This is a genomic window from Xanthomonas sp. NCPPB 1062 (genome assembly GCF_041481705.2).
Classification (GTDB): Bacteria; Pseudomonadota; Gammaproteobacteria; order Xanthomonadales; family Xanthomonadaceae; genus Xanthomonas; species Xanthomonas euvesicatoria.
In genome coordinates, this window is the sequence record NZ_CM192987.1 from 2,106,010 (window position 1) to 2,163,297 (window position 57,288).

Below are 57,288 nucleotides of genomic sequence, written 5' to 3' on the forward strand. Positions count from 1 at the left end.
GAGCCGAATCACACCGCTGCCTGCATACAGGCGGGAGGCAATCGTCTGCACCGGCGAGTGCGTATGCAGCACGCAACCGATCTCCGGGAACCGGCGATACAGCTGGGTGTGCAGCAGGGTTTCGGCAGACGGGCGCAACGGGCGCCCGACGGCCAGGCCATCGAAGTCCACCACCATGATGTCTTCTTCGACCAGGCGACCCTTGTCGCGGCCGGAGACGGTGATGGCCGCGTGCTGTTCGTCCAGACGGTGGGAGAAATTGCTGCTGGTCGCAGGCGTCCAGCCGGCATGGGCCAGCTCGCGGATATTGGCGATCAGCAGGTGCGCCAGCTCGTGCAGACGCGTGGTGCTGTAGGGCAGGGGGGCAGTGGTCGCATTCATGGACCTATTCTACTGCGCCCCCGGTGCATGGGCAGGTGCAGCGCAGCAGGCATCGTCCTGCCGCGCCAGACGCCCGATCATGCGTGGGCTCAGCGGCCGTCGCGCAGACGGCTGTGGCGATACCCGTAGCCGAAGTAGATCACCAGCCCAACCAGCGTCCACAGGCCCATCAGCATCCAGTTGTGCAGCGTCATCGCCGACAGCAGCGCAAGGCAGCTCAACACGCCGGCGCTGCAGATCAGCCAGGCGGCCGGCATGCGGAACGGACGCGGCAGTTCCGGGTGCGTGCGACGCAGGATCAGCACGCCGGCGCAGACCGCCGCGAAAGCGATCAGCGTGCCCATCGACGTCAATTCGCCCAGCACATCCAGCGGGAACACCGCTGCCAGCAGCGCGATGCCGACACCAGTGATGACGGTATTGACATGCGGGGTGCGGTACTTGGGGTGGATACGGGTGAAGATCGAGGGCAGCAGGCCATCGCGCGCAATGATCATGAAGATGCGCGGCTGCCCGATGATCATCACCAGCACCACCGATGACAGCCCGATCAACGCGCCCACTTCCACGACCACGCGCAACCAGGCCAGCTGCGGATGCGCCGCCACCGCGGTCACCACCGGCTCGTCGGTGCCGAGCAGGGTGTACGGCACCAAGCCGGTCATGACCGCCGCCATCGCGATGTAGAGCACGGTGCAGATCACCAGCGACAGGATCATGCCGATCGGCAGGTCGCGTTGCGGGCGATGCGATTCCTGCGCCGCCACCGACACCGCTTCGAAGCCGATATAGGCGAAGAACACCATCGCTGCGCCGCGCAGCACGCCTTCCATGCCGTACTTGCCCGGGCCTTCGTTGGCCGGGATGAACGGGTGCCAGTTGGAGGTGTCCACGTATTTCCAGCCTACCGCGATCACCAGCAGGATCAAGCCCGTCTTGAGGATCACCATGGCCATGTTCATTGCCGACGACTTGCGGATGCCGACATAGCACAGCCAGGTCAGCAGCAGCACGATCCCGGCGGCCGGCAGGTTGGCGATCGCCCCGGTGGGTTGCAATTTGCCGTCCAGCGGCGCGCTGACGAATGCGGCCGGCAGGTGGATGTCGAAATGCTCGAGCAGGCTCAAGAAGTAGCCGGTCCAGCTGACCGCCACTGCCGAGGCGGACACGCCGTATTCCAGCACCAGCATCCAACCGATGAACCACGCGGCCAGCTCGCCGAAGGTGGCATAGGTGTAGGTGTAAGCGCTGCCGGAGACCGGCACCATCGCAGCGAATTCGGCGTAGGCCATCGCACAGAACGCACAGCACACCGCTGCGAGCACGAACGAGAGCATGATCGCCGGGCCGGCATGGTCGGCCGCCGCCTGGCCGGTGATGACGAAGATGCCGCCGCCGATCACCGCGCCGATTCCCAGGGCGGTCAGCCCCCAGGGGCCAAGCGCGCGTTGCAGGCCCAGCCCGTCGGCCGCCTCATGGCTGGCGTGCGGGTGTTTGGTGGCCCAAAGTTGTTTGAACATGAAGCGGTTCCGGCTTGGCGCTACGCGCGGTCATTGAACAAGAAGACCGGCGTCGCGCGCCGGTCTTGAGAGAAACTTAGGCCCGTTTCGCGAGGCGACTGTGGTGGATGCCGTAGCCGAAGTAGATCGCCAGGCCAATCACGGTCCAGCCCACGAACACCTTCCAGTGTTCCTGGAAGGCCTGGAAGAACAGGAACAGACAGGCCAACGCGCCCAGGGGGCAGATCACCATCGCCAGCGGCACCCGGAACGGGCGCGGCAGGTCGGGCTTGGTGAAGCGCAGCACCAGCACGCCGGCGCAGACCGTGGCGAAGGCGAGCAGGGTACCCATCGAGACGAGTTCGCCCAGCACGTTCAACGGGATCACCCCGGCCAGCAGCGCGGCGACCACGCCCACGAACAGCGTGCCGACGTAAGGCGTGCGGAATTTCGGGTGCACCTTGCCGAACAGCTTGGGCATCAGCCCATCCTTGGCCATGGTGTAGAAGATGCGCGGCTGCGCCATCAGCATCACCAGCACCACCGACGACAAGCCGGCAATGGCACCGATTTCCACCGCGGTCTTGAGCCAGGTCAGTTGCGGGTGGGCTTCCAGCGCGGTGGCCACCGGCTTGGCGGTGCCGAGCTGGGTATAGGGCAGCAGGCCGGTCAGCACCGCGCAGACGATGATGTAGATGACGGTGCAGATGGCCAACGACACCAGGATGCCGATCGGCATGTTCTTCTGCGGATCCTTGGTTTCGCCGGCCGAGGTGGAAACCGCGTCGAAGCCGATGTAGGAGAAGAACACGATGGACGCGGCGCGAAACACCCCGTCCCAGCCGAACTGGCCAGGGCCGGTGTTTTCCGGGATGAAGGGGTGCCAGTTCGCCGGGTCGATATAGGAAATGCCAAAGCCCACGAACAGGCAGATCACCACGACCTTGATCGCCACCACGATCGCGTTGGCGAACGCCGACTGGGTGACGCCGACGTAGCACAGGATGCTCACCGCCGCGACGATCAGCACGGCCGGCAGGTTGACCAGATTCCCGGAGCTGACAAAGCCGTGGCCGTCCCAGGCCAGCGGCGCACCCGCCAACTCTGCGGGGAACGGCAACCCCAGGGTGCCGGTGATGAAGCTGATCAGGTAGGCAGACCAGCCGACGGCAACGCTGGACCCGGCGAACAGGTATTCCAGCACCAGACACCAGCCGATGAACCAGGCGATGCCTTCGCCGAGCGTGGCGTATGAATACGAATAGGCGCTGCCGGAGACCGGCATCATCGCGGCGAATTCGGCGTAGCACAGGCCGGCGAAGGCGCAGGCGATACCGGCGAACACGAACGACAGCATCACCGCCGGGCCGGCGTGATTGGCCGCGGCCTGGCCGGTCAGCACGAAGATGCCGGCGCCGATCACCGCGCCGATACCGAGCATGATCAGGTGCTTGGCTGTGAGGGTCCGTTGCAGCGTCGCTTCGCCTTGCAGGCTGCCTTCGACCGGTTCGCCTGCATCGACGTGGCCAGCGGGCTCGATCGGTTTGACCCTCAACAGAGACTTCAGCATTCGGTACATCCCTAAGTGGCAAAGCTTGAAGGCGCGGGCGCCCGGACGAATTGGTGCGCCGCATCCCGGTGGGACAGGCAAGCGGCCTACCTTGCCAAAGCTACACGCTCACGACAAGCGCGTACGCAGCATGAATGGCGATAATGGCCGCCTGGCCCGCACCGGGCGACCGAGAACGACAGATGGTGGATGCAACCCTGCAGCAGCAATTGGCGGCGTACCGCCTGCGTTGGCCGGAGGAGGCCGCGCTGGCCGAGCAGTTCGTGCAATTGCTGGACGATGCCACCGATCCGTTCGTGCGCGAGCGTGTCGAAGGTCATTTCACTGGCTCGGCGTGGGTGGTCAGCGCCGACGGCACACGCACCTTGCTGACCCATCACCGCAAGCTGCAGCGTTGGCTGCAGCTGGGCGGGCACGCCGATGGCGACCGCGATCTGGCGCAGGTGGCATTACGTGAAGCGGAGGAGGAATCCGGACTCGTCGGCTTGCGGCTGGCCGACGGAGAGTTGTTCGACCTGGACCGTCACTGGATTCCGGCGCGCGGCGACGTGGCCGGGCATTGGCACTTCGATGCGCGCTACGTGGTGCTGGCCGGTGCGGACGAGGCGTTCAAGGTCAGCGAAGAATCGCTGGCGCTGGCCTGGCGCCCGATCGCCGAGCTGCTTGCCGATCCCGAGCTCGATCCATCGCTGCGGCGGATGGCGGAAAAGTGGCTGGCGAGCCGGGCGTGGTGATTCAGGATTCGGGATTGGCAGAAGCGGTGGGCCGGCGCCGATCCACCTAGCGGGCCATGTCTGCTTCCCACAGCGTGGTTGGACCGATGAACCCACCGGTTGCGGCGAACCGCTGTTACCAATCCCGAATCCCGATTCCCAAATCCCGCTCAATACAGGACCCGCGTCCGCAAGGTGCCGGTGATCTGTCCCAGCTCGTCCTTCAGCACGCCGGCAAGCTCCTCGCTGGCGCTGACATCGATGACCACATAGCCCACCTTGGGGTCGGTGCGCAGGAACTGGCCGTCGATGTTGACGTTATGGCGCGAGAACAATTCGTTGATCTGCGACAGCACGCCCGGCACGTTGCGATGGATGTGCAACAACCGCAGGCTTTCAGCGTGCTCGGGCAGGGTGACCTCCGGAAAGTTCACTGCCGACAAGGTGCTGCCATTGTCGCTATAGCGCACCAGTTTGGCGGCGACCTCGATCCCGATGTTGTCCTGCGCCTCCAGCGTGCTGCCGCCCACGTGCGGGGTCAGGATCACATTGTCGTGCGCGGTGAGCGGCGATTCGAACGCATCGCCATTGCCCTTGGGCTCGATTGGAAAGACATCCACCGCCGCGCCGCCGATGTGGCCGGAGGTGAGCGCCGCATCCAGCGCGTCGATGTCGATGACGGTGCCACGCGAGGCGTTGATGAGATGCGCCCCGGGTTTCATGCGGGCGATTTCCGGCGCGCCGATCATGTCCTTGGTCGACGGGGTTTCCGGCACGTGCAAGGTGACCACGTCCGAGCGCGCCAGCAGCTCGTCCAGGTCGACGGCCGCGCGTGCGTTGCCCAACGACAACTTGGTTTCGATATCGTGGAAGATCACCTGCATGCCCAACGCTTCGGCCAGCACGCCGACCTGGGTGCCGATATGCCCGTAGCCGACGATGCCCAGCACCTTGCCGCGCGTTTCGTGGCTGCCGGCAGCCGATTTCGACCAGCCGCCGCGATGGCATTGCGCGTTCTTCTGCGGAATGCCACGCAGCAACAGGATCGCTTCGGCGATGACCAGTTCGGCCACGCTGCGGGTATTGGAGTAGGGCGCGTTGAACACCGGGATGCCGGCCAGCTCGGCCGCGTCCAGGTCCACCTGGTTGGTACCGATGCAGAAGCAGCCGACTGCGATCAGGCGCTTGGCATGCGCCAGCACCTCGGCGCTCAGCTGCGTGCGCGAGCGGATACCGACGATATGCGCGTCGGCGATGCGGGCGATCAACTCGTCTTCCGGCAGCGATTTGGCGTGCAGTTCGATCTGCGAGTAGCCGGCGGCGCGGAACACGTCCACGGCGGTCGGGCTGATGCCTTCCAGCAACAGCACGCGGATGTCCTGCTTGGGAAACGAGGTTTTCTTCGGCGACATGGGGGAACGCAATGCAGCAATCGGGCCGGCAACTATGCCAGATGGGGTGCGCGATTGGGTGGACGCGATGTGGTGTTCGCACCGGCGAAGCCCTTGCGGCGCAACGGTTTCAGCTGAATCCAACGCTGCGTCGGCCGTGAGTGCGCCGGCTGGACGAGGCAGGCCGGCGCTGGCACGCTGTGCGGTTCCTACCGCAGCGCCGCGTGCCATGACCGATCCCCGCCTCCTTTCGTTGCAACAGGCCGTGCCTGCGTTGCGTGTGAAGACCGACCCGGCCGACCTGGAGCATTACGGGCGCGACTGGACACGCCGCTGGACGCCGAACCCACTCGCGATCGCCTTGCCGGGCTCGGTGGAGGAAGTGCAGGCGGTCGTGCGTTGGGCAAATGCGCAAGGCGTGGCGGTGGTGCCGTCGGGCGGGCGCACGGGCTTGTCCGGCGGCGCAGTGGCGGCCAACGGCGAATTGGTGTTGAGCCTGGAGCGTTTGAACAAACCGCTGGATTTCAACGCAGTGGATCGCACGCTCACCGTGCAGGCCGGCATGCCGCTGGAAGCGGTGCACAACGCCGCGCGCGAGCATGGGCTGGTGTACCCCGTAGATTTTGCGGCGCGCGGTTCGTGTTCGATCGGCGGCAATATCGCCACCAATGCCGGCGGCATCCGGGTGATCCGCTACGGCAATACGCGCGAATGGGTGGCCGGGTTGAAGGTGGTCACCGGTGGCGGCGAGTTGCTGGAACTCAACAACGCGCTGGTGAAAAATTCCAGCGGCTACGACTTCCGCCATCTGATGATCGGCTCCGAAGGCACGCTCGGCATCGTGGTCGAAGCCACGCTGCGGCTGACCGACCCGCCGCCGCCCAGTAACGTGATGTTGCTGGCGTTGCCCTCGTTCGAAGTGCTGATGCAGGTGTTCGCCGCGTTCCGTGCGCAGCTGCGCCTGGAGGCGTTCGAATTTTTCACCTATCGCGCGCTGGAACATGTGCTTGCGCATGGCGCGCAGGCGCCGTTCGCTGAGGTTCACCCGTATTACGTGGTCACCGAATTCGCCGCAGGCCACGAGGCGCAGGAGGCGGCTGCGATGGCGGCCTTCGAGACCTGCATGGAGCAGGGCTGGGTCAGCGATGGCGTGATCAGCCAGAGCGATGCACAGGCCGCGCAACTGTGGCGCCTGCGCGAGGGCATCACCGAAGCGCTGGCGCGCTACACGCCGTACAAGAACGACGTGTCGGTGCGCATCTCGGCGATGCCGGCATTCCTGGCCGAAACCCAGGCGTTGCTGCACGATGCGTATCCGCATTTCGATGTGGTGTGGTTCGGCCATATCGGCGATGGCAACCTGCACATCAACGTGCTCAAGCCCGATGGCACCAGCCAGGCCGATTTCGTTGCGGCCTGCGATCAGGTCACCAAGTTGCTGGCGCAGGCCCTGCAGCGTTTCGACGGCAGCATTTCCGCCGAACACGGCATCGGCCTGGTCAAGAAGGCCTATCTGTGGAGCACGCGCTCTGCCGAGGAAATCGCCTTGATGCGCGGCATCAAACATGTGCTCGATCCTCATCTTTTGCTGAATCCCGGCAAGCTGTTCGAGATGCATGACGCACCTGCCAACACGCCTGCCGGTTAGTCTTCCCGCACCTTCACACGGAATCGATCAGCCCATGATGCGCTCCCTCGTGTTCTGCGCTTTGACGCTGCTGCCGCTGGCAGCGTTCGCATCCAGCCTGGCCGGTACTTCGGCAGGTGCCTCGTCGGCTGGCTCGTCCAATTCGTCCGGCAGCAGCTCCGGCGACGACAAGGTGGTGGCCGACGCCCGGGAAGATGCGGCCGGTTTTGTTGCCAGCGACGGCGTCATCCGCGGTGCGCGTCTGGAAGCGGCGTTGCTGCAGTTGCGCAGCCGTAGCGACGCGGCGCGGCTGGCCAGCGACCTGGAGCTGGCGCAGTCCATCCTGGCCCGGTGAGTCTGCGCCGGCGGTGCGGCTGGCTGCTGCTGGCCGCCTTGGTCGCACCGCAGGCGCAGGCCGAATTGTTGGTCGAGGTGGTTCGCTCGGACTTGCCTGCGGCGGAGATCGAAGCAAGCAACGCGCTGGTGCAGTCGGTCGCACGGCGATTGCCGCAGGGCTGGACGCAGCGGATGACCGCCCCGATCCAGCTGCAATGGCGCACCGATCTGCCGGCGCAGGTACACGGCCGTGCAATCGGCAATCGCATCCTGCTCGATCGCGCGCTGCTGCAGGCGTGGAGCGCGCAATCCGACGACGCACGTTCCGAACAAAACGCAACTGCCACGCGCGCGGCGATGGCAGCGCTCATACACGAACTGGCGCATGTGTTCGATCGCGGCGCACGCAGCGCGTGGTCGCGCGATCGGCGCCTGCGCGACCTTGCCGGCTGGCAGGTGCGGCCGTGGCGGGTGGGGCGCAGCGACAATCGGTTCAGCGACCGCAGCCCAGACGAATACGAACGCCGCAGCCCGGCCGAGTTCGTTGCGGTCAATCTCGAGCATTACGTGCTGGACGCCGACTACGCCTGCCGGCGCCCTGCGCTGGCGGCCTGGTTTGCGCAACGCATCGGTCCGCCGCAGGGTGTCACGCCCTGCGGGGCCGCGCTGCCGTACCTGCAGGCCGATAACGACGCCGGTGCGATGTCGTTGCTGACGCTGGATCCGGCACGCGTGTATGCGGTGGACTATCTGCTTGCCGAGGGTAACGAGCAGCCGATGAGCCGCTGGGGCCATAGCATGTTGCGCCTGGTGATCTGCGCACCCGGCCGTGCGCCGGGCCCCGCATGCCGGTTGGATCTGCAATACCACCGCGTGCTGTCGTTCCGCGCGTTCGTGGGCGATGTGCAGATTTCCAGCTGGCGCGGGCTCACGGGTTCGTACCCGTCGCGGCTGTTCGTGCTGCCGTTGAACCAGGTCGTGGACGAATACACCAAGGTGGAATTGCGCGCCCTGTCGTCGGTGCCGCTGGCCCTGACGCCCGACGAGGTCGCGGCCCTGCTCGAGCGCGCCGCGCAGGTGCATTGGAGTTACGACGGGCGCTATTACTTCATCGGCAACAACTGCGCGGTGGAAACCTACAAGTTGCTGCATGACGGGGTGCCGCGTCTGGCTGCAGCGAACTTGTCCTCGATCACGCCGCGCGGTCTGCGGCAACGATTGCAGCGTGCCGGCATCGCCGATCTGCAGGTGCTGGACGACCCTGCACAAGCCATCCGCCAGGGCTATTACTTCGAATCGGCGGCAGCGCATTACCAGGCCATGTTCGACGTCCTTCGGCATGGCATCGCAGTGCCGCAAACAACCGTCGCGCAGTGGCTGGAGGCCGCGCCCGAGGTGCGGGCGCAATGGTTCGATCGCGGTGGTCTGCGCGAAACTGCAGCGGCATTGTTGCTGGAGCAGGCGGCCCTGCGTCGAGAGGAATTGCTGGCGCGCGATGCGCTCAAGCGCCTGTTGCAACCGGGCATGGGCGCGCGCGACGCGGTGCAGGGACAGCTGCAAGCGCTGTTCGCGCGCCAGGCGCAACTCAGTCATCCGGCGGTGCTGTTGGGCAGCGCGGGGTATGGCTTGCCACAAGCGGACGAGCAGCAACAGCTGAGCGCGCGCGTGGCGCAGGAAAGCGCGGTGTTGGTCGATGGCTGGAAACAGCTGCAGCTGGCTGGACGCAAGCAATTGCCAGCCAACGTGCGCAATGGACTGCAGCAGGGCGAAGCGAATGTGGAGCGTTTGCGCGCGCGCCTGCGCGTGCTTGCGCGCGGTGATGCCGCCGCCGACAAAGCGCACTCGGAGGTGCGCATCCCTATGCAGGTGCAATAGCACGCGTGCCGGCCCCTCTCCCGCTGGGAGAGGGTTGGGGTGAGGGCAGGGGCAGCCCGGATTCTCCGAATTGCCTCGCCCTCATCGAGCGGGCGGCGCGCCACCCTCTCTTGGCGAGAACGGAACGGCTGCAGTCTTCAGCCGTGAGTTGTGGCGACGCTGCCACTAGCAGGAGTAATCCACCTCACTGGCACGCAGCTGTCAGATCAGCCGATGCATCTCAGCCGGCCGGTTGCAGATCCGCTTGCTTGGAATACTGGCGCAGCCATTGGCTGACATGCGCATCCTTGCGGTACTGCCGCATCAACTTGGCCAGGCGTTCCGGTGCCGGCGTGCAGAACTGTGCCACGGCGACTTCGATTTCGTGCCGGCGGTCGGCGTCATACGGCTCTTCGCCGGCGAAGTGCTCGCAGGTGTCGTAGTCGTCGACCAGTTTGCGCACATCCTCCGGCATGCCGCACAGGCCTGCCGGATGCTGCAGCCATTCGTCTTCCACCTTGGGATCGGTGCAGGCCACCGGCGCAGGCGTTGCGGCCTGCGTCGGTGTTTGTTGCACGCTGCAGGCCGCCAGCACACCCACGGCCACGACAACAGCAACGCGACGCATCAGTCGGCGCGACCGGCAAATTCGCCCGTGGTGGTGTTGACCAGCACGCGTTCGCCATTGGTGATGTACTCGGGCACCATGATTTCCATGCCGGTGTTGAGCTTGGCCGGCTTGGGCCGCTTGGTGGCGGTGCCGCCCTTCAATTCCGGCGGAGTCTCCACCACTTCCAGCGTCACCGTCTGCGGCAGTTGTACGGCCACCGGCTGGTCGTCGATCACTTGCACGTAGATGCCGGTCAGACCATCGGTGATGTAGCCGGCGTCGGTGCCGATCACGTCCGCATCCAGCGTGTACGGGGTGAAGTCTTCGTCGTCCATGAACACGAACGCTTCGCCATCCTTGTACGAGAACGTGGACTGCCGGCGCAGCAGCTCCACTTCCGGCAGGTTGTCGTCGGCATCGAAGCTGGCGTCGGTTTTCACCCCGCCCGGCACGCTGTACATGATGAAACGAAAGCGCACATTGCCGCCGCGGCCCTGCGGCGAGCTGCGTTCGATGTCGCGGATCTGGTAAATGCCGCCGTTGTATTCGACGACGTTGCCTTTCTTGATGTCGTTGGCTTTCATGGGAATCGGGAGTAGGGAATGGGAAATCGAAAAAGCCGGGGCCGGGGTGCTGAGAGCAGGGCGCCGTTACGATTCCCCATTCCCGATTCCCCAATCCCCGCTACTTGGGTGCCAACCGCACGCCGCCGTCCAGGCGAATCACTTCGCCGTTGAGGTAGCGGTTGCGCAGGATGAAGGCGACGGTGTCGGCGTATTCGTCGGGCTGGCCCAGACGCGAGGGGAACGGGATGGAGGCGGCCAGCGATTGCTGCACGGCCTCGGGCATGCCGTCGACCATCGGGGTCCAGAACACGCCCGGCGCGATCGTCATCACGCGGATACCGAAGCGCGCCAGTTCGCGTGCCATCGGCAAGGTCATGCCGACCACGCCGCCTTTGCTTGCCGCATACGCTGCCTGGCCGATCTGGCCCTCGAATGCCGCCACCGAGGCGGTATTGACGATCACGCCGCGCTCGCCGTCATCGCCGGCGGTGTTGTGTTGCATGACATCGGCAGCGGCCTTGGCCACGTTGAAGCTGCCGACCAGATTCACCAGCACGGTGTTGCGGAAGGTGGCCAACGGCATCGGCGCTTCCTTGCCCAGCACGCGACCGGCGCCCAGGATGCCGGCGCAATTCACCACCAGGTTGAGCCCGCCCAGCGCCTGTGCAGCCTGCGCCACATTGGCGGCCAGCTGCGCTTCGTCGGTGACATCGGTGGCGAAGTAATGCGCGTTGCCGGCACCGAGCAGCGCCAGCGCCGACTCGGCCTTGTCGGCGTTGACATCGAACAACGCGACCTTGCCGCCGTCGGCCACCAGACGCTGTGCGACCGCCAGGCCGAGGCCGGAAACGCCGCCGGTGACGATGGCAAGAACAGAAGAGGGCTGCATGCGGTGGTTCCCTAAAATAGCGTTGGTGGCCGGTGTTGGCGGCAAACGAACGATCGGCGGAGCGGTCTGCAATTCTAGCCCAAGCCCCTGCGTGATCGCGGTGGTCGGTGATGCACGATTGCGCGGGCAGGAAAACCTCAGCCGGCGGCAGCCAACGCCTTGCCGACCTTGCTGCCGGTGTCGCGACCGAGCAGCTGCGCCAGCCAGCGGCCGGTGCGGGCCAGGGCAGGCAGGTCGATGCCGGTGGGCATGCCCAGCCCCTGCAACAGGTACACCACGTCTTCGCTGGCGACGTTGCCGCTGGCGCCCCTGGCATACGGGCAGCCGCCCGCACCGGACACGGCCGCATCGATCACGCGTACGCCTTGCTCCAGGCATGCGGCGATATTGGCCAGCGCCTGCCCATAGGTATCGTGGAAATGCACCGCCAACGCCTGCATCGGCACCGCCTGCGCCACCGCGGCCAGCATCTGACGCGCCTTGACCGGCGTGCCTACGCCAATGGTGTCGCCCAGCGAGATTTCATAGCAGCCGAGTGCGTGCAGACGTTGCGCCACATCGACCACATCGGCCACCGGCACTTCGCCCTGGTACGGGCAGCCCAGCACGGTGGAGACGTAGCCGCGCACGCGCACACCATCGAGCGCGGCCTGCTGCAGGATCGGCCGAAAGCGTTCGATCGATTCGTCGATGCCGGCGTTGGTATTGGTGCGATTGAACGCCTCCGACGCCGCGGTGAAGACCGCCACTTCCTGCGCCCCGGCCGCGCGTGCGCGTTCGTAGCCCTGCAGGTTGGGCACCAGCACCGGATATGCGATGCCCGGCACCTGCGCGATGCCGGCAAACACCTCGGCGGCGTCGGCCAGCTGCGGTACCCAGCGCGGGCTGACGAAGCTGGTTGCTTCAATCGTGCGCAGCCCGGTGGCCGAGAGTTGATCGATCAACGCGATCTTGTCGGCAGTGGCGATCGGCTGCGCTTCGTTTTGCAGGCCATCGCGTGGGCCAACTTCGACAATGCGGACGAAGTCGCTCATGCGCTCACATCGCGGCGCGCATGACGTCGTGCAGGCATCGCCGCAACTGCGTGCGTGGTGGCGGCCGAATGCGTGGACAAGGAAACCAGGGACATCGGAAAGAGACTCATGCGGGGAGGTGGCAGACCGCTTCGCAATTGTGGCCATCGGGATCGAGCACGAAGGCGCTGTAATAGTGTGGGTGGTAATGCGGGCGCAGCCCGGGCGCGCCGTGATCGCGGCCACCGGCGGCCAGCGCAGCACGATGAAACGCATCCACGCTGTGGCGGTCGCTCGCCGTCAGCGCGACATGGGTGGTGCCCGGCGCCTGCGCGTGGGAGCCCAGCCAGAGAAACGGGCGCTCGGTGCCGAAGCCGGCATGCGCGCGGCCGCCGGTTTGCGCGGCCGTCAGTTCCACCAGCAGCGTGATGCCCAGGGGCGCCAGCGCGGCCCGGTAGAACGCGGTGCTGGTTTGCAGGTCGCTGCAGGCCAGGCCGATATGGTCGATCGCGCTCACGCCATGCTCTCCGGCATCCACGCGGCGCTGCGCTTGTCCAGAAACGCACCCAGGCCTTCCTGGCCTTCGGGCGACACGCGCAGACGGGCAATCAAGGCCGCATTGGCGGCATCGATGGCATCGCGGTCGGCAGTTGGCAGCACCGAGCGCACCAGCGCCTTGGCGCTGCTGGTGGCCAGCGGCGCCGCTGCCAGCAACAGGCGAACCTGGCGTTCCACTGCGATATCCAGCTGGTCGGCGGCCACCAGCTGGTGCAGCAGACCCAGCAACTGCGCGGTGCCGGCATCGAAGATCTCGGCGGTTGCGAACCAGCGCCGCGCCTGGCGCGCGCCGATCGCTGCAACCACATAGGGCGAAATGACCGCCGGCAGCAGGCCGAGCTTGCTTTCGGTCAGGCCGAAGCGCGCCTCGGTACAACCGATGGCGATATCGCAACACGCCACCAGGCCGACACCGCCGCCGAAAGCAGCGCCGTTGACGCGCGCGATGGTGGGCTTGGGCAGTTCATCCAGGGTGCGCATCAGCTGCGCCAGCGCCAGTGCGTCGGCGGCGTTCTCGGCTTCGCTGGCGCTGACCATGCCGCGCATCCAGTTCAGGTCTGCGCCGGCCGAAAAGGCCGCGCCATCACCGGTCAGCACGACGACGCGGACCTGCGACGCCCGGCCCGCCTCGCGTAATGCATCGGTCAACGCCGCGATCAGCGTCGCATCGAAGGCGTTATGTACTGCGGGCCGATGCAATCGCAAGGTGCGGACCGCTCCGTGGTCTTCGACGATCAAGCCGGTGTCCTGCATTGCGTACGTCCATGAATGGGATGCGAACCATGATAGCGGGCCGGGTCGCCGGAGCCATGACGCGGTGCGTCGATGCTAGAATTGAGAACCATTCCTAACAATCAGGCCGTCTTTGTGACGCTGTCCGACATGCCTTTGCATCGCGCCGCCATCGTGGACTCCGTGGAGGATCGTCTCCCCAACGACACGATCGCCCGGCGCTTGCGGGAGTTGGGGTTTGTCGCAGGCGAGGAAGTCACGGTGCTGGCCACCGGGCCGGTCGGCCGCGAACCGTTGTTGGTGCAGGTGGGCTATACGCGTTTTGCCCTGCGGCGCAGCGAGGCTGCGCGCGTGCAGGTGCGCCATGCGGGAGGATCGGCATGAGCGCGGCCACCGTTCCGCTGCGTCTGGCGCTGGTTGGCAACCCCAACAGCGGCAAGACCGCACTGTTCAACCAGCTGACCGGCAGCCGGCAGAAAGTGGCCAATTACACCGGCGTCACCGTCGAGCGTAAGGAAGGCCACTTCCGCGCACCGTCCGGGCGCGACTTTGCGGTGCTGGATCTGCCCGGCGCCTACAGCCTGCAACCGGCGAGCCTGGACGAGGCGATCACCCGCGACCTGTGCCGTGGCTTTTATCCGGGCGAGCCGGCGCCGGACGTGCTGGTCTATGTGATGGATGCGACCAATCTGCGCCTGCATCTGCGCTTTGCGTTGGAACTGCGCGAGCTCGGCCGGCCGATGATCGTGGCGCTGAACATGATGGATGCCGCACAGCGACGCGGCATTGTCATCGACCTGCCGGCGCTGGAGCAGGCGCTCGGCGTGCCGGTGGTCGAAACGGTGGCGGTGCGGCGCGGTGGTGCCAAGGTGCTGGTCGAGCGGCTCGACGCGCAGGCGGCACGCCTGACGGCGCCCGCCGCCAATCCGCCGGCCGACGGTAATTATCACGCGCTGGTGCGGCAGATCCTGGGCGCAGCGGTGACCATGCCCACCCGCACTTCGCGCGTGGACGATGCGCTGGACCGCTGGCTGCTGCATCCGATCTGGGGCCTGGTCACGCTGGCGGTGGTGATGTTCCTGATCTTCCAGGCGGTCTATGCCTGGGCTGCGCCGGTCATGGACCTGATCGACGGCGGCACCGCCGCCTTGGGCGAATGGGTCGGCGCGACGTTGCCGGAAGGTCCGCTCAACAGCTTGCTCAAGGATGGCGTCATCGCCGGGCTGGGCGGGGTGATCGTGTTCCTGCCGCAGATCCTGATCCTGTTCGCCTTCATCCTGGCCTTGGAAGAATCCGGCTACCTGCCGCGTGCGGCGTTTCTGCTCGATCGCATGATGTCGGTGGCCGGTTTGTCGGGGCGCTCGTTCATTCCGCTGTTGTCGAGTTTTGCGTGTGCGGTGCCGGGCATCATGTCCACGCGCAGCATCCAGGACCCGCGCGACCGGCTCGCCACCATCATGGTCGCGCCGCTGATGACGTGTTCGGCGCGGTTGCCGGTGTATGCGTTGTTGATCGGCGCCTTCATTCCGCAGAAGACCGTGTGGGGCATCTTCAACCAGCAGGGACTGGTGCTGTTCGGTCTGTACGCTGCGGCCATCGTCAGTGCGCTGCTGGTCTCGTGGACGATGAAGAAATGGCGGCGCGACAAGAGCGAGCACCCGTTGATGCTGGAGCTGCCGTCCTACCGCGTGCCGCAGGTACGCGACTTGGCGCTGGGGCTGTGGGAGCGCGCTTGGATCTTCCTCAAGCGCGTGGGCGGCATCATCCTGGCGCTGACCATCCTGCTGTGGTTCCTGCTGTCGTTTCCCGAGGCGCCGGCCAATGCCACCTTGCCGGCAATCGACTACAGCTTCGCCGGTCGTATCGGCCACGCAATGGCAGTGTTCTTCGCACCGCTGGGCTTCAACTGGCAGATCTGCATCGCGTTGATTCCCGGCCTGGCCGCACGCGAAGTGGCGGTGGCCTCGCTGGCCACGGTATACGCGTTGTCTGCTGCCGACGACGACGCGGCAGCGCAGGCGTTGTCGCCGTTGATCAGCGACGGGTGGTCGCTGGCCACCGCGTTGTCGCTGCTGGTCTGGTACATCTACGCACCGATGTGCATCTCCACGCTGGCCACGATCAAGCGCGAAACCAACTCGTGGAAGCAGATGACCATCAGCGCGGTGTACCTGTTCGCGCTGGCCTACCTGGCGTCGCTGGTGACCTACCAGCTGGCCGTGTTGCTGGGGGCCGGCTGAGATGACGCTTTCGCTCACGCTGCAATACCTGGTGATCGCCATCGCAGTGCTGGTCAGCCTGTGGGTGGTGATGAAGAAACAGTTTCCCGGTGTGCTGCGTCGCCTGCGTGGCGCGCTTGCGCTTGGGCTGCTGCGCAGCGGGCGGCCGGCATGGGTGCAGGCACTGGGGCGTCGCGTAGCACCGCCTGCCGCCCAAAACGTCTCCGCCTGCGGTGGTTGCGACAGCTGCGGCCCGACACCGCCCCGCAGCCATTGACCCCCGGCGTCTGGTCTACACTTGCGCGGCCGCAGGACGCGGCCAGACGAGGGGGCGGTGATGCGTTTGCTGGTGTTGTTGGCGGTGCTGGCCGCCGTTGCGGGTCTTTATAACTATGGCGGCAACGCGCTCGACGAGAAGCAGGTGCGCGATTTCTATGCCGCGCACGACAAGGCGATGTTGAGCCAGGACGGCGAGGCGCTCTGCGCAATGACCGCGCCGGAATTCGAAATGGTGGTGCTGTACCGCATGGATTCCCATCAGCAGCGGCAGACCGCCAACCGCGAGAAATATTGCAAATCCAACGGCGAATGGGCTCAGGTGCTGCGGCAGATGAGCCACGTGGCCGATCCGGAAGAGCTGATCGACTACAAACAGTCCATCACCAAGATCGATATCGCCGCAGACGAACATTCGGCGATGGTCGAAACGCGTGCCACGCTCGGTCTGCCGGGCGTGCGCATGACCTTTCGCACACGCGACAAGGTGATCCGCAAGCGCTGGAAGACGCTCATCGCCCACAGCGAAGGCACGGCCTGGGTCGGCCCGGCGTATCAATAAGCGCAGCTGACCAAGCGACTGCGCTTGCCCCAGCGGCGCGGTCGTCGCTGGATGCGGCCTGTGCGATGCGGACAGGGCAGTTGCAATGCGCGCTCCACGGTTGGCTGGCGATTGCCGGCGAGGTGCTGCCGGTCTCCCGGTTCCGTGCCGGGCCAGGCGAGCGGCCAGCGCTCCGTCGCTGCACTGCACAGCGCCGCAACCACTGGCGTTCGCTATGCTTGCGCCATGACGACTTCCTTCCAGATCTCCCGACGTGCGCAGGCGCTGACCAGTTCGGCGATTCGCGAAATCCTCAAGGTGACCGAACGGCCGGAGGTCATTTCCTTCGCTGGCGGCCTGCCGTCGCCGGCCACCTTTCCGGTGGAGCGCATGCGCGCTGCCAGCGACCAGGTGCTGCGCGACGCCCCGCAGGCGGCCTTGCAATACGGCCCAACCGAAGGTTACGCGCCGCTGCGCGAATGGGTGGCCGCGCGACTGAGTCGCGATGGCGCCAGTATTCGGCCCAGCCAGGTGCTGATCACCACCGGCTCGCAACAAGGCCTGGACCTGCTCGGCAAGGTCTTCATCGACGAAGGCAGCAAGGTGTTGGTGGAAACGCCGAGCTACCTGGGCGCGCTGCAGGCGTTTTCGTTGTTCCAGCCCGCCTTCGTTGGCATGCCCTCGGACGAGGACGGTGTGGTGGTGGATGCGCTGGATCCGGCGCTGCTGGCCGATGCGCGCTTTCTGTACTGCCTGCCGAATTTTCAGAATCCCACCGGCCGGCGCTTGCCGCTGGCGCGTCGCCAGGCCTTGGTGGCGCGTGCTGCCGAGACAGGCGTGCCGATTGTCGAAGACGACCCGTACGGCGAGCTGTACTACAGCGGGCAGCCGTTGCCGAGTCTGTTGTCGATGAACCCCGAAGGCGTCATCTACATGGGCTCCTTTTCCAAGGTGCTCGCGCCCGGCCTGCGGCTGGGCTACGTGGTGGCGCCCGAAGCGGTGTTGGGCAAGCTGATCCAGGCCAAGCAGGCGGCCGATCTGCATACCCCATCGTTTACCCAGCGCGTGGTGTACCAGACACTGCAGGACGATTTTCTCCAGACCCATATTCCGCAGATCCGTGCGCTGTACGCGCGCCAGTGCAGCCTGATGCTTGAGGCACTGGACCGGCACTTCCCGTCGCAGGTGCAATGGAATCGCCCGGAAGGCGGCATGTTCTTGTGGGTGACCTTGCCGCCGGGGTTGGATGGGACCGCGTTGCTGGCGCGGGCCATCGCACGCAATGTCGCGTTCGTACCCGGCGCGCCGTTCTTCGCCACCTTGCCGCAGACCAATACGCTGCGTCTGTCGTTCGTCACCGTGCCCGGCGAGAAGATCGATGCCGGCATCCAGGTGCTGGGCGAGTTGCTGCGCGAGGCGCTGGCCGAATTGCCAGGGCTGGGTGCGTGACGATGGCGACCGCAGAGCAGGGTGCGCCGATCGCGATCAGGATCGACCACGTCGCCATCGGCAGCGCGCGCGACTTCACTCGACCTGGCAGCCGCAGTGCGATCGACAAACGTCCGCTTCAGGGAGCGGTGCAGGTCGGCCTCGAAGGCCTGGAGGGCGACGAGCAGGGCGACCGGCGCGTGCATGGCGGGCCGGACAAGGCCATCCATCATTATCCGCGCGATCACTACGCCGCCTGGCGCGACGAACTTGGTCCGCACGTGCTGCTGGAGACGGTAGGTGCCTTCGGCGAAAACCTCAGCAGTGTGGGCGTGACCGAAGCCGATGTCTGTCTTGGCGATCGCTTCACCTTGGGCACGGCGGTGGTGGAGGTGTCGCAGTTGCGACAGCCGTGCTGGAAGCTGTCGGACCGTTTTGGTGTGCGCGAGCTGGCGCGCCGTGTACAGGAAACCGGCCGAACCGGTTGGTATTACCGCGTACTGCAGCCGGGCAGCGTCGCGGCCGGCGACCTGCTGACCCTGCAGGCGCGGCCGCATCCGGATTGGCCGCTGTCGCGTCTTCAGCAGGTGCTGTACGCCCGTCAGGTCGATGTTGCAGCTGTCACCGCGGTATTGCAGCTGCCGCTCGTGCCGTCCTGGCGCACGCTTTTCGAACGCCGCCTGCAGCGTAGCGAAGTGGAAAGCTGGAGCAAGCGGCTGGACGGTGTCGGCGATTAGAGCGCGTTATGCACGTTGGGATGGGGTGCGTCGGCCGCCAGCGGCACGGAGCAAATGCGGAGCGGCGCCGGCTTGGCTGGCGCCAACGCAAGCCGCGCGGCGCGCGCTCCGTGCCGCTGGCGGCCAACCCTCGGGGAAGCGCCCTGTGACGCGCCGATGCCGCGTTGCGCGCCTTGCCCAGGAGGCCAGCCTTGGTAAGGCGCACGCCTTCTTAACGCGCCACAGGACGCTTCGCGCTCACCGTAAGGCGCATAAAACGCTCTAAGCGCGGCTGACAAAGCTGCTGCGCAGTGCCAGGCGGATGTGGTCGCTGCGTCCTTGGCTAGTACAGCACCGTTATGCGCTTGCGCCGCGCATTCCAGGCCTGGGTGACGATGGCGCGCTACGTTGCGATAGCCACGCGTAGAGCGGCCGACATCACCGCCTACATGGTTGGGTGCATGCCGGGTGCGGAGTGGGCAAAGTCCGGTTGCATTCCCGCGGTTCTCTACTTCTCAGCACCCATCCAGGAGCCGTTCGCCAGGCCTCGTCGCCCACCCCGAAGGCGACCGGTCGCCTCACCACGCAATGCCGCATCGTGCGCAATGCGGCGCCGCGGTGACGACTCGCTAATCGCAAATCCCCAATCCCGGCTATCGTGTACCACCCACATCGCCAAGCCAGCCGCCGCCATGACAACCTCTGCTGTGAAAGTTCTGATCCACGGGGCCTCCGGGCGGATGGGCAAGGCGTTGCTGCGATTGGCTGCCGAAGACCAGAGCTTGCAGGTGGTTGGCGCCGTGGTGGGCCGCTCGCCCTCCCAGCGCGTGGTCGATGGGGTGCCGTTCTTCGCTGCCAGCGAACTCGGCGGCGCGCCTGCGTTCGATGTGGCCATCGATTTCAGTCTGCCGCAGGGCTTCGCACCGATCCTGGCGTTGTGCGCACAGCGCGGCAAGCCGTTAGTGTCCGGTACTACCGGGCTCGACGAGGCGCAGCGTGCGGCCTTGCGCGATGCCGCCCAGCAGATCGCGCTGGTGTGGGCGTCTAACTTCAGTCTCGGCGTTGCGGTGCTGACAGAGCTGGTGGAGCGCGCGGCCGGCACCTTGCCGGGTTGGGACTGCGACATCCTCGAAGCGCATCACGTGCACAAGCAGGACGCGCCCTCCGGCACCGCGTTGACGCTGGGCGAAGCGGCGACCGGCAGCGGCGCCCAGCCGCGCTATGTCAGCTTGCGTGCCGGCGACATCGTCGGCGAACACACCGTGCAGTTCACCGGGCTGGGCGAGCGGGTCGAGCTGGTACATCGCGCAACCAACCGCGACATCTTCGCGCGCGGTGCCTTGCATGCGGCCAAGCGGCTGATCGGCAAGCCGGCAGGCAGCTACCGCGTGCGCGATCTGGTGCTGTAAGCACGCCTGCAGCCATGCATGAACGGTAGCCGCACGCCGCGGCCTATTCATGCCTCGGCATTGCTGCCGCGACTGCATCCGGTGCTCTTCAGACTGGCATGGCGGGGCAGTTGCCTTTACAATTCTCGCTTGCCCGAACCAGCGTCGGACCGGTCCCCAGCACCGCGTCCGCGCTTTGCTGCAACCGGAATTTGGCCGGGAGCGCATCGGAGTCCCAGGCAGCCAGAGCGAGACCCCCACGTGACCCAACCCGCAATCCTTGTCCTCGAAGACGGCACCGTGTTCGAGGGCGAATCCGTAGGCGCCAACGGGCTTTCCGTCGGTGAAGTGGTGTTCAACACCGCCATGACCGGCTACCAGGAAGTCCTGACCGATCCCTCCTACGCCCGCCAGATGGTCACGCTGACCTATCCGCATATCGGCAACACGGGCTTCACCGATCAGGACGACGAAGCCCGCAAGATCTGGGCGGCCGGCCTGATCGTGCGCGATGTGCCGCGCCGCCCCAGCAACTGGCGCAGCCAGGTGGCCTTGCCGGAATGGCTGCAGGCCCGCGGTGTAGTCGCCATCTCCGGCATCGACACCCGCAAGCTCACCCGCCTGCTGCGGCAGAAGGGCGCCCAGAACGGTGCGCTGATGGCCGGCGAGATCGACGTCGAAAAAGCACTGGAAGCCGCGCGCAAATTCCCCGGCCTGAAAGGCATGGATCTGGCCAAGGTGGTCTCGACCGAGAAGACCTACCTGTGGACCGAGGGCCAGCTGGATCTGGATGCCAACGCCTTCGTCAGCGTGCCGGCCAAATACGAGGTCGTGGCCTACGACTACGGCGTGAAGCTCAACATCCTGCGCATGCTGGCCGAACGCGGCTGCGACGTCACGGTGGTGCCGGCGCGCACGCCGGTGGCTGAGGTACTGGCGCTGCAACCCGATGGCGTGTTCCTGTCCAATGGCCCGGGCGACCCGGAGCCGTGCGACTACGCGATCGATGCGATCAAGGAATTGATCGCGCAGAAGGTGCCGACCTTCGGCATCTGCCTGGGCCATCAGTTGCTGGCGCTGGCCGCCGGCGCCAAGACGCTGAAGATGAGCACCGGCCATCACGGCGCCAACCACCCGGTGCAGGATCTGGACGGCGGCCGGGTGATGATCACCTCGCAGAACCACGGTTTTGCAGTGGATGAAAGCACCTTGCCGGCCAATGTGCGGGTGACCCATCGGTCGTTGTTCGACGGCACCAACCAGGGCATCGCGCTCACCGACGCACCGGCGTTCTCGTTCCAGGGCCACCCGGAAGCCTCGCCGGGACCGCGCGATGTGGGGCCGTTGTTCGATCGGTTCGTGGATCTGATGGCGGCACGCGCCTGATGAAAACGGGGCTGGCCTCGCTGCCGCGCACACGCCATTGGCGGGTGTTTGCGTTGGCGATGCTGGCGCTGTCCGCGTATCCGGCCTTCGTGTTGATTGCGGTGTATTCGCAGTGGCTGGGTTCGGGCCTCCCCGGCGGGCGCAACGGCCCGGCCGATGCCTACCGACACAGCCTTGCGAGCGCCATCGTCGCCTACAGCTTGTCCCCGCGTTGCGTGGATTGGGTGACTGCCGTGATGGAACGCGGTGGCGTTGGCACGCCGAGCCGCGCGATGGATGCGCATAACAACGGGATTGGCGCGCGCATCGGCGCCGCCGCTCCCAGCTGGGCCGCGATGCAGCGAGAGGTTCGCGCCGCGGTCGACCATGGCGCGATCGATGCCCGATCGCCCGACCAAATTACCTGGCTCGCCGCTACGGCGTGGCAGGACCGACTTTACTGAGGACCCCCATGCCAAAGCGCACCGACCTTAAAACCATCCTCATCATCGGCGCCGGCCCGATCGTCATCGGCCAGGCCTGCGAGTTCGACTACTCCGGCGCGCAGGCGTGCAAGGCGCTGCGCGACGAGGGTTACCGCGTGGTGCTGGTCAACAGCAATCCGGCCACCATCATGACCGACCCGAACATGGCAGACGCCGTGTATATCGAGCCGATCAACTGGCAGACGGTCGAAAAGATCATCGCCAAGGAAAAGCCCGATGCCCTGCTGCCGACCATGGGCGGGCAGACCGCGCTGAACTGCGCGCTGGACCTGGCCGACCACGGTGTGCTGGAGAAGTACAACGTCGAGCTGATCGGTGCCAAGCGCGAAGCGATCCGCATGGCCGAAGACCGCGAGCTGTTCCGCGTGGCGATGGGCGAGATCGGGCTGGATTGCCCGACGGCGGCGGTTGCCCACACGCTGGAAGAAGCGCTGGAGATCCAGACCCGCGTCGGTTACCCGACCATCATCCGCCCCAGCTTCACCCTGGGCGGTAGCGGTGGCGGCATCGCCTACAACCGCGAAGAGCTGATCGAGATCGTTGGCCGCGGCCTGGAACTGTCGCCGACCACCGAAGTGCTGGTGGAAGAATCGGTGCTGGGTTGGAAAGAATTCGAGATGGAAGTGGTGCGCGACACCGCCGACAACTGCATCATCGTGTGCGCCATCGAAAACCTGGACCCGATGGGCGTGCACACCGGCGACTCGATCACCGTGGCGCCGGCGCAGACGCTCACCGACAAGGAATACCAGCGCCTGCGCGATGCCTCGATCGCGGTGCTGCGCAAGATCGGCGTGGATACCGGCGGCTCGAACGTGCAGTTCGGCATCAGCCCGACCACCGGCCGCGTGGTCGTCATCGAAATGAACCCGCGCGTATCGCGTTCCTCGGCGCTGGCCTCCAAGGCCACTGGCTTCCCGATCGCCAAGGTCGCCGCCAAGCTGGCCGTGGGCTACACGCTGGACGAATTGAAGAACGAGATCACCGGCGGTCTGACCCCGGCCTCGTTCGAGCCGTCGATCGACTACGTGGTCACCAAGATTCCGCGCTTTGCGTTCGAAAAATTCCCGCAGGCCGATGCGCGCCTGACCACGCAGATGAAGTCGGTGGGCGAGGTGATGGCGATGGGCCGCACCTTCCAGGAATCGCTGCAGAAAGCGCTGCGTGGCCTGGAAACCGGCAAGATCGGCCTGGATCCGACCGGCCTGGACCTGAGCAGCGAAGACGACATCGCCACGCTCAAGCGCGAGCTCAAGGCACCGGGCCCGGAGCGTTTGTTCTACGTGGCCGATGCCTTCCGTGCCGGCATGACGGTGGCCGATGTGTATGCGCTGTCGTTCATCGACCCCTGGTTCCTGGACCAGATCGAAGAAATCATCAGCCACGAACAGCAGCTGGCCGACGACGGCATGGCGGCGCTGGATGCACCGCGCCTGCGCATGCTCAAGCGTGCCGGGTTCTCCGATGCGCGCATGGCGCAGCTGATCGGCAGCAACGAAGAATCGGTGCGCACGTTGCGCCGCGCGCTGAAGGTGCGCCCGGTCTACAAGCGCGTGGATTCGTGCGCCGCCGAATTCGGCACCAGCACAGCCTATCTGTACTCGACCTACGAGGACGAATGCGAGGCGCTGCCGACCGATCGCGACAAGATCATGATCCTGGGCGGTGGCCCCAACCGCATCGGCCAGGGCATCGAGTTCGATTACTGCTGCGTGCACGCGGCACTGGCGCTGCGCGATGATGGTTTCGAAACCATCATGGTCAACTGCAATCCGGAAACCGTCTCCACCGATTACGACACCTCCGACCGCCTGTACTTCGAGCCGCTGACGCTGGAAGACGTGCTGGAAATCGTCGAGCTGGAAAAACCCAAGGGCGTGATCGTGCAGTACGGCGGCCAGACTCCGCTGAAGCTGGCGCGTGCGCTGGAAGCCAACGGCGTGCCGGTGATCGGCACCTCGCCGGACTCGATCGACCTGGCCGAAGACCGCGAGCGTTTCCAGCAGTTGGTCGACAAGCTCGGCCTGAAGCAGCCGCCGAACCGCATCGCCCGCAATGCCGAAGAAGCCTTGGTGCTGGCACGCGAAATCGGCTACCCGCTGGTGGTGCGCCCGAGCTACGTGCTGGGCGGCCGTGCGATGGAAATCGTCTACGGCGAGTCCGACCTGGCGCGCTACGTGCGCGATGCGGTCAAGGTCTCCAACGATTCACCGGTGCTGCTGGACCGTTTCCTCGATAACGCGGTGGAAGTGGACGTGGACATTATTGCCGACAAGGACGGTAACGTACTGATCGGCGGGGTGATGGAACACATCGAAGAAGCCGGCGTGCATTCGGGCGATTCGTCGTGCTCGCTGCCGCCGTATTCGCTCTCGCCCCAGACCCAGGCCGAGCTGCGTCGCCAGGTGGTCATGTTGGCCGAAGGTTTGAACGTGGTCGGCCTGATGAACACCCAGTTCGCGGTGCAGGTCAACGAAGCGGGCGACGACATCGTGTACCTGCTGGAAGTGAACCCGCGTGCCTCGCGCACGGTGCCGTTCGTGTCCAAGGCGATCGGCATGCCGCTGGCCAAGATCGCTGCACGTTGCATGGCCGGCAAGACGCTGGCCGAGCAGGGCGCCACCAAGGAAATCGTGCCGGACTATTACTCGGTGAAGGAAGCGATCTTCCCGTTCGCCAAGTTCCAGGGTGTGGACCCGATCCTCGGGCCGGAGATGCGCTCCACCGGCGAGGTGATGGGCGTGGGCCGCAGCTTCAGCGCCGCGTTCGCACGCGCGCAGGAAGCCGGTGGCATCAAGGCGCCGCCGGTCGGCAAGGCCTTCGTCTCGGTGCGCGACCCGGACAAGCAGCGCGTGCTGCCGGTGGCGCAGGCGCTGGTGGAGCGTGGCTTCACGCTGGTGGCCACGCGCGGTACCGGTGCGTGGCTGCAGCAGAACGGGCTGAGCTGCGAAATCGTCAACAAGGTGGCCGAAGGCCGCCCGCACATCGTCGATTCGATCAAGAACGGCGAGATCGTCTACATCGTCAACACCACCGAAGGTCGCGCCGCCATTTCGGATTCGTTCTCGATCCGCCGCGAAGCGCTGCAGCATCGCGTGACCTATTCGACCACTGTCGCCGGCGCCAAGGCGCTGGTGCAATCGCTGGAATTCCGCGGCACCGGCCCTGTGTGGTCGCTGCAGGAACTGCACAAGGAGCTGGAAGCATGAGAGCACCCATGACATCGAAGGGCGCGCAGCGCCTGCGCGAAGAGCTGGAGCATTTGAAGTCGGTCAAGCGCCCCGAGGTGATCAATGCGATCGCCGAAGCGCGTGCGCACGGCGACCTGAAGGAAAATGCCGAATACCACGCCGCGCGCGAGCAGCAGAGCTTCATCGAAGGCCGCATCAAGCAGCTAGAAAGCGAGCTTTCGCATGCCGAAATCATCGATATCACCAAGTTGTCGGCCGGCACCAAAATCGTGTTTGGCGCCACGGTGACGCTGGCCGATACCGAAACCGACGAAGAGAAGCGCTACCAGATCGTTGGTGATCTGGAGGCGGACATCAAGATGGGCCTGATCGCGATCTCCTCGCCGCTGGCGCGCGCGCTGATCGGCAAGCTGGAAGGCGATTCGGTGACCATCGATGCGCCGGCCGGCCAGCGCGAGTACGAAGTCGTCAGCGTCGCCTACCTGGACTGACCGGCATCACTGCGCGATGACCACCGCCACGCTGCTGCTGCCGGAAAAACGCCGTCTGCCCGGAACCCTGGGCGACACGGCAGTGGCGCGTGCGCTTGCGCGCGCCGACGGACACAGCGCCGATGCCGGCGAAGTGGCGCAATTGCAGCGCCATTTCAGCCTGACCCCGGCGCACTGGCCAGTGGCGGCGTTGACGCGCCAGCTGGATGCCGGCGATGCCGCCGGCGCCACCTGGGTGCGCGCGGATCCGGCCTATGTGGTGCCGGACATGCAGGGTGCGCGGCTGATGGGCTACGGCGAGGCGCTCGGCCCCACCGCCGACGATCTGGCGGTGCTCTTGCCCATCCTCAAGCCGATGTTCGGCGATGCTGGCTTTCTGCTGGATGCGCCCACGCCCTCGCGTTGGTATCTGCGCCTGTCGCCGGATGCGAAGTTGCCGGACTTCGCACCGCCCGATGTCGCCATTGGCGACGACTTGTTCGAGCACCTGCCGGCCGGCGACAGCGGGCGCCGCTGGCGGGCCTTGCTGACCGAAGCGCAGGTGCTGCTGCATCAACATCCCTGGAATGAAGGTCGCGTCGCCAGCGGCAAGCCGGCCATCAATTCGCTGTGGTTCTGGGGTGGCGGCGTCCTGCCGCACGCGGTGAGTTCGCCGCATCGCCAGGTGCGCAGTCGCGAATCGCTGCTGCGCGCGCTGGCGCTGGCGGCAGGTGCCGATGCGCAGGGCGAACAACGCGTCGATGCGCTGGTGGATCTGCGTCATCTGCGTTCGCTGCAGCAGTTCAGCGACGATGCGGTGGCGCCGCTGCTGGCGGCGATGGCGCGCGGCGAACTGGATCGGCTGGTGCTGGACTTCCAGGACGGCGAAAGCGTAGCGCTCACGCATGCGCAGCGCTGGCGTTTCTGGCGCAAGCCGCGGGTGCAGCTGGCGCAATGACGTCGCCTCCGCGGATCGTCCGGCGCCCCTCCGGGCAGGCCGGCAGCTGGCCCGATACCATGTTGCCGCTGCTGCGTCGCATCTATGCAGCGCGTGGCGTCACCGATGCGCAAGGCGCGCAGCCGCGACTGGGCCAGTTGTTGTCGCCGGAATTGCTGCACAACAGCGGCGTGGCCGCCGAGCTACTGGCCGATGCGATCGCGCAGCAACGGCGCATTCTGGTGGTGGGCGATTTCGACTGCGATGGCGCCACCGCCTGCGCCGTCGGTGTGCGCGGCCTGCGCATGCTCGGTGCGCTGGATGTGCACCACGCCGTGCCCAATCGCATGGTGCACGGCTATGGCCTGTCGCCTGCGTTGGTCGACGAACTGGCGGCGTTGCAGCCGGATGTGCTGGTCACCGTCGATCACGGCATCGCCTGTCACGCCGGCGTGGCCGCAGCCAAGGCGCGCGGCTGGACGGTGCTGGTCACCGACCACCACCTGCCGGGCGAGATGCTGCCGCCGGCCGATGCGATCGTCGACCCGAACCTGGCCGAAGACACCTTCCCCAGCAAGACCCTGGCCGGGGTCGGGGTGATCTTCTATGTGTTGCTCGCATTGCGCAGCGTGTTGCGCAAACGCGGCGCCTTCGCCGGGCGCCCCGAGCCGGATTTGTCGGTGCTGCTGGATCTGGTCGCAGTCGGTACCGTTGCCGATCTGGTACCGCTGGACACCAATAACCGTGCGCTGGTGTCGGCCGGATTGCGTCGCCTGCGTGAGGGCAAGGGCTGCATCGGGTTGCGGGCCTTGATCGATGCCAGCGGCCGCGATGTGGCGCGGCTGAGCGCCAGCGATATCGGGTTTGCGCTCGGGCCGCGCCTCAATGCCGCCGGTCGGCTCGAGGACATGGCGCTGGGCATCGAACTGTTGCTCAGTGAAGACTGGAGCCAGGCCCGCGAGATCGCCGGCACGCTGGAAGAGATCAACGCCGAGCGCCGCGCGGTGCAGCAGTTGATGACCGACGATGCCGAGCACGCCGTCACCAAGGTGGTGCTGGATGGCGATGGTGCATTGCCGATCGCTGCGTGCCTGTTCGATGCCGACTGGCACCCGGGCGTGATCGGTCTGGTGGCCTCCAAACTCAAGGACCGCCTGCACCGCCCGGTGATCGCCCTGGCACCGGCCGAGCCGGGCAGCAGCCAGTTGCGTGGCTCGGCGCGTTCGATTCCCGGCCTGCATATCCGCGATGTGCTGGCGGCGGTGGACGCGCGGCATCCCGGGCTGATCCAGAAGTTCGGTGGCCATGCGATGGCGGCCGGGTTGAGTATCGACCATGCGGTATTGGCCACGTTCGAGCAGGCCTTCCTGGCGCAGGTGACGGCGATGGTGGATGCCTCGCTGCTGCATGCCCAATTGCACAGCGACGGCGAACTGGCCGCGCACGAACTCGATCACCTGCATGCCGAAGCGCTGCGCGTGGCCGGTCCGTGGGGGCAGGGCTTTCCAGAACCGCTGTTCGATGGTCAGTTCGAGGTGCTGCAGCACCGCGTACTCAAGGACCGCCACCTCAAGTTGACCCTGCGGTGCCCCGGGCGCGCCGAGCCGCTCAATGCCATCCACTTCAACGGCTGGCGCGGCAGCGACCCAGCGCGCTTGGTGCGGCTGGCGTATCGGTTGGTCGCCGACGACTACCGCGGCGGCACGGCGGTGCAGTTGATCGTGGAGCATTGCGAGCCGGTGACCGTCACTGGCTGATCTGCGATCTGATCGCCGCCCAGGTTTGTGACAGTCGCTTGGCGTCGTCTCGAACGTGCGATTGGCGAGAGTGTTACGACGCGACTGCCGTAACACCGAGCTGGCGCGGCGCAGCCTGCGTGCGCCCACGCAAGCCGAACAACGGCCGCAACCAACGCACCCGCCGGATCACGTACTCATGCAGCGCCAGACAGCCGATCACCGTGGCGGCGATCACCAGCGCCGGTTCCAGCCAGGCGTTCAACTGCAACGGCATCAACCAGTACAGCGTCACGATGATCAGGCTCTGATGCAGGATGTACCAGGGAAACACCGCTTCGGCGCAATAAGGCAGCCAGCGGAACGGCCGGTTCAAACGCTGCCTGGCCCAGCCCAGCAGGGTCAGCAGCGCCAGCCAGGTATAGGCCGCGCGTGCGGCGTGTTCCAGGCCTTCCCATGGCAGCGCGGCCAATGCCGGCGGCAGCTGCGCGGGCTGCACGTGCATGCCCAGATAACGAATGCCCAACTCGGTGGTGATGGCCAGCACCGCAGTGACCAGGGTGAGCCAGCGCAGTTGCACGGCCAGCTGCCAGAAGCGTTCGCTGCGTGCCAACAGATAGCCCAAGAGGAACAGCGGGAACGATTCGGCATGCACGAACCAGTCGCCCACCAACGCATGGGTCGGCGGATGGCGCGGCATCACCCACATCACGCAGAACGCTTCCCACAGGATCGGCAACACCAGCAGGGCGGGCACCACCACTGCGGCGGGAAGCGGCGGTAAGGCCGGCAGCCGCACCAGCCTGGCCAGCGACACCAGCGCCATCAGGGCCACCGTGTAGGGCAGCAGGTAGGCCAGGTACCACAAGTGATTCCAGGTAATGCCGTGTTCCCAGCCATCGAAACTGCCGGCCGGCCATGGGCGCACCTGCCAGTAGCGCAGCAGGAAGCTGCCGAAGCCGGTGGCGACCTTGCCGTTGCTCACGCCCTGGCAGTAGGCCTGCACCGCCACCACCACGAACATGCCGAACAGCAAGGGCGGCAGCAACCGCCCGCAACGACGCAACGCGAAGCGCCACGGCGCGGCTTGCGGCTGCGACAACCCGATCGCAATGCCGGAGATCATGAACAACAACGGCATGCGCCACCGGTTGAGCACGATCATCGGCCACTGCAGCCACTCAGCCGTGTGCACGCTCTTGAGGTGGAACCCCCAGTCGGACACATAGGCCATGCCCACGTGGTAGAGGATCAGCAGGGCGAAGGCGAAAACGCGCAAGGCGTCGATATCGTGGCGGCGCTCGGTCATGGTCGGTAGCTGGTGAAGAAGTGGATGCATCCTGCCCGCGGCCCCGCTCCAGCAGTGGTGTCAGGGGTGGAAAGCCGGGCCCACAGTGACCAGTCGTGCCCACCCGGGGACGAATCGGGATGGCAGGGATGGCGGTTTCGCCTTGCCGCGCAGGCCTCTATGATCGGCAGCTGCCAACAGCGGACGTGTGCAATGCAATCGACCGGGACGCGCCCGCCAATCCTCCACGACAGCGCCAGCCGCGCTGCCACACGCTGGGCGGTGGTGATCTGGTCGCTGGTGTTCTATCTGAGCGCGCTGGGCAACGTCTGGACCGCCTGGCTTGCCGCGCGCCGCGATGGCCAGCCCATCGTGGTGTGGCAGGTGCTGAGCTGGGAGCTGAGCAGCGCCACCGCAGCGCTGCTGCTGTTGCCGGCGGTGGTGTGGCTGTGCGCACGCTGGCCGTTGCATGCCGATGTCTGGGTGCGACGCCTGCCGGCGTATGTGATGGCTGCATTGGGCTGGTGGCTGCTGCATGTCGCCGGCATGGTGGTGCTGCGCATGCTGGTCTATGCCCTGGCCGGCGCACACTACGATTTCGGCGGCTGGCTGCAGTGGGTCTACGAGCTGTCCAAGGACCTGCGCACCTTTGCGCTGCTGGTGGCGGTGCAGCACACACTGGCCTGGTACGCACGGCGCCGTCAGGGCGAGGCGCACCTGCTCGCCGCACCTGACGAAGGCCCACCAGTGGAGCCGCTGGATCGCCCGGAGCGTTTTCTGGTGCGCAAGCTGGGACGCGATTTCCTGGTCGCGACTGCCGATATCGAGTGGATCCAGGCCTCGGGCAACTACGTCAACCTGCATGTGCGCGGTCACGATTACCCGTTGCGCAGCACCATGGCGGCAATCGAGGCAAAGCTGGACCCGGCCGTGTTCGTGCGCATCCACCGCAGCTATCTGGTCAATCTGGGGCAGGTGCAGGCGATCGAGCCGTCCGATTCCGGCGACGCGCGCGTCCATCTGCGCGATGCCAGCGTGCTGCCGTGCAGTCGCAGCCACCTGGCAGGTCTGCGGACCCATGCCGGGCAGGGCGCTGCTGCTCCGAGACCTGACGCACTGGTGGTCTAACCCCTGCTGCGCGCCCGGGGTGACCAGCGTCTGGTCCCAACTTCGTCCCTGGCCCAGGCGCCGCCAGGTCGCAGTTGCTGCGACACCGACGCGCGACGGTGGCCATCGGCGGAACCTGCGGTCGCGCGTGGCAGCCAGGCGCCTGGGGTGTGGCGGGTGTTGCAGCGCGCGCGGCCACGGTTCCACCGCGTTCCGCCGCCGCCGCCCGCTTGCTAAACTATCCCGCTTGTTTGCCGGAAGTCCGTCATGATCGAAACCAATCCGATCCGCCAGCGCATCACCGATCTCAACGATCGCGTGCTCTCGCTCAGGGGGTATCTTTGACTACGACGCCAAGAAAGAGCGTCTAGAGGAAGTCAGCCGGGAGCTCGAAAGCCCGGATGTGTGGAACGACGCCGAACGTGCGCAGGCCCTGGGCCGCGAGCGGTCGATGCTGGAAAAGACCGTGATCGGCATTGCCGATGTGCTGTCGGGCCTGGCCGATGCGGGCGACCTGCTGGAGCTGGCCGAGAGCGAACAGGACGAAGACACTGCGTTGGCGGTGATCGCCGATCTGGACAACTACCAGGCGCATGTCGAAAAGCTGGAATTCCAGCGCATGTTCTCCGGCCAGATGGACAGCGCCAACGCGTTCGTCGACATCCAGGCTGGCGCCGGCGGCACCGAGGCGCAGGACTGGGCCGAAATCCTGCTGCGCATGTATCTGCGCTGGGCCGAATCGCGCGGCTGGAAAACCGAGCTGATGGAAGTCTCCGGTGGCGAAGTGGCGGGCATCAAGTCGGCCACCGTGCGCATCGAGGGCGAATACGCCTACGGCTGGTTGAAGACCGAGATCGGCGTGCATCGGCTGGTGCGCAAATCGCCGTTCGACTCGGACAACCGCCGGCACACCAGCTTCACCTCGGTGTTCGTGTCGCCGGAAGTGGACGACAACATCGAGATCGACATCAACCCGGCCGACCTGCGTACCGACGTGTATCGCTCCTCCGGTGCCGGTGGTCAGCACGTCAACAAGACCGAATCGGCGGTGCGTATCACCCACATCCCGACCAATACCGTGGTCGCTTGCCAGACCGGTCGCAGCCAGCACCAGAACCGCGACAACGCGATGAAGATGCTGGCCGCCAAGTTGTACGAACTGGAAGTGCAGAAGCGCAACGCCGAGAAGGACGCCTTGGAAGCGACCAAGTCCGACATCGGCTGGGGCAGCCAGATCCGCAATTACGTGCTCGACCAGAGCCGCATCAAGGACCTGCGCACCGGCATCGAACGCAGCGATACGCAGAAGGTGCTCGACGGTGACCTGGACGAATTCGTCGAGGCCAGCCTGAAGGCCGGTCTGGCAGCAGGGTCCAAACGCCTGGACGCCTGACCGCCGCGCCAGGTCGCCGTTGCGACGGCATCCTGGCGCATCGCTGCAGTGCCTGTGACGCAGCGTTGCCAATGCGATGCGGCTTTCGGGTAACCCGGTGACCGCGTGCCTTCGTCACGTCATCGTTGTAAATAAGCGTGCCGGCACCGCCGGTTCCTCATTCCCCCGGGCACCCGCCCGACCCAAGCAGACCGATCCCCGCCATGACCGAGCAGACCCCCGCGCCGCAGATCCCCGCCGACGAGAACAGCCTCATCGCCGAGCGTCGCGCGAAACTGGGCGCGTTGCGCGGGCAGGGCATCGCCTACCCGAACGACTTCGTGCGCGAACACTTCGCCGGCGACCTGCAGGCAGAATTCGCCGACGCCGACACCTGGACCCCTGAAGCGCTGGAAGCCAGCGGGCGCACGGTCAGGATGGCTGGCCGCCTGATGGCCAAGCGGGTGATGGGCAAGGCCAGCTTTGCGCAGATCCAGGACGAATCCGGGCGTGTGCAGCTGTTCCTGCAGGGCAATGTGCTCGGCGATGCCTATACCGCGTTCAAGGGCTGGGATGTGGGCGACATCGTGGCGGTGGAGGGTGGGCTCACCCGCACCAAGACCGGCGAACTGTCGGTCAAGGCCGGCGCGCTGCGCCTGCTGACCAAGTCGCTGCGCCCGTTGCCGGACAAGTGGCATGGCCTGTCGGACGTGGAGCAGCGTTACCGCCAGCGGTATGTCGACCTGATCGTGACGCCCGAAGCGCGCGAGGTCTTCATCAAGCGCTCCAAGATCATCCGCGCCATGCGCGCCTGGCTGGACGCGCGCCGCTTCCTGGAAGTGGAAACGCCGATGATGCATTACATCCCCGGCGGCGCCACGGCCAAGCCGTTCACCACCCACCACAATGCGCTGGACCTGGATCTATACCTGCGCGTTGCCCCCGAGCTGTATCTCAAGCGTCTGGTGGTCGGTGGGCTGGAGCGTGTCTACGAGATCAACCGCAACTTCCGCAACGAAGGCGTGTCGACCCGGCACAACCCCGAGTTCACCATGCTCGAGCTCTACGAGGCCTATGCCACGTACCACCAGATCATGGACCTGACCGAGCAGGTGATCCGAGACACCGCACAGACGGTGCTGGGGACCGCCCAGGTGAGCTGGGATGGCGCCGATATCGATCTGGCGCCGGCTTTCCGGCGCTGGCGCATGGATGAGGCCGTTCGCCACCACAATCCGGAGATCAGCGCCGCCGACTGCACCGACCGGGAGGCGCTGCTGCGCCATTGCGAGCGGCTGAAGATCCGGGTCAAGCCGTCCTACGGCTGGGGCAAGCTGCTGCTGGAGATCTTCGAAGCCACCGTCGAGCACACCCTGGTGCAGCCGACCTTCATCACCGACCACCCGGTCGAAGTGTCGCCGCTGGCGCGTTCCAGCGACACCGAGCCGGGGTACACCGACCGCTTCGAGCTGTTCATCAACGGCAAGGAGCTGGCCAACGGCTTCTCCGAGCTCAATGACCCCGAAGACCAGGCCGCACGTTTCCAGGCGCAGGTGCAGGCCAAGGACGGTGGCGACGACGAAGCGATGCATTTCGATGCCGATTACATCCGTGCGTTGGAGTACGGCATGGCGCCGACCGGCGGCCTGGGCATCGGGATCGACCGTCTGGTGATGCTGCTGACCGGCAGCACCTCGATCCGCGATGTCCTGCTGTTCCCGTATATGCGTCCGGAAGCCTGATTTTTTTGTGCTGGCGGTGTGCCGACGGCACAGATACTGCATATGCTAGGGCGGAGCCTCGAACAGCGTATCGTTCGGGGGAGTCGGCACAGGGGCCGGCGTCATCGCTTTTCCGTTCTCGAGATAGAGGAGCAACGGCTATGCAGGATGTTTTAGGGGGTCCGGGCGGCGCATTGTCGACGGATACATGGGGAAGCTGGGCGGAAAAGGCGGATCTGGGATTGAACATCGTCATTGTCGATGACCAGATGTCCGCGCGAACGATGCTGCGCCATGTCATCGAGGACATTGCGCCGGAGCTCAAGGTCTACGACTTCGGCGATCCGCTCGACGCCCTGGCCTGGTGCGAAGCCGGGCGCGTGGACCTGTTGCTGCTGGACTACCGCATGCCGGGCATGGACGGTCTGGAATTCACGCGTCGGCTGCGCCGGCTGCCCAGCCATCGTGATATTCCGATCATCCTGATCACCATCGTGGGCGACGAGCCGATTCGTCAGGCGGCGCTGGAAGCCGGCGTGATCGACTTCCTGGTCAAGCCGATCCGTCCGCGCGAGTTGCGGGCGCGCTGCTCCAACCTGCTGCAGCTGCGCCAGCAGAGCGAAAGCGTCAAGCAACGCGCGTTGTCGCTGGAGCAGCGCCTGCTGGCCAGCATGAACGAGGTCGAAGAGCGCGAGCGCGAAACCCTGTCGCGGCTTGCGCGCGCGATCGAGTATCGCGATTCGGGCACCAGCGCGTTCCTGGAGCGCATGTCGCACGTGGCCGGCCTGATCGCCGAGCAACTGGGGCTGTCGGAAGAGGAGGTGCGCATCATCGAGATGGCCGCACCGCTGCACGACATGGGCAAGATCGCCATTCCCGATTCGGTGCTGCTCAAGCCCGGCAAGCTTACCGATGACGAAATGAGCGTGATGCGGCGCCATCCGCGCATCGGCTACGAGCTGCTCAGCGGCAGCCAGAACCGTTTCATCCAGGTCGGCGCGTTGATTGCGCTGCGTCATCACGAACGTTATGACGGCACCGGTTATCCGGATGGCCTGGTCGGTGAGGCGATTCCGCTGGAAGCGCGCATCGTTGCAGTGGCGGATGTGTTCGACGCCTTGCTGTCGCCGCGCCCGTACAAGGAGGCCTGGACCATGGACGCCGCGCTGGCCTATCTGTATGCCCAACGTGGCCGCCTATTCGACCCGCGCTGCGTGGATGCCTTGTTGCGCGGCCGCGCGCAGTTGGAGCAGATCTGTGGCGAGTTCTCCACCGCATCGGCGCGACCCGGGGTGTGAGGTGAGGGCGGCGCTTGCCCAGCTGCGTCGGCGACTCGCACGGCGCCCCGACAGCGAGCACGGTCAGGCGTTGGTGCGCATCGTGATGCTCTGGCTGATCCTGGCCTACACGCTGGTCTGCGCCCCGCATTGGCAACTGAGCGATGACCATCTGCAGCGATTGCTGTGCCTGGTCGCGATCGGGCACGGTGGGGCATTGCTGCTATTTGCGTGGATCGTTGCGAAGCCGCGGCCCTCGCACCTGCGCCGGACGCTCGGCATGCTGGCGGACTATGGCCTGCTCAGTCTGGCGATGACCTGGTTCGCCGCTCCGATGGCCTGCCTGTACGTGGTGGTGATGTGGGTCACGATCGGCAATGGCCTGCGCTTTGGCAGGCATGCACTGCACTCGGCGGTGGCCATGGCTATGCTTAGTTTCGGGGCGACGCTTGCCAATAGCCCGTATTGGCAACAGCGGATCGAGCTCGGGATCGCCCTGTTGGCGGCGCTGGTGGTCATTCCTCTGTCGTTGTTGCGGCTGATGCAGGACAGTGCCGATGCCGCTGCGCGTATCGCCGCGTATGCCCATGGCGCCGATGCTGCAGGACCGCGCAGCCCACTTTCATCCCCATCGAAGCGACCGCAGGTCTGAGGCGTCTATGAAGTCTCCATTGCCATGGTTGAAGCGGCGTCTTTCGGGGCGGGCGGATTCGGAACACGCGCAGAACCTGATCCGCATCATCATCACCACGCTGTTCATTTCTTACCTGGGGTGGCGCTACCACCACACCCATGGCGATACGCTGATGGCCACCTGGTTGATCCTGGTCGGCGAGCTGGTGGTGTCGCTGGGGCTGATGGTGGCGATCCTGCTGCGGCCGCACGTGTCGCACACGCGTCGCCTGATCGGCATGGTGCTCGACTACACCTGCACCGGCGCAATCATGGCAATCCAGGGCGAACCGGCTTCGCCGCTGTATGCGGTCTGCATGTGGGTGACCATCGGCAATGGCTTGCGCTACGGCAGTCCCTATCTGCGTGCCGCCACGGCGATGGCCAGCCTGAGTTTTCTCAGCGCGATCCTGATTTCGCCTTACTGGAAGGCCAATCCCTATCTGAGCTGGGGGTTGTTGCTGGGCTTGATCGCCGTGCCGCTGTACTTCGACTCGTTGTTGCGTGCGATGACGCGCGCGGTACGCGAGGCGCGGCATGCCAACCAGGCCAAGAGCCGTTTCCTGGCCAATATGAGTCACGAATTCCGCACCCCGTTGAATGGGTTGTCGGGTATGACCGAAGTGCTGGCCACCACGCGTCTGGATGCAGAGCAGAAAGAATGCCTGAATACCATCCAGGCCTCGGCGCGCAGCCTGCTGTCGCTGGTGGAAGAAGTGCTCGATATTTCTGCGATCGAGGCGGGCAAGATCCGCATCGATCGCCGCGATTTCTCGCTGCGCGAGATGATCGGCTCGGTCAACATGATTCTGCAGCCGCAGGCCAAGACACGCGGACTGGATTACGCTACCGAGGTGGCCACCGACGTACCGGACCTGCTCAAGGGCGACACCGGCCATCTGCGCCAGGTGTTGCTCAACCTGTTGGGTAATGCGGTCAAGTTCACCGAGCACGGGCATGTGCTGCTGCGGGTCGCGCGGGTTTCCGGCAATGGTGCCGACACGATGCGGCTGCGTTTCGATGTCGAAGACAGCGGCATCGGCGTGCCGATGGACATGCGTCCGCGCCTGTTCGAGGCGTTCGAGCAGGCGGACGTGGGTTTGTCGCGCCGCTATGAAGGTACCGGCCTGGGGACCACGATCGCCAAGGGCCTGGTTGAGGCCATGGGCGGCGCGATTGGCTTTGCGCCCAATCCATCCGGCGGCAGCGTGTTCTGGTTCGAGCTACCGCTGGAGATCGGCGTATTGGAGACGGCGGCGCCGGCTCGCTCGCCGGTCGGGGCGTTGCTGGAGACTCCCGACGAGCTGGAAGCCTCCAACGTCATCGCCTTTTCCAACCCGTTTCTGCGTCACCGCGCGCGCGTGCGCAGTATGCGCATGCTGGTGGCCGACGACCATGAAGCCAATCGCATGGTGTTGCAGCGATTGCTGGAGAAGGCAGGGCATAAGGTGGCGTGCGTCAACGGCGCCGAGCAGGTGCTGGACGCGATGGCCGAGGAGGATTTCGATGCGGTGATTGTGGATCTGCATATGCCGGGCATGAGCGGCCTGGACATGCTCAAGCAGTTGCGCGTGATGCAGGCCAGCGGCATGCGCTACACCCCGGTGGTGGTGCTCAGTGCCGACGTCACGCCAGAAGCGATCCGCGCCTGCGAACAAGCTGGCGCACGCGCGTTCCTGGCCAAGCCCGTGGTGGCTGCCAAGCTGCTCGATACGCTGGCCGAACTCGCCGTCAGCACCCGTGCGCTGGCGACGCCGGCGACGGTGGTGCAGGCATCGACCAGTTTCGAAGGCGTGCTCGATGCCAGCGTGCTGGACGAACTGGCGGCGTTGGGCATGGGCGAAGAATTCGAACGTCAGTTCGTCCGGCAGTGTCTGGATGATGCGCACAACTGCGTGGGCGCGATCGAGCGCGATGGCACGCGCTCGGATTGGGAACAATTGCGCGAAAGCGCCCACGCATTGCGCGGCGTTGCCAGCAATCTGGGGCTGGCCCAACTGGCCGGCAGTGGCGGTGAGCTGATGCGCATGGCCGATTGGCAGCTGCAGGCCGAATGGCGACAGCGGCTGTCGGCGTTGCGCGACCAATTGCAGACCGGAAAGGATGCACTCGCCGCGCGCGTACAAAGCGCCAACGACGACGAGCGCTCCCCCCGGAGTAGTGAATAGCCCGCCGACGCATCAGCCGGCGTCAAGCCCTGAGCGGCGCGATTGCGCGCGAACCAGACGGTCCATGGTGCGCAATGACTTTTCGCCCAACTGCATCGCCGTATCGACCCAGATTTCGGTGATGCGCATCATTTCCTGCAGCGGCACCGCCGTGGTCATTTCGCGCACTTGCTGCATTGCCGCCCAGGCATGCGGCGTGCGCTTGCTTTCGCGGATCACTTGTTCGACCGCCGCCACGCCCTGACCGCGCGGCACGACGCGATCGACCAGGCCCATGCCGAGCAACTCCTCGGCAGAATACAGATTGCCTTCGAGCATGATTTTTTGCGCCAGTTGCGCACTGACACGCTGGCACATGAAAGAGTAGGCGCCCATCCCCGGGAACAGGTCGAACAGCACTTCGGGCAATCCCATCATCACCCCTTCCTCGGCGACGATGGTGTGGCAGCTCAACGCCGCTTCGAATCCGCCGCCGAGGGCATTGCCCTGCACCAGGGCGATGCTGTGCGCGCGTGCGCCCAGGCCGACATGGAACGCGTGCACACCGCGTACACAGCGTTGGGCGTAATTAAGCAGTCGAGCACGGTCGCCTTCGCGAATGAGTTGACAGAACAGCGCCAGATCGCCGCCCAGGTTGAACACATCGCTGTCCGATGCCAGCACCACGTGCGGAGCCAGCACGCCGGCGTTGTTCAGGCGTTGACCAAGGTTGGTCTGATAGCCGGTAATGTCGTCGACCAGGCGCGTCGAAAAGCAGGCACGCCCCGGGTTTGTGGCCAGGTCGGCATGCATATGGATCCAGTACACGTCACGCTGCGGTTCTTCGATGATGCGTAGGGTCGAGCCGATGTTGGTGCGAATGAAGGGTTGAACTGCAGACATGGTGGTTCTCCGTGATGACCGTCCGGCCGGCCGCCTTTCGGACGGAGATGAGGTTGAACGCGTGAGCGTGCGCCGACATCGGATTCTATGCGTGCAAAAGCGAACGCCCGCAAGGCCTTGCGGCAATGCGGGCGTCAAAGAAGGCTGAACGCCTTCGGGCTGCGGTATAAGCGGTATTACGTCTTCGGTGCGTCCCGTAATTCGCGGCGCAGGATCTTGCCCACGTTGGTCTTGGGCAACTCCTTGCGGAATTCGATCACCCGCGGCTGCTTGTAGCCGGTGAGGTTGGCGCGGCAATGCGCCTTCACATCGTCGGCCGTCAGGGCCGGGTCCTTCTTCACGATGACCGCCTTGACGATCTCGCCGGACTTGTCATCCGGCACGCCCACGGCGGCCACTTCCAGCACGCCGGGCATTTCGGCGATCACGTCCTCGATCTCGTTGGGGTACACGTTGAAGCCGGACACCAGGATCATGTCCTTCTTGCGATCGACGATGTAGACGAAGCCCTGTGCGTCCATGCGCGCGATGTCGCCGGTATGCAGCCAGCCTTGGGCATCCATGACCTTGGCGGTTTCATCGGGTTTCTTCCAGTAGCCCTTCATGACCTGCGGGCCCCTGATGCACAGCTCGCCGATCTCGCCCACGGGCAGTTCCGCGCCGGCGTCGTCCTTGATGCAGGCATCGGTGGACGGAATCGGCAGGCCGATCGAACCGTTGTAGTCCTTCAGGTCCATCGGGTTGATGCACGCGGCCGGCGAGGTTTCAGTCAGGCCGTAGGCTTCGACCAGGGTCAGGCCGGTGACTTTCTTCCAACGCTCGGCGACCGAACGCTGGACGGCCATGCCGCCGCCAAGGGTCATCTTGAGCGAGGAGAAATCCACCTGATCGAATCCGGGCGTATTGAGCAGCCCGTTGAACAGCGTGTTGACGCCGGTGAACGCGGTGAAGCGGGTCTTTTTCAGCTCCTTGACGAAGCCTGGCATGTCGCGCGGGTTGCTGATCAGGTGGTTGCAGCCGCCGATCTTCATGAAGACCAGGCCGTTCGCGGTCAATGCGAAGATGTGGTACAGCGGCAGCGCGGTGATCACCACTTCGTGGCCTTCTTCCAGCTTGCCGGTACCCGCCAGCCACTGGTGCGCCTGCTGCATGTTGGCGACCAGATTGCGGTGGGTCAGCATTGCGCCCTTGGCCACGCCGGTGGTGCCGCCGGTGTACTGCAGGAAAGCGATGTCGTCGGGTTCGATCTGCAGCGTCGGCACGCGGTGCTTGCGGCCCAGCGCCAGCGCCTCGCGGAAGCGAATCGCGCCGTTGATGCGGTAATCGGGCACCAGCTTCTTGACGTACTTGACCACGAAGTTGAGCAGTGCCGCCTTCGGGAAGCCCAGCATGTCGCCCAGGCCGGTGGTGATGACTTGCCTGACCGGCGTGTCGGCGATGACCTGCTGCACGGTGGTGCCGAAGTTGTCGATGACCACCAGCACGCTGGCGCCGGAGTCGATCAACTGATGCTTGAGTTCGCGCGGGGTGTACAGCGGATTGACGTTGACCACGGTCAGACCGGCACGCAGCACGCCGAAGGTCGCGATGGGGTATTGCAGGCAGTTGGGCATCATCAAGGCGACGCGGTCGCCTTTCTTCAACTGCAGCTCGCCAAGCAGGTAGGCGGCGAATTGCTCGACCAGCTGATCCGCCTCGCGGTAGGTGATGGTCTTGCCGAAGCTATGGTACGCAGGCCGGTCGGCGAAGCGTTTCACGGAGGTGGCAAACACCTCGGCCACCGTGCGGAACTGCTCAAGATCGATTTCGGCGGCAACGCCGGCCGGATAACTTTGCAACCAAGGACGTGCCTGATTCATCTGCCCCCCTCCAGGGTGTTCTCGACGCGCCGCAGTGTGTTCCACGGCGTTACAACAGCTGGCAGCATACCGTCATGGATGGAAAAGGCGAAGCGTGATGCAGAGCAGCATTCAAGTGTCGTGGCGCCTGGCGTGGATGGGGTTTTGCATGCTGGTCTTGCTCGGGTGCACGCGTGCTGCGCCGGAACAACGTCTGCGCGCCACGCTGGAGCAGATGCATCAGGCGATCGAGGCGCGTGAGATCGGCGATGCGATGGCGCCGGTGGCCGAGGATTTTGTTGGCGAACATGGGCTGGACGCCGCCGGGTTACGGCGCTTGATGCAAGTGCAGATGCTGGGCAATCAACAGCTCGGCGTGACCATGGGGCCGGTCGATGTGGCACTGCGCGGTGATACCGCCACGGTGCGCTTCACCGCGCTGTTGACCGGCGGCAACGGGCGCTGGGTGCCCGATCAGGCGCAGACCTATCAGGTCACCACCGGCTGGCGATTGCAGGGCAGCGACTGGCAGCTGTACCACGCGCAATGGGTGCCGGCGGCGCGTTGACCGCGCAGATGCAGTGGAGCGCGGCTGCCGCTTGGTGCGGCCGGACGCATGGCGCCAGGGCATGGATGGGGGGCGTGAGGCATCTGGCCGAAGCGCGCATCGCCCGGTGACGCCGTTGCGTTGCGACAAGGTGGAAGGTGGCCCTCCGGCTGGCTGCCGTTGGCTGGGCAATGCAGCCTGTTGCCGCCTTCTTCTGCGCCAAATATCTCGGTGGTGAGATCGATGTCCGTGTGCCGGCGATGGTATCGGTCACCACCAACGGCGGGGGAGGGAATTCAGTTCGACGTCGGGATGCACGCGTCCTTTGCTCACCACCGCGTGATCGCCGTTTTTTTTGAGAGGCCGGAAACGCCACTCCCGCCGAGCGGCGGGAGTGCGTTGCATCGTTGCAGCGCAATGCGCGCTGTGGTCAGGCTGCCTTGCGTGCCGCCAGCTGCCGCAGCACATACTGCAGCAAGCCGCCGTGCTTGAAGTACTCCACTTCCTTGGGTGTCAGCAGCAGCACCTTGACCTGGAACTGCTTGACGCTGCCGTCGGACTTTTTCGCATTGACGGTGGCACGACGGCTGGCGCCGTCCTGCAGGCCGGTGATGTCCAGCACTTCCGAGCCATCCAGGCCGAGCGTCTGTGCATTTTCGTTTTCCAGGAACTGCAAGGGCAGCACGCCCATGCCCACCAGATTGGAGCGATGGATACGCTCGAAGCTTTCGGCGATCACGGCCTTGACTCCGAGCAGGTTGGTGCCCTTGGCGGCCCAGTCGCGCGAGGAGCCGGTGCCGTATTCCTTGCCGGCCAGCACCACCAGCGGCACGCCGTCGGCCTTGTACTTCATTGCGGCATCGTAGATGGCCAGCTTTTCCGGCTGGCCGCCACCGGCTGGGTAATACAGCGTGTTGCCGCCTTCTTCGCCGCCGAACATCAGGTTCTTGATGCGGATGTTGGCGAAGGTGCCGCGTACCATCACATCGTCGTTGCCGCGGCGGCTGCCGTAGCTGTTGAAGTCGGCCGGCTGCACGCCGCGTTCCTGCAGGAAGCGGCCTGCCGGCGAATCCTTCTTGATGTTGCCGGCCGGCGAAATGTGGTCGGTGGTGATCGAATCGCCGAACAGGCCCATGATGCGTGCGCCGTGCACGTCGTCCACGTTGCCCACCTGCATGGTCATGCCGTCGAAGTAGGGTGGGTTCTTGATGTAGGTCGAGGCTTCGTCCCACGCGTAAAGCGCGCCATCGGGCGAGGCGATGGTGTTCCAGCGCGTGTCGCCCTTGAACACGTCGGCATAGTTCTGCTTGAACATCTCCGGGCCGACGGTGGCGGCGATGGTGTCGCCGATTTCCTTGTTGCTCGGCCAGATGTCGCGCAGATACACCGGCTGCCCATCGCTGCCGGTGCCCAGCGGCTCGGTGGTGAGGTCGATGTCGGTGGTGCCGGCGATGGCATAGGCCACCACCAGCGGCGGCGAGGCCAGATAATTCATCTTGACCTCGGGGTGTACGCGGCCTTCGAAGTTGCGGTTGCCCGACAGCACCGAGGTCACCACCAGATCGTCCTTGGCAATGGCCGCAGACACGTCTTCCGGCAGCGGGCCGGAGTTGCCGATGCAGGTGGTGCAGCCGTAGCCCACCACGTAGAAGCCAAGCTTTTCCAGGTCGGTGAGCACGCCGGCCTTTTCAAGATAGTCGGTGACCACGCGCGAACCTGGCCCGAGCGAGGTCTTGACCCACGGCTGCGCCTTCAGGCCCTTGGCCGCCGCGTTACGCGCGAGCAGGCCGGCGCCCAGCATCACCGCGGGGTTGGAGGTGTTGGTGCAGGAGGTGATCGCGGCGATGACCACCGAGCCATCGCGCAGCTGCCAACCCGCACCGCTGGCGCCGGCGCTTTCTGCCTGCGACGCCTTCGCACCGACGGCGGTGCCGCCGCCGCCTTCGTTCTTGAGGCGGTCTTCCTGCTTGAGATCGGCCAGCTTCTTGCTGCGCGCGTCGGCGAACGGCTTGAGGCTTTCGCGGTAGTTGGACTGCATGTCTTCCAGCAGCACGCGGTCCTGCGGGCGCTTGGGGCCGGCCAGCGACGGCTTGACCTGGCCCATGTCCAGTTCCAGCGTGGCGCTGTACCGGGCGGGCGGGGTAGTGGCGTCGTGCCACAGGCCCTGCGCCTTGGCATAGGCCTCGACCAATGCAATCTGCTCCTCGCTACGGCCGGACAGGCGCAGGTAGGTCAGCGACTCCTCATCGACCGGGAAGATGCCGCAGGTGGCGCCGTATTCGGGCGCCATGTTGCCGATGGTGGCGCGGTCGGCCAGCGGCAGGTGCTGCAGGCCGTCACCATAGAACTCGACGAACTTGCCCACCACCCCGAGCTTGCGCAGCATCTGGGTGACCGTCAGCACCAGGTCGGTGGCAGTGGCGCCCTCGGGCAACTTGCCGGTGAGCTTGAAGCCCACGACCTGCGGGATCAGCATCGACGACGGCTGCCCCAGCATGGCCGCTTCCGCCTCGATGCCGCCCACGCCCCAGCCCAGCACGCCGATGCCGTTGATCATGGTGGTGTGGCTGTCGGTACCGAACACGGTGTCGGGGTAGGCGACCAGCGTGCCGTCCTTCTCGGCGCTCATCACCACGCGCGCCAGGTTTTCCAGGTTCACCTGGTGCACGATGCCGGTGTTGGGCGGCACCACCTTGAAGTTCTCGAACGCCTTCTGGCCCCAGCGCAGGAAGCCGTAGCGTTCCTGGTTGCGCTGGAATTCGATCTTGCCGTTGAGGTCGAGCGCGTCCGGCTTGCCGAATACATCGACCTGCACGGAGTGGTCGATGACCAGTTCGGAAGGAATCTGCGGGTTGATCTGGTCGGCATTGCCGCCGAGCTTGACCACCGCATCGCGCATGGCGGCCAGGTCCACCACGCAGGGCACGCCGGTGAAGTCCTGGAGTACCACGCGCGCCGGCATGAAGGCGATTTCGATATCGGGCTCGGCGGTGGGGTCCCACTTGGCAACCGCTTCGATGTGGTCCTTGCCGACGGTCACGCCGCCGTCTTCATGACGTAGCAGGTTCTCCAGCAGGATCTTCATCGAATAGGGCAGGTGGCCGATATCGAAGCGTTCGCCCAGCTTCGGCAGGCTGTAGTACGCGTAGCGCTTGCCGTGGACCTCAAGTGAGGTGCGAGTGGAAAAGGAATCGCTCATGCATCACTCCTATGGCATCGAAGGCTTTAGGTAGGTGCCCATTCTGAGCGATTCAGTGTGTACGTACGGTGTGTCCAGACCGATCTGCCAACTTGAGTAGGGCGGTGCAAGTACGTATCATGCGTGCATACTTTCTGGAGCATGCTCATGGAAGCCACCGTTGCCGAACGCGGACAGATCACGCTGCCGAAGGCCGTGCGCGATGCCCTGGGCCTGACCAAGGGCACCACGTTGAAGATCGAGCTCGACGGCGGGCGCATCATCCTGCGCAAGGACGTCAGCGAGGCGCTGCGCAAGGTGCGCGGCAAGTTCAAGCTGGTCGACGGCCTGACCAGCACCGATGCGGCCATGCGCGTGATCCGTGGCCGCGCCCCCGGGGACCCGTTCGACCCATGATCGCCCTGGATTCCTCGGTCCTGCTGGACATCCTGATCGGCGACCCGGTCTATGGCGAAGTGTCGGAGGTCTGCATCGGCGACGCGCTGGCGCGCGACGAAGTGGTGGTCTGCGACGCGGTGGTGGCCGAGGTGCTGGCCATGCTCGACACCCAGGTCGACCTGATGGAAACCCTGGCCTCGATCGGCGTCCGCTACGAGGCCACCCAGGAAGCGGCGGCAGTGCGCGCCGGCCATATGAACAAGCGCTTTCGCGCGCGCGGCGGCAAGCGTGAGCGGGTGGTGGCCGACTTCCTGATCGGCGCCCACGCCATGCTCCAGTGCGACGGGTTGATCACCCGCGACGAGGGCTTCTTCCGCGATTACTTCAAGGGTTTGAAGATCATCGTTCCCAAACCCGCACCCTGATCCACGTTCGCGCTTTACCACCTTCACCGCTGCTTTTTTGGAGAACCCGCATGTTGGAAGCCTATCGCCACCACGTTGCAGAGCGCGCCGCGCTCGGTATCCCGCCGCTGCCGCTGACCGCGCAGCAGACCGCCGAGGTCATCGAGCTGTTGAAGGCTCCGCCGGCTGGCGAGGAAGAATTCCTGGTCGAGCTGCTCAGCCAGCGCGTGCCGGCCGGCGTCGACGACGCTGCCAAGGTCAAGGCCTCGTATCTGGCCGCGGTTGCCTTCGGCACCGAGACCACCGCGCTGATCAGCCCCACACGCGCCACCGAGCTGCTCGGCACCATGCTGGGCGGCTACAACATCCAGCCGCTGATCGACCTGCTGGACAACGCCGAGCTGGGCGCCACTGCCGCCGAAGCGCTCAAGCACACCTTGCTGGTGTTCGATGCGTTCCACGACGTGCAGGAAAAGGCGCAAGCCGGTAACGCGCACGCCAAGGCCGTGCTGCAGAGCTGGGCCGATGCCGAGTGGTTCACCAGCAAGCCGGAAGTGCCGCAGAGCCTGACCGTGACCGTGTTCAAGGTGCCGGGCGAAACCAATACCGACGACCTGTCGCCGGCGCCGGATGCGACCACCCGTCCGGACATCCCGCTGCATGCGCTGGCCATGTTGAAGAACAAGCGCGACGGCGCGGCGTTCGAGCCGGAAGAAGACGGCAAGCGCGGCCCGATCCAGGCCATTGCCGACCTCAAGGCCAAGGGCCATCTGGTGGCCTACGTGGGCGACGTGGTCGGTACCGGTTCCTCGCGCAAGTCGGCGACCAACTCGGTGCTGTGGTGGACCGGCGAAGACATTCCGTACATCCCCAACAAGCGCTTCGGCGGCGTGTGCCTGGGCAGCAAGATCGCGCCGATCTTCTACAACACCATGGAAGATGCCGGCGCCTTGCCGATCGAGCTGGACGTCTCGCAGATGGAGCACGGCGACGTGGTCGAGCTGCGTCCGTACGACGGCAAGGCGCTGAAGGACGGACAGGTGATCGCCGAGTTCGCGATGAAGTCGGAGGTGCTGTTCGACGAAGTGCGCGCCGGCGGCCGCATTCCGCTGATCGTCGGCCGTGGCCTCACCGCCAAGGCGCGCGAATTCCTGGGCCTGCCGGCGTCGGACCTGTTCCGCCTGCCGATGGACCCGCCGGACACCGGCAAGGGCTTCTCGCTGGCGCAGAAGATGGTCGGCCGCGCCTGCGGGCTGCCGGAAGGCCAGGGCATGCGCCCGGGCACCTATTGCGAGCCGAAGATGACCTCGGTGGGTTCGCAGGACACCACCGGCCCGATGACCCGCGACGAGCTGAAGGACCTGGCCTGCCTGGGCTTCTCGGCCGACCTGGTGATGCAGTCGTTCTGCCACACCGCCGCCTATCCGAAGCCGGTGGACGTCAAGACCCACCACACCTTGCCCGAGTTCATCTCCACCCGCGGCGGCGTCTCGCTGCGTCCGGGCGACGGCGTGATCCACAGCTGGCTCAATCGCATGCTGCTGCCCGACACCGTGGGCACCGGCGGCGACTCGCACACCCGCTTCCCGATCGGCATTTCGTTCCCGGCCGGCTCCGGCCTGGTGGCCTTCGCCGCCGCCACCGGGGTGATGCCGCTGGACATGCCCGAGAGCGTGCTGGTGCGCTTCAAGGGGCAGATGCAGCCGGGCGTGACCTTGCGTGACCTGGTCAACGCGATCCCGCTGTACGCGATCAAGCAGGGCCTGCTGACCGTGGCCAAGCAGGGCAAGAAGAACATCTTCTCCGGCCGCATCCTGGAAATCGAAGGCTTGCCGAACCTGAAGGTGGAGCAGGCGTTCGAACTCTCCGACGCCTCGGCCGAGCGTTCGGCTGCCGGTTGCACCGTGCACCTGGATAAGGCGCCGATCATCGAGTACCTGACCAGCAACATCACCCTGCTGCGCTGGATGATTGCCGAGGGCTATGCCGATGCGCGCACCCTGGGCCGCCGCATCAAGAAGATGGAAGACTGGCTGGCTGACCCGCAGCTGCTGCAGCCCGATGCCGACGCCGAATACGCGGCGGTCATCGAGATCGACCTGGCCGATATCCATGAGCCGATCGTGGCCTGCCCGAACGACCCGGACGACGTGAAGACGCTGTCGGAAGTGGCCGGCGCGGCCATCGACGAAGTATTCATCGGCTCGTGCATGACCAACATCGGTCACTTCCGTGCCGCGGCCAAGCTGCTGGAAGGCAAGCGCGACATCCCGACCCGCCTGTGGGTGGCACCGCCGACCAAGATGGACGCCTCCGAGCTGACCAAGGAAGGCCATTACGGCACCTTCGGCGCGGCCGGTGCGCGCATGGAAATGCCGGGCTGCTCGCTGTGCATGGGTAACCAGGCGCAGGCACGCGAGGGCGCCACGGTGTTCTCGACCTCCACGCGTAATTTCCCGAACCGGTTGGGCCGCAATACCAACGTGTACCTGGGCTCGGCGGAACTGGCGGCAATCTGCTCGCGCCTGGGCCGCATTCCGACCAAGGACGAGTACATGGCGGATGTCGGCGTGATCAAGACCAGTGGCGATCAGATCTACCGCTACATGAACTTCGATCAGATCCAGGAATATCAGGACGTGGCAGAGACCGTCGCCGCCTGATTCTTCCGGCAGGTTTGCTGTCCCGAAATGCCCGGCACTGCCGGGCATTTCGCTTTTCGGGCAATGGTTTCGTGTAGTCGTCACGATGCCCGGCGTTAAAGCAAATACCAGCTGACTGGATTGTGGCATTGCAACAAAAATCTGAAGTGCGCAGGTCTAGAGTCCCGCCGCTCTACCACTGCCCGTTGATGCCCATGCCCACTTGCACAATCTCCGGTCAAACCCTGCATTACACGCAACATGGCCGCGGTTTCCCGGTCTTGCTTGGCCACAGCTATCTCTGGGACGCTGCGATGTGGGAGCCGCAGATCCAGGCGCTGTCGCAGCATTACCAGGTCATCGTTCCCGAGCTATGGGGACATGGGCAGTCAGGTCCGTTGCCGCACGGCACGCAGCAGATCGGCGATCTTGCCGGGCACATGCTGGCCCTGCTGGACGCACTGAAGTTGCCGCAGTGCGCGGTGGTCGGCCTGTCGGTGGGCGGCATGTGGGCCGCCGAGCTTGCCCTGATGGCGCCGGAGCGCGTGCGCAGCCTGGTGTTGATGGATACTTTCCTGGGCGCCGAGCCAGCCGCCACGCGTGCGCGCTATTTCGGCCTGCTTGATGCGATCGAGACGGCCGGGCAGGTGACGCCTGCGCTGATCGAGGCGATCGTGCCGATCTTCTTCCGCCCTGGTATCGATCTGAGCTCGGCATTGCCGGCCGCCTTCGCGCAGCGTCTGGCGGCGATGTCGGCCGAGCAGTTGCGCGCATCCATCGTGCCGCTGGGCCGGCTGATCTTCGGCCGAGCCGATCGACTGGATGCCCTGTCCACGCTGGATCCGGCCAACACCTTCCTGCTCGGTGGCGCCGAGGACATTCCGCGCCCGCCCGAAGAGGTGTGGATGATGGCCGAGGCAATCTGTTGCGATTACGAGCTGATCCCGGACGCAGGCCATATCGCCTCGCTGGAAAACCCGGCCTTCGTCAACGCGCAGTTGCTGGGATGGCTGAAGCGGACGGTGGGTGAGACCGAGGTGGAGCTGATGCGAGTGGGATGAGGGTGAGGAGGCTCATGACTTGCCACGCCATGGCCCGCCTTTCCTGGCTGGAAGGAAGTTCGAAGCGGTGATCGTTCGGCGGTTGCGTTATGACGGTTGCGCGCCCAGCCAGGCTTCCAGTGCCTGGGCCGGTAGCGGCCGCGAGAACAGATAGCCTTGCAGCACCTCGCAACCCAGGTCGGCGAGGAACAGGCGCTGCGCTTCGTTTTCCACACCTTCGGCGACCACGTGCTTGCGCAGGTGCTCGCCGATGCGCAGCACCGAGGTGGTGAGCGCGCGCGCGTCTTCGCTGTGTTCGATATCGCGGACGAAGCTCATGTCCAGTTTGAGTTCGTCGATCGGCAGGCGATGCAAGTGGCTCAGGCTGGAATAGCCAGTGCCGAAATCGTCCAGCGACAGCGAGATGCCGGCTTCGCGAATGGCGTGCAGGTTTTCCAGCACGCCCGGTTGCCCGGACAGCATCACGCTTTCGGTCAGTTCCAGGGTGAGATCGGACGGCTGCACGCCCAGTTCGGCGATCAGCTGCAGCAGGTCGGGAAGCATGCGCGGGCTTTCGAAGCCGCTTGCCGACAGATTCACCGACACGCGCGCGACCGGCACGCCACGCTGGCGCCAGTCCGCGACCTGTTCGCAGGCACGTCGCAGTACCCAGGCGTTGAGCTGCGGCATCATGCCTTGCTCTTCAGCCACCGGCAGAAACCGCGCCGGCGATACCGCGCCCAGTTGCGGATGATTCCAGCGCAGCAGCGCTTCCACACCATACAGGGCATGCGGCGCGGCGCTGTGCATCTGCGGCTGGTAGTGCAGCTGCAATTGATCGCGGCCAATGGCCTGGCGCAGCTCGGCCTCCAAGGCCACGCGTTCCTGCGCCATGCGGTTCATGTCGGAACTGAAAAAGCGGAAGCGCCCACCGCCTTCCTTCTTGGCGCGATTCATCGCCAAGTCGGCATGGCGCAGCAGGATGTTGATGTCGTGGCCATCCTCGGGAAACATCGCCACGCCGATACTGGCCGAGGGATGCACGGTCATATGGCCAACCGGCAGCGGGCTGGCGATGCTGACCAACAAACGCTCGGCGGCGGCACTGGCCTGCTCTGCGCTGCATTGCGGCAGCGCGAGCGCGAACTCGTCGCCGGATAGCCGCGCCAGCATCGCCGTGGCGGTGATCTGGTCGTTGACGCGCAAGGCGATATCGCGCAGCAGGCCATCGCCTGCGGCGTGCCCCTGGCTATCGTTGATGAGCTTGAAGCGATCGATGTTGATGAACATCAACGCGGTCGGTTCGCCGGCGTATTCGGCCTGGGTCAGTGCCTGCTCGGCACGCGCGCTGAACATGATGCGGTTGGGAAGGCCCGTGAGCGTGTCGTAGAACGCCAGTTGATGCACGCGCTGGCGGATCTGCTCGCGTTCCAGCGCCAATGTGCACAGCTGCTGGCACAAATCGGTGAGCCGCATATGCCAGGCATCGGCACGTTGCGGCTTGCGGTAATACAGCGCGAAGGTGCCGAGCACGCGCGCGCTGTTGGAGCGGATCGGCGTGCTCCAGCAGGCGCGCAGGCCCCAAGGCAAGAGCGTGTCGCGATACGCCTCGAACAATGGGTCGGTGGCGATGTCTTCCACCATCACCGCGCGACCGCGCCAGGCCGCGGTGCCGCAGGCGCCGGTGCCCGGGCCGATCTTCAAGCCGTTGACTGCGTCGGCGTATTCGGGCGGCAGGCTGGGCGCAGCCAGCGAATGCAGGCGACCTTGATTGTCCGCACTCATCACCGTGGCCAGCACATCCGGTGCGATGCGTTCGACCTCGGTGCAAATCAGCGTCATCACCTCGATCAACGGGCGTTCCTGCACCAGGGCCTCCAGCACGCGGTGCTGCAGCACCTCGTGCATCTTGGTGTCGGTGATGTCGGTCAGTACCGCCACGTAATGCGAGGGAGCGTGGTTGGCGTCGTAGATCGGGTTGAAGTTCAGCGAGATCCACAGCGGCGTGCCGTCCTTGCGATAGACCAGCAGGTCGGCACGGGTGTGCTGCAAGGCATCGGCGCGATCGCGAACGCGAGCGACCTCGCTTTGGTCGCTTTGCGCACGGGTCAGGACATCGGAGGGACGCAGACCGACCAGCTCGGCTTCGGTGTAGCCGAACATGCGCTGGAAGCCGTCGTTGGCGTACAGCAGGCGCGATTGCAGGTCGCAGATCAGAATGGCGCTGCTGCTGCCATCCAGGGCCTCGGCGAGCAGACGCGCGCGGCGTTGGTCGGGTTGTTCGCCAGCCTTGGCCATGCCGGCGGTGACCGGGCCGGGCCTGATCTGGCCCGTGCCTGGGGCGTTGGCATGGATCGGCTCAGCCGTCAGCGGCGTGCGGTCCATCGCTGCATCCACGCCAGCGCCCACCGCGCTTCCCGGTGCCGGAGGAAGCGTTGGGTTGGTCGGGTGCGAGGGATGCGCGGCCATGCCGGATCAGCGCGCCTGCGCCGACAATGCGAGCAAGCGCTCGGCCACGCGGTCCAGCGGCACCACTTCCTGCGCGGCGCCAAGTTTGTACGCGGCACCGGGCATGCCCCAGACCACGCTGCTGGCTTCGTCCTGCACCAGCGTCGGCGCGCCGGCCTGCAGCATTTCCAGCAGGCCGCGTGCGCCGTCGTCGCCCATGCCGGTGAGGATGGCGCCCACCGCATTCGGGCCGGCATTGGCGGCAACGGAACGAAACAGCACGTCCACTGCCGGCTTGTGGCGATTGACCGGCGGGCCATCGTCGATGCGGCAGCGCCAGCGCGCACCGTCGCGAATGATGCGCAGATGCTGGCCGCCCGGCGGCAGATACGCATGGCCGGGCAGGATGGCCTCGCCATCGGTGGCTTCGCGTACCGACATGGCCGAATGGCGGTTGAGGCGCTCGGCGAATGCGGTGCTGAAGCTGGCAGGCAGATGCTGGGTCATCACCACCGCGGGCGCATCGGCGGGCATGTGTTCGAGCACCACGCGCAGCGCTTCGGTACCACCGGCGGAGGCGCCGATGGCGATCAAGCGGTCGGTCGTGCGAAAGCGCAGCGCGCTGCCGGCCACCGGTGCCGATTGCATATCCAGCGTGACTTTGGGCGCGCTCGGACGATTGAGTGCGCTGACCTTGGCTTTGGCGGCCATCTTGACCTTGCTGACGATTTCTTCGGCGTAGCCTTCCAGCCCGCGTGCGACGTCGATCTTGGGCTTGGACACGAAGTCCACGGCGCCCAGCGACAGGGCCTGCAAGGTGGTGTCGGCACCGCGCTCGGTCAGCGATGAAATCATCACCACCGGGGTAGGGCGCAGGCGCATCAGGTTTTCCAGAAATACCAGGCCGTCCATGCGCGGCATTTCCACATCCAGCGTGATGACGTCCGGATTGAGGCGCTTGATCTTTTCGCGCGCCAGCAACGGGTCGGCGGCCGAGCCGACCACTTCGATGCCGGCGTCGCGCGATAAAATCTCGGTGAGCATCTGACGCACGACCGCCGAATCGTCGACGATCAATACACGCACAGGGGTTTCCAGCGTCATTCGAACAACTCCACTCCACCGGTAACCGGTGCTTTGGACAGACGGGCGCGCACGGCCGATTCGGTGGCGGCGACTTCGGCTTCGTGTGCGTGCGGCAAGCGCTGCACGACGACGCGGCCAGTGGTCGCGAAGAACCACACCTTGCGCGGATGGATGCCACACAGATCTTCAGCGATGATGGGAATATGTTCGGCCTGCAGGTACTGGCGCACGAACTCGGCGTTGCGGGTGCCGACCGGGTTGCTGGTGAAGCCCTTCAGCACGTTGGCGCCACCGAAGACCTTGGCTTCGATGCGTTTGCGGTGCGCGCCGCGCTTGAGCATGTCGTTGATCAGCAACTCCATGGCATAGCTGCCGTAGCGCGTGGGCGCTCCGTCGCCGACCTGGCCTTCGGGCAACAGAAAGTGGTTCATGCCGCCGATCTTGAGCACCGGGTCGCGCAGGCAGGCTGCAACGCACGATCCCAAGGTGGTCGTCAACGCGGTGTCGTCGTCCACCACCAGGTATTGGGTGGGCAGCAGTTTGGCGGCAATGGTCTGGAACCGCGAATCGCGGTAGCGCATGACGTCGTCGACTTGCACGGCAGTACTCATGCTCAGGCTCCTGCGCGCGGTGCGCGCCGATACAGCGTGCGCCCGCACGGCTGGATCAGATCGGCCGCGTGCAGGTAGTTCTCCGAGTGCCCGGTGTAGAGCAGGCCGTCCTCGCCCATGTGGCTGACCAGGCGCGACAGGATGCCGCGCTGGGTGGGCTTGTCGAAGTAGATCATCACGTTGCGGCAGAACAGTGCCGCATACGGACCGCCGACGTCGTAACGCGGTGCCAGCAGATTCAACTGGCGGTATTCGATGAGCTGGCGCAGCGCTGGAATGACCCGGCATTTGCCTTCATTGGGGCCGCTGCCGCGCTGGAAGTACTTGCGCTTGATCGCTGCATCCAGCGAGGCGACACGGTCGATGGCATAGACACCGCGCGAGGCGGTTTCCAGTACCTGCGTGTCGACGTCGGTGGCGACGATGCTCACCGGCGGGGTCAGCGTGCCGAAGGCTTCGCAGGCGGTGATGGCGATGGAGTAGGGCTCCTCGCCGGTGGAGGCGGCGCACGACCAGATCTTCAACGGCGCCTGCGAGGCGCGCTTTTGCAGTTCTTCGCGCAGCTTGTCGAAATGGTGCGGCTCGCGGAAGAACGAGGTCAGGTTGGTGGTCAGCGCATTGGTGAATGCCTGCCACTCTTCTTCATCGTTGCCGGCTTCGAGCTGGTCGAGGTAGTCGCGGAACGAGCGCAGGCCGAGCACGCGCAGACGACGCGACAGGCGGCCATACACCATGTCGCGCTTGGCCGGCGCCAGTGCGATGCCGACACGCTGGTAGATCAGGTCGCAGACACGCTTGAAGTCGCGGTCGCCGAAATCAAATTCGCGTGTGTCTGAAGCGGAAGTCGTTGTCGTCATATCCATACGCGTCGTGAGCTATAACTGGATATCGGCCACGGAGCCGCGCAACTGAAGCGCCAATGCGTGGATTAGGCGCGGTTGGGTTCGCTAACTTGTCCGATGGGGACGGCGGCTGGCGATGGGCGCTCAGAGGCAAAGATGCCCCATCGGCGTGCTGCCGCAGCGTACGCGGGGATCAACGCAGGTGCCTGGCCCAAATGCACAACGCCCCGGCAGTGCCGGGGCGTTGTGGTGACAGCGGTGAATCAGAACTCTTGCCAGTTACCGTCGGCCAGTGCGGCCTGGGATTTGGCTGGCCGCGACGCGCTTGCTGCTGCGCGTGCCACCGGCTTGGCGGCGCTCTTCACTGCAACCGGGCGCGAGGCGATCGGCCGGACGCGTGCGCTCTGTGGCGCCTGCGTAGCCGAGTCGTCCAGCTTGAACACCGACACCGCTTCGGCCAGATGACCTGCCTGCTCTTCCATCGAGCGGGCGGCGGCAGTGGCTTCTTCCACCAGCGCAGCGTTTTGCTGGGTGGTTTCGTCCATCTGGGTGATGGTCTGGTTGACCTGCTCGATGCCGGACGACTGCTCCTGCGAAGCGGCAGAGATCTCGCCCATGATGTCGGTCACGCGCTGCACGCTGGCCACGATGTCGGCCATGGTGGCGCCAGCCTTGCGCACCAGTGCCGAGCCTTCGGCCACCTTGTGCACGGAGTCGTCGATCAGGCCCTTGATCTCCTTGGCCGCACCGGCCGAACGCTGTGCCAGCGTGCGCACCTCGGAGGCGACCACGGCAAAACCGCGACCCTGTTCGCCGGCACGCGCTGCTTCCACCGCTGCATTCAACGCCAGGATATTGGTCTGGAACGCGATGCCGTCGATGACGCTGATGATGTCGGCGATCTTCTTGGACGAGGCTTCGATGCCGGACATGGTGGTGACAACTTGCGACACCACTTCACCGCCTTGCGAAGCCACGCCGGTGGCGCCGATGGCAAGCTGGTTGGCCTGACGGGCGCTTTCGGCGTTCTGCTTGACGGTGGAGGTGAGCTCCTCCATCGAGGCGGCGGTTTCTTCCAGATTGGCGGCCTGCTGCTCGGTACGGTGCGACAGGTCGCTGTTGCCCGAAGCGATTTCGCCAGCGGCCGAATTGATCGCAGTGGACGACATCTTGATGCGCCCGACGATGTCGGCCAGCTGCTCGGCGGTGGCATTGGCATCGTCACGCATCTGCGCGAACACGCCGCTGAACTCACCATGCATGCGCACGGTCAGGTCGCCACGCGATAGCGCGGACAGCAGGGTCGAAATCTGTTCCAGGCTGCCGGCATTGGCATCCAGCAAGCCGTTGAGCTGCTGCGCCAGCTGTAGGAAGAAGCCATGCTTGCCGTCGGTTTCCACACGCCCGCTCATGTCGCCACTGGCGGCAGCGCGCACGATACGGGCCACTTCTTCTTCCACCTGCACTTCGATGGTGCGGTCGCGCCATTCGCAGACTTCGCCGCTGGTCTCGCCCTGTTCGTTCTTGATGGAGGTGACGGTCTGCGCCAGCACCACTTCGCCGAAACGCTCTTCGAAGCTGGTGACGCCATCGCGTTCCAGTGCGGCAATGGCCTTGCGCACGGTCGCATCCGACAAACCCAGGTAGCTGATGTGCTGGCCGATGACCTTGCTTGCGTCGAATTCGGGCGATGCCAGGCGGATGCTGCTTTCGTACTGCGCCACGATCTTCTTGAAGGCGTCGTTGGCGTAGATCATCACGCGCTCTGGATCGGTGATGAAGGTGCCGGTCGAGGACTTGTCCAGCGCGGTGCGGATGCGCAGGTTTTCGTCGGCAATCTCCTGGTCGCGTTCAATGCGTTCCTTCAGGTCGCGCTGCATGCGCTGCATGGAGCGCATCAACTCGCCCACTTCGTCCTGGCCCTGTACGTTGATCTGGCCGTCCAGCTTGCCGCCGGCAATTTCGGTGGCCGTGGTGACCGCGCCGCGCATGCTCTTGACGATGGAACGGGCGAACAGGAAGGCCAGACCCAGGCCGCCGGCGATGCCGATCAACAACACCACCAGGGTCAGCGTGACGGAGGTAGCGTGGACCTTTTCGGCCTTGGTCTTGGCCGCCTGCGCGAGCAGGTTGTCTTCGGCAATCAAGGCAGCCAGCGAATCCTTGGCCTTGTTGTGCAGGGTACGGGTCTCGCCGACGAAGGTGTCGATGGCGTCGTCGGGCAGATTCAGCTCCATCATTTCGTCGACGCTGGCATAGGAGGCCGATGCCTTCTTCCAGTCCGCCACGAACACGTCGAACAGCTTCTTCTGTTGCGGGCTTTCGATCAGACGCGGGTAGCCCTTGATGGTGGCTTCGATCTCGCCATTGAGCTTCTTGGCGCGGACCTTGGCTTCCTGCTTGACCGAATCGCTGGCGCGCACCAGGTTCTGGTAGGCCGCATTCCGGTATTCGCCGAGCATGCCGCGCAGATCGCCTGCCTCGCGCACGCTGGACATGGTGTTGCCGGCCAGGTCGCGGGTGACGTTATTGAGCGACGCCAGGCCCGAATAGGCGATGACGCCCTGGACGAGCATGATCAGCAGCACGATGCCGAACGCCAGCATCAGCTTGGGCATCAGTTTCAGATTGTTGATCCATTGCATTGACACGATTCCCCGTAGAAGTCAGTCCGCATAGCCGCAACAGCACATCGCCACGCGCGAGGGCGTGGCGATGTGCGAGGCGATTACTTGATGGTGGCGAGCTTCAGGCTGGCCGGGGAGCTGACTTCGATTTCGGCGCGCGAACTGTCGCGCTGGATCTTGCCGAGGACGCAGACGTCCTTGCCTTCGAGCGTTTCGGGGGCGAAGCTGAACTTGCCGCGGTTGGCGCCGTCGATGCGTGCGGAGAAGGTGTGGCGCGGGAACATGCCGCCCATGTACAGGAAGGTGGGTTCGCCTTCCGAGCTCTGCGCGTACTTGGCCTTTTCGACCTTGCCGCACACCATGCCGTCCTTGCCGACGAAGCGCGTCGCCATTTCCGGCGGAATCATTTCCTGCGACTGGGCCGACAGCGTGGGAGCAACGATCACGAGAGCAGCGACGGGGAGGAGCGAGAGCAGGAACTTCATTGGGATTCTCCAGAAATCAAAAGTCGAACGGTGACCCGTTGTGTGGACGCGGGCTTCATTCAGCTATCGGCTAACCGCCGTTCAACTTGAATCCGGAAAACGTGATTTTTATCTCATTTCCATCGAGTGGTGCGTCGCGTGT

48 protein-coding genes and 1 pseudogene (1 of these 49 only partly in view) are annotated in these 57,288 nt (G+C 65.4%); 28 read left to right on the forward strand and 21 right to left on the reverse strand.

The window, feature by feature from the left end; translation table 11 throughout:
• The 3 genes from ACCQ16_RS09380 to ACCQ16_RS09390 form a co-directional block, all read right to left on the reverse strand.
• On the reverse strand, positions 1-381 hold the 5' portion of the coding sequence (locus ACCQ16_RS09380; protein ID WP_029819274.1) for a methylthioribulose 1-phosphate dehydratase. 273 nt of this gene lie to the left of the window's left edge; the window shows 381 of its 654 coding nt (coding positions 1-381); the start codon lies at positions 379-381; its stop codon lies off the left edge, out of view.
• Between the two features lie 89 nt (positions 382-470).
• Positions 471-1,901 (reverse strand): amino acid permease, encoded by a 1,431-nt coding sequence (locus ACCQ16_RS09385; RefSeq protein WP_029819275.1) that lies wholly within the window; start codon positions 1,899-1,901, stop codon positions 471-473.
• A 76-nt stretch (positions 1,902-1,977) separates the two neighbouring features.
• On the reverse strand, positions 1,978-3,450 hold the full coding sequence (locus ACCQ16_RS09390; protein WP_057680757.1) for an amino acid permease: 1,473 nt from the start codon (positions 3,448-3,450) through the stop codon (positions 1,978-1,980).
• A 143-nt stretch (positions 3,451-3,593) separates the two neighbouring features.
• Here ACCQ16_RS09390 and ACCQ16_RS09395 point away from each other — a divergent pair, with 143 nt between their 5' ends.
• Positions 3,594-4,184: an NUDIX hydrolase gene (locus ACCQ16_RS09395; protein WP_057680756.1), complete on the forward strand. Its 591-nt coding sequence runs from the start codon at positions 3,594-3,596 to the stop codon at positions 4,182-4,184.
• 149 nt (positions 4,185-4,333) lie between these two features.
• Here the strand turns inward: ACCQ16_RS09395 and serA are convergent, their stop codons facing one another.
• On the reverse strand, positions 4,334-5,575 hold the full coding sequence (serA, locus tag ACCQ16_RS09400; RefSeq protein WP_218499475.1) for a phosphoglycerate dehydrogenase: 1,242 nt from the start codon (positions 5,573-5,575) through the stop codon (positions 4,334-4,336).
• A 208-nt stretch (positions 5,576-5,783) separates the two neighbouring features.
• Here serA and ACCQ16_RS09405 point away from each other — a divergent pair, with 208 nt between their 5' ends.
• The 3 genes from ACCQ16_RS09405 to ACCQ16_RS09415 are packed head-to-tail and all read left to right on the forward strand — an operon-like array spanning position 5,784 to position 9,392.
• Entirely contained in the window at positions 5,784-7,202 is a 1,419-nt protein-coding gene (locus ACCQ16_RS09405; RefSeq protein ID WP_277573138.1) for a D-2-hydroxyglutarate dehydrogenase, read from the forward strand.
• 34 nt (positions 7,203-7,236) lie between these two features.
• A complete protein-coding gene (locus ACCQ16_RS09410; protein WP_008571460.1) occupies positions 7,237-7,536 on the forward strand; it encodes a DUF2388 domain-containing protein in 300 nt (99 codons plus the stop codon).
• Positions 7,533-9,392, forward strand: coding sequence for a DUF7844 domain-containing protein (locus tag ACCQ16_RS09415; RefSeq protein ID WP_277573137.1), 1,860 nt, complete (start codon positions 7,533-7,535; stop codon positions 9,390-9,392). Before ACCQ16_RS09410 ends, ACCQ16_RS09415 begins: the two co-directional genes overlap by 4 nt.
• Positions 9,393-9,612: 220 nt before the next feature.
• On the opposite strand, the gene ACCQ16_RS09420 is transcribed toward ACCQ16_RS09415, so the two are convergent.
• The 6 genes from ACCQ16_RS09420 to ACCQ16_RS09445 form a co-directional block, all read right to left on the reverse strand.
• Complete coding sequence (locus ACCQ16_RS09420; protein WP_218505844.1) at positions 9,613-9,999, reverse strand: hypothetical protein; 387 nt, start codon at positions 9,997-9,999, stop codon at positions 9,613-9,615.
• Positions 9,999-10,565 carry an elongation factor P-like protein YeiP gene (gene yeiP / locus ACCQ16_RS09425; protein ID WP_008571463.1) on the reverse strand — a complete coding sequence of 189 codons (567 nt, stop codon included), beginning with the start codon at positions 10,563-10,565 and terminating at the stop codon, positions 9,999-10,001. The genes ACCQ16_RS09420 and yeiP overlap by 1 nt, the downstream gene beginning before the upstream one ends.
• Positions 10,566-10,665: 100 nt before the next feature.
• Positions 10,666-11,436 (reverse strand): SDR family NAD(P)-dependent oxidoreductase, encoded by a 771-nt coding sequence (locus tag ACCQ16_RS09430; protein WP_277573136.1) that lies wholly within the window; start codon positions 11,434-11,436, stop codon positions 10,666-10,668.
• 137 nt (positions 11,437-11,573) lie between these two features.
• Entirely contained in the window at positions 11,574-12,470 is an 897-nt protein-coding gene (locus tag ACCQ16_RS09435) for a hydroxymethylglutaryl-CoA lyase (protein WP_008571466.1), read from the reverse strand.
• Positions 12,471-12,576: 106 nt separating this feature from the next.
• A complete protein-coding gene (locus ACCQ16_RS09440; protein WP_008571467.1) occupies positions 12,577-12,966 on the reverse strand; it encodes a VOC family protein in 390 nt (129 codons plus the stop codon).
• The gene (locus ACCQ16_RS09445) at positions 12,963-13,760 is read right to left on the reverse strand and encodes an enoyl-CoA hydratase-related protein (RefSeq protein WP_014090058.1); all 798 of its coding nucleotides are present in this window, start codon (positions 13,758-13,760) and stop codon (positions 12,963-12,965) included. Before ACCQ16_RS09445 ends, ACCQ16_RS09440 begins: the two co-directional genes overlap by 4 nt.
• A gap of 114 nt (positions 13,761-13,874) precedes the next feature.
• Here ACCQ16_RS09445 and ACCQ16_RS09450 point away from each other — a divergent pair, with 114 nt between their 5' ends.
• The 13 genes from ACCQ16_RS09450 (at position 13,875) to recJ (ending at position 28,533) form a co-directional block, all read left to right on the forward strand.
• Positions 13,875-14,123: a FeoA family protein gene (locus ACCQ16_RS09450; protein WP_003486267.1), complete on the forward strand. Its 249-nt coding sequence runs from the start codon at positions 13,875-13,877 to the stop codon at positions 14,121-14,123.
• Positions 14,120-15,979, forward strand: coding sequence for a ferrous iron transporter B (gene feoB, locus ACCQ16_RS09455; RefSeq protein WP_184422834.1), 1,860 nt, complete (start codon positions 14,120-14,122; stop codon positions 15,977-15,979). The genes ACCQ16_RS09450 and feoB overlap by 4 nt, the downstream gene beginning before the upstream one ends.
• A gap of 1 nt (position 15,980) precedes the next feature.
• On the forward strand, positions 15,981-16,235 hold the full coding sequence (locus ACCQ16_RS09460; RefSeq protein WP_008571471.1) for a DUF6587 family protein: 255 nt from the start codon (positions 15,981-15,983) through the stop codon (positions 16,233-16,235).
• A gap of 60 nt (positions 16,236-16,295) precedes the next feature.
• Positions 16,296-16,796 (forward strand): hypothetical protein, encoded by a 501-nt coding sequence (locus ACCQ16_RS09465; RefSeq protein WP_008571472.1) that lies wholly within the window; start codon positions 16,296-16,298, stop codon positions 16,794-16,796.
• 225 nt (positions 16,797-17,021) lie between these two features.
• Entirely contained in the window at positions 17,022-18,224 is a 1,203-nt protein-coding gene (locus ACCQ16_RS09470; protein WP_029819289.1) for an aminotransferase-like domain-containing protein, read from the forward strand.
• Positions 18,221-18,940 carry an MOSC domain-containing protein gene (locus ACCQ16_RS09475; protein WP_029819290.1) on the forward strand — a complete coding sequence of 240 codons (720 nt, stop codon included), beginning with the start codon at positions 18,221-18,223 and terminating at the stop codon, positions 18,938-18,940. Before ACCQ16_RS09470 ends, ACCQ16_RS09475 begins: the two co-directional genes overlap by 4 nt.
• A gap of 671 nt (positions 18,941-19,611) precedes the next feature.
• Positions 19,612-20,328, forward strand: coding sequence for a 4-hydroxy-tetrahydrodipicolinate reductase (gene dapB, locus ACCQ16_RS09480; protein ID WP_014090062.1), 717 nt, complete (start codon positions 19,612-19,614; stop codon positions 20,326-20,328).
• A 240-nt stretch (positions 20,329-20,568) separates the two neighbouring features.
• Positions 20,569-21,693 (forward strand): glutamine-hydrolyzing carbamoyl-phosphate synthase small subunit, encoded by a 1,125-nt coding sequence (gene carA / locus ACCQ16_RS09485; protein WP_014090063.1) that lies wholly within the window; start codon positions 20,569-20,571, stop codon positions 21,691-21,693.
• Entirely contained in the window at positions 21,693-22,136 is a 444-nt protein-coding gene (locus tag ACCQ16_RS09490) for a hypothetical protein (RefSeq protein WP_008571477.1), read from the forward strand. The genes carA and ACCQ16_RS09490 overlap by 1 nt, the downstream gene beginning before the upstream one ends.
• Positions 22,137-22,144: 8 nt before the next feature.
• A complete protein-coding gene (gene carB, locus ACCQ16_RS09495; RefSeq protein ID WP_029819293.1) occupies positions 22,145-25,387 on the forward strand; it encodes a carbamoyl-phosphate synthase large subunit in 3,243 nt (1,080 codons plus the stop codon).
• Positions 25,388-25,395: 8 nt separating this feature from the next.
• Complete coding sequence (greA, locus tag ACCQ16_RS09500) at positions 25,396-25,860, forward strand: transcription elongation factor GreA (RefSeq protein WP_003486289.1); 465 nt, start codon at positions 25,396-25,398, stop codon at positions 25,858-25,860.
• A gap of 16 nt (positions 25,861-25,876) precedes the next feature.
• Positions 25,877-26,797 carry a hypothetical protein gene (locus tag ACCQ16_RS09505; RefSeq protein WP_008571480.1) on the forward strand — a complete coding sequence of 307 codons (921 nt, stop codon included), beginning with the start codon at positions 25,877-25,879 and terminating at the stop codon, positions 26,795-26,797.
• Entirely contained in the window at positions 26,794-28,533 is a 1,740-nt protein-coding gene (gene recJ, locus ACCQ16_RS09510; RefSeq protein ID WP_277573135.1) for a single-stranded-DNA-specific exonuclease RecJ, read from the forward strand. The genes ACCQ16_RS09505 and recJ overlap by 4 nt, the downstream gene beginning before the upstream one ends.
• A 73-nt stretch (positions 28,534-28,606) precedes the next feature.
• On the opposite strand, the gene ACCQ16_RS09515 is transcribed toward recJ, so the two are convergent.
• The gene (locus ACCQ16_RS09515; RefSeq protein ID WP_277569785.1) at positions 28,607-29,821 is read right to left on the reverse strand and encodes an acyltransferase family protein; all 1,215 of its coding nucleotides are present in this window, start codon (positions 29,819-29,821) and stop codon (positions 28,607-28,609) included.
• Between the two features lie 159 nt (positions 29,822-29,980).
• Here ACCQ16_RS09515 and ACCQ16_RS09520 point away from each other — a divergent pair, with 159 nt between their 5' ends.
• From ACCQ16_RS09520 to rpfC, 6 genes are all read left to right on the forward strand, one after another.
• On the forward strand, positions 29,981-30,928 hold the full coding sequence (locus tag ACCQ16_RS09520) for a LytTR family DNA-binding domain-containing protein (protein WP_033478479.1): 948 nt from the start codon (positions 29,981-29,983) through the stop codon (positions 30,926-30,928).
• A gap of 246 nt (positions 30,929-31,174) precedes the next feature.
• A protein-coding gene (gene prfB, locus ACCQ16_RS09525) for a peptide chain release factor 2 (RefSeq protein WP_104613799.1) occupies positions 31,175-32,300 on the forward strand; the annotation gives its coding sequence in 2 pieces (ribosomal slippage) (positions 31,175-31,249 and positions 31,251-32,300; 1,125 coding nt in all).
• A 203-nt stretch (positions 32,301-32,503) separates the two neighbouring features.
• Positions 32,504-34,021, forward strand: a complete 1,518-nt coding sequence (gene lysS, locus ACCQ16_RS09530) for a lysine--tRNA ligase (RefSeq protein ID WP_136733184.1) — start codon at positions 32,504-32,506, stop codon at positions 34,019-34,021.
• Between the two features lie 140 nt (positions 34,022-34,161).
• Complete coding sequence (rpfG, locus tag ACCQ16_RS09535; RefSeq protein ID WP_372380324.1) at positions 34,162-35,298, forward strand: cyclic di-GMP phosphodiesterase response regulator RpfG; 1,137 nt, start codon at positions 34,162-34,164, stop codon at positions 35,296-35,298.
• 1 nt (position 35,299) lies between these two features.
• Complete coding sequence (locus tag ACCQ16_RS09540) at positions 35,300-35,929, forward strand: RpfH protein (RefSeq protein WP_372380325.1); 630 nt, start codon at positions 35,300-35,302, stop codon at positions 35,927-35,929.
• 7 nt (positions 35,930-35,936) lie between these two features.
• Entirely contained in the window at positions 35,937-38,117 is a 2,181-nt protein-coding gene (rpfC, locus tag ACCQ16_RS09545; RefSeq protein WP_011347214.1) for a sensor histidine kinase RpfC, read from the forward strand.
• Positions 38,118-38,129: 12 nt separating this feature from the next.
• Here rpfC and rpfF read toward each other — a convergent pair whose 3' ends face one another.
• A complete protein-coding gene (gene rpfF, locus ACCQ16_RS09550; RefSeq protein ID WP_011347215.1) occupies positions 38,130-38,999 on the reverse strand; it encodes a diffusible signal factor synthase RpfF in 870 nt (289 codons plus the stop codon).
• Between the two features lie 176 nt (positions 39,000-39,175).
• Complete coding sequence (gene rpfB, locus ACCQ16_RS09555) at positions 39,176-40,858, reverse strand: fatty acyl-CoA ligase RpfB (RefSeq protein ID WP_029819303.1); 1,683 nt, start codon at positions 40,856-40,858, stop codon at positions 39,176-39,178.
• A 97-nt stretch (positions 40,859-40,955) separates the two neighbouring features.
• On the opposite strand from rpfB, the gene ACCQ16_RS09560 reads away from it, so the two are divergent.
• Positions 40,956-41,405, forward strand: coding sequence for a hypothetical protein (locus ACCQ16_RS09560; RefSeq protein WP_031422452.1), 450 nt, complete (start codon positions 40,956-40,958; stop codon positions 41,403-41,405).
• A gap of 37 nt (positions 41,406-41,442) precedes the next feature.
• Here the strand turns inward: ACCQ16_RS09560 and ACCQ16_RS09565 are convergent.
• Both ACCQ16_RS09565 and acnA read right to left on the reverse strand, forming a co-directional pair.
• Positions 41,443-41,680: pseudogene (locus ACCQ16_RS09565) on the reverse strand (hypothetical protein); the annotation flags it as partial.
• A gap of 134 nt (positions 41,681-41,814) precedes the next feature.
• Complete coding sequence (acnA, locus tag ACCQ16_RS09570; protein WP_008571493.1) at positions 41,815-44,583, reverse strand: aconitate hydratase AcnA; 2,769 nt, start codon at positions 44,581-44,583, stop codon at positions 41,815-41,817.
• A 147-nt stretch (positions 44,584-44,730) separates the two neighbouring features.
• Here acnA and ACCQ16_RS09575 point away from each other — a divergent pair, with 147 nt between their 5' ends.
• The 4 genes from ACCQ16_RS09575 (at position 44,731) to ACCQ16_RS09590 (ending at position 49,068) form a co-directional block, all read left to right on the forward strand.
• Entirely contained in the window at positions 44,731-44,979 is a 249-nt protein-coding gene (locus tag ACCQ16_RS09575; protein WP_003486316.1) for an AbrB/MazE/SpoVT family DNA-binding domain-containing protein, read from the forward strand.
• Positions 44,976-45,386, forward strand: a complete 411-nt coding sequence (locus tag ACCQ16_RS09580; RefSeq protein WP_008571495.1) for a type II toxin-antitoxin system VapC family toxin — start codon at positions 44,976-44,978, stop codon at positions 45,384-45,386. Before ACCQ16_RS09575 ends, ACCQ16_RS09580 begins: the two co-directional genes overlap by 4 nt.
• Positions 45,387-45,436: 50 nt before the next feature.
• Positions 45,437-48,028 carry a bifunctional aconitate hydratase 2/2-methylisocitrate dehydratase gene (acnB, locus tag ACCQ16_RS09585; protein WP_014090071.1) on the forward strand — a complete coding sequence of 864 codons (2,592 nt, stop codon included), beginning with the start codon at positions 45,437-45,439 and terminating at the stop codon, positions 48,026-48,028.
• Between the two features lie 194 nt (positions 48,029-48,222).
• On the forward strand, positions 48,223-49,068 hold the full coding sequence (locus tag ACCQ16_RS09590) for an alpha/beta fold hydrolase (RefSeq protein WP_029819310.1): 846 nt from the start codon (positions 48,223-48,225) through the stop codon (positions 49,066-49,068).
• Between the two features lie 87 nt (positions 49,069-49,155).
• On the opposite strand, the gene ACCQ16_RS09595 is transcribed toward ACCQ16_RS09590, so the two are convergent.
• The 6 genes from ACCQ16_RS09595 to ACCQ16_RS09620 form a co-directional block, all read right to left on the reverse strand.
• Complete coding sequence (locus ACCQ16_RS09595; RefSeq protein ID WP_029819311.1) at positions 49,156-51,444, reverse strand: sensor domain-containing protein; 2,289 nt, start codon at positions 51,442-51,444, stop codon at positions 49,156-49,158.
• A gap of 78 nt (positions 51,445-51,522) precedes the next feature.
• Positions 51,523-52,599: a protein-glutamate methylesterase/protein-glutamine glutaminase gene (locus ACCQ16_RS09600; RefSeq protein ID WP_003486327.1), complete on the reverse strand. Its 1,077-nt coding sequence runs from the start codon at positions 52,597-52,599 to the stop codon at positions 51,523-51,525.
• Positions 52,596-53,192 carry a chemoreceptor glutamine deamidase CheD gene (gene cheD, locus ACCQ16_RS09605; RefSeq protein ID WP_003486330.1) on the reverse strand — a complete coding sequence of 199 codons (597 nt, stop codon included), beginning with the start codon at positions 53,190-53,192 and terminating at the stop codon, positions 52,596-52,598. Before cheD ends, ACCQ16_RS09600 begins: the two co-directional genes overlap by 4 nt.
• A 2-nt stretch (positions 53,193-53,194) precedes the next feature.
• A complete protein-coding gene (locus ACCQ16_RS09610; RefSeq protein WP_008571499.1) occupies positions 53,195-54,055 on the reverse strand; it encodes a CheR family methyltransferase in 861 nt (286 codons plus the stop codon).
• Between the two features lie 242 nt (positions 54,056-54,297).
• Positions 54,298-56,679: a methyl-accepting chemotaxis protein gene (locus ACCQ16_RS09615; protein WP_011347225.1), complete on the reverse strand. Its 2,382-nt coding sequence runs from the start codon at positions 56,677-56,679 to the stop codon at positions 54,298-54,300.
• 83 nt (positions 56,680-56,762) lie between these two features.
• Complete coding sequence (locus ACCQ16_RS09620) at positions 56,763-57,146, reverse strand: hypothetical protein (RefSeq protein ID WP_003486337.1); 384 nt, start codon at positions 57,144-57,146, stop codon at positions 56,763-56,765.
• Positions 57,147-57,288: the final 142 nt, after the last annotated feature.

What these genes read in the sequence shown, in the direction of transcription:
- ACCQ16_RS09610 (WP_008571499.1), bottom strand. Translation starts at nt 54,055, where the DNA reads ATGGATATGACGACAACGACTTCCGCTTCAGACACACGCGAATTTGAT.
- ACCQ16_RS09430 (WP_277573136.1), bottom strand. Translation starts at nt 11,436, where the DNA reads ATGCAGCCCTCTTCTGTTCTTGCCATCGTCACCGGCGGCGTTTCCGGC.
- ACCQ16_RS09490 (WP_008571477.1), top strand. Translation starts at nt 21,693, where the DNA reads ATGAAAACGGGGCTGGCCTCGCTGCCGCGCACACGCCATTGGCGGGTG.
- rpfG (WP_372380324.1), top strand. Translation starts at nt 34,162, where the DNA reads ATGCAGGATGTTTTAGGGGGTCCGGGCGGCGCATTGTCGACGGATACA.
- acnB (WP_014090071.1), top strand. Translation starts at nt 45,437, where the DNA reads ATGTTGGAAGCCTATCGCCACCACGTTGCAGAGCGCGCCGCGCTCGGT.
- dapB (WP_014090062.1), top strand. Translation starts at nt 19,612, where the DNA reads ATGACAACCTCTGCTGTGAAAGTTCTGATCCACGGGGCCTCCGGGCGG.
- cheD (WP_003486330.1), bottom strand. Translation starts at nt 53,192, where the DNA reads ATGAGTACTGCCGTGCAAGTCGACGACGTCATGCGCTACCGCGATTCG.
- ACCQ16_RS09420 (WP_218505844.1), bottom strand. Translation starts at nt 9,999, where the DNA reads ATGCGTCGCGTTGCTGTTGTCGTGGCCGTGGGTGTGCTGGCGGCCTGC.
- ACCQ16_RS09520 (WP_033478479.1), top strand. Translation starts at nt 29,981, where the DNA reads ATGATCGGCAGCTGCCAACAGCGGACGTGTGCAATGCAATCGACCGGG.
- ACCQ16_RS09385 (WP_029819275.1), bottom strand. Translation starts at nt 1,901, where the DNA reads ATGTTCAAACAACTTTGGGCCACCAAACACCCGCACGCCAGCCATGAG.
- ACCQ16_RS09515 (WP_277569785.1), bottom strand. Translation starts at nt 29,821, where the DNA reads ATGACCGAGCGCCGCCACGATATCGACGCCTTGCGCGTTTTCGCCTTC.
- ACCQ16_RS09620 (WP_003486337.1), bottom strand. Translation starts at nt 57,146, where the DNA reads ATGAAGTTCCTGCTCTCGCTCCTCCCCGTCGCTGCTCTCGTGATCGTT.
- lysS (WP_136733184.1), top strand. Translation starts at nt 32,504, where the DNA reads ATGACCGAGCAGACCCCCGCGCCGCAGATCCCCGCCGACGAGAACAGC.
- yeiP (WP_008571463.1), bottom strand. Translation starts at nt 10,565, where the DNA reads ATGAAAGCCAACGACATCAAGAAAGGCAACGTCGTCGAATACAACGGC.
- ACCQ16_RS09580 (WP_008571495.1), top strand. Translation starts at nt 44,976, where the DNA reads ATGATCGCCCTGGATTCCTCGGTCCTGCTGGACATCCTGATCGGCGAC.
- ACCQ16_RS09590 (WP_029819310.1), top strand. Translation starts at nt 48,223, where the DNA reads ATGCCCACTTGCACAATCTCCGGTCAAACCCTGCATTACACGCAACAT.
- rpfF (WP_011347215.1), bottom strand. Translation starts at nt 38,999, where the DNA reads ATGTCTGCAGTTCAACCCTTCATTCGCACCAACATCGGCTCGACCCTA.
- ACCQ16_RS09560 (WP_031422452.1), top strand. Translation starts at nt 40,956, where the DNA reads ATGCAGAGCAGCATTCAAGTGTCGTGGCGCCTGGCGTGGATGGGGTTT.
- ACCQ16_RS09470 (WP_029819289.1), top strand. Translation starts at nt 17,022, where the DNA reads ATGACGACTTCCTTCCAGATCTCCCGACGTGCGCAGGCGCTGACCAGT.
- ACCQ16_RS09390 (WP_057680757.1), bottom strand. Translation starts at nt 3,450, where the DNA reads ATGCTGAAGTCTCTGTTGAGGGTCAAACCGATCGAGCCCGCTGGCCAC.
- ACCQ16_RS09395 (WP_057680756.1), top strand. Translation starts at nt 3,594, where the DNA reads ATGGCCGCCTGGCCCGCACCGGGCGACCGAGAACGACAGATGGTGGAT.
- acnA (WP_008571493.1), bottom strand. Translation starts at nt 44,583, where the DNA reads ATGAGCGATTCCTTTTCCACTCGCACCTCACTTGAGGTCCACGGCAAG.
- serA (WP_218499475.1), bottom strand. Translation starts at nt 5,575, where the DNA reads ATGTCGCCGAAGAAAACCTCGTTTCCCAAGCAGGACATCCGCGTGCTG.
- ACCQ16_RS09465 (WP_008571472.1), top strand. Translation starts at nt 16,296, where the DNA reads ATGCGTTTGCTGGTGTTGTTGGCGGTGCTGGCCGCCGTTGCGGGTCTT.
- recJ (WP_277573135.1), top strand. Translation starts at nt 26,794, where the DNA reads ATGACGTCGCCTCCGCGGATCGTCCGGCGCCCCTCCGGGCAGGCCGGC.
- carB (WP_029819293.1), top strand. Translation starts at nt 22,145, where the DNA reads ATGCCAAAGCGCACCGACCTTAAAACCATCCTCATCATCGGCGCCGGC.
- ACCQ16_RS09600 (WP_003486327.1), bottom strand. Translation starts at nt 52,599, where the DNA reads ATGACGCTGGAAACCCCTGTGCGTGTATTGATCGTCGACGATTCGGCG.
- ACCQ16_RS09445 (WP_014090058.1), bottom strand. Translation starts at nt 13,760, where the DNA reads ATGCAGGACACCGGCTTGATCGTCGAAGACCACGGAGCGGTCCGCACC.
- ACCQ16_RS09505 (WP_008571480.1), top strand. Translation starts at nt 25,877, where the DNA reads ATGACCACCGCCACGCTGCTGCTGCCGGAAAAACGCCGTCTGCCCGGA.
- ACCQ16_RS09615 (WP_011347225.1), bottom strand. Translation starts at nt 56,679, where the DNA reads ATGCAATGGATCAACAATCTGAAACTGATGCCCAAGCTGATGCTGGCG.
- ACCQ16_RS09575 (WP_003486316.1), top strand. Translation starts at nt 44,731, where the DNA reads ATGGAAGCCACCGTTGCCGAACGCGGACAGATCACGCTGCCGAAGGCC.
- rpfC (WP_011347214.1), top strand. Translation starts at nt 35,937, where the DNA reads ATGAAGTCTCCATTGCCATGGTTGAAGCGGCGTCTTTCGGGGCGGGCG.
- ACCQ16_RS09405 (WP_277573138.1), top strand. Translation starts at nt 5,784, where the DNA reads ATGACCGATCCCCGCCTCCTTTCGTTGCAACAGGCCGTGCCTGCGTTG.
- ACCQ16_RS09410 (WP_008571460.1), top strand. Translation starts at nt 7,237, where the DNA reads ATGATGCGCTCCCTCGTGTTCTGCGCTTTGACGCTGCTGCCGCTGGCA.
- feoB (WP_184422834.1), top strand. Translation starts at nt 14,120, where the DNA reads ATGAGCGCGGCCACCGTTCCGCTGCGTCTGGCGCTGGTTGGCAACCCC.
- rpfB (WP_029819303.1), bottom strand. Translation starts at nt 40,858, where the DNA reads ATGAATCAGGCACGTCCTTGGTTGCAAAGTTATCCGGCCGGCGTTGCC.
- greA (WP_003486289.1), top strand. Translation starts at nt 25,396, where the DNA reads ATGACATCGAAGGGCGCGCAGCGCCTGCGCGAAGAGCTGGAGCATTTG.
- ACCQ16_RS09435 (WP_008571466.1), bottom strand. Translation starts at nt 12,470, where the DNA reads ATGAGCGACTTCGTCCGCATTGTCGAAGTTGGCCCACGCGATGGCCTG.
- ACCQ16_RS09460 (WP_008571471.1), top strand. Translation starts at nt 15,981, where the DNA reads ATGACGCTTTCGCTCACGCTGCAATACCTGGTGATCGCCATCGCAGTG.